The following is a 57,671-nucleotide window of genomic DNA, read 5'->3' as shown; positions in this document are numbered from 1 at the left end:
GGTGTATCGACAGGAAAGTTATAATCAATATGTCCCATGACGGTTCGGAATGCGACGAACGCGGCGCGGACAGAGAACTGCTTGATGCTAACCTGAAACTTCTGCTGAAATATCAGCCGGAAACATTGGTCCAGCTTGTGTATACAAAGAGCAATCTTTCAAAGCTTTATGATAACATAATGTATCTTAAAGGACTTGGAGTAAAAAAGGTATCCGCTGCAATGGACGCTTTCCTCGTTCCCGATGATCCCGACAGCTTCGGCGATCTTCTCAGGGAGCAATGGGAAAAGATCGCAGGGATACAGGATCTGTTTGTATACGAACTCGCATTGAAAAAGAAAAATATAAAGGAAAATAAGAAAAGCAGCTGTGAATTATGCAGGAAGAAACTGTTCATCAACTGGGACGGAAAGTTCTATCCCTGCATACAGTTCCAGAACATCCCCGAATACCGCTGCGGTGATCTTACCGTAGGTATCGAGGCTGAAAAAGCAAGAAAAGCACATCCTGATTATTCAATGATGTCTGAACGCTGCGAAGGCTGTGAGATAGCGGATTATTGCCGCAATTCCTGTGCATGCAGAAAAATGGCGACGACGGGAACGGTAAGAAATATCTCGGAAGCAGCCTGTCTTGAAGAGCAGGTTCAGATATTGACCGCACTTGAACTATTAACCAAGGAAAAAGGAGGTTAATAATATGAGAAAATTTACAAAAGAAATATCTGTACTTTTAGCAACTGCTGCGATCGGAGCGGCAGCAAGTGCAGGTAATGTATCAGCATCGACCGAAGAAAACTTGATGAGCTATGAGGGCGTTTTAACAATATCGGACGAGGAGATCAATGATGTTCCCGTTGCAGGCGGCTTAATGGCAGATCCTTATCTGCATGAGGAAATTACTACCGAGCCGACTTCAGAGGAGCTTCTTCCTCCCACAGCGGGTGAGCCAATGCCGCCTGATTATCTTATCGAGCCGACTTCAGAGGAGTTCCTTCCACCGACAGCAGGCGTTCCTATGCTGCCTGATGATGATATCGAGCCTACTAACGAGTGGCTGCCACCTCTTGCAGGTGACGTTGCAGTGCCGGACGGCGATATCAATGCTGACGGCAGTATAAATATGGCAGACCTTGTTATGCTTCAGAAGTGGCTTTTCAACAAGGAAGGCTGTGATGATTGTGAAATGTGGAGAGCTGATTTCACACATGACGGAGTTATCAACGTCTTTGACCTTGTTGCACTGAGACAGGAAATAGTAAGATCCAAAAAGATCATCACAATGGATGATATCAGAGAGCTTGCAAAGAAAGGCTTCGACCTTAAGGTAAGCGACTTTGACAAATATATTTCTACGGATGTTGGTTCGGGTATTTACATCAATCAGTATGAAATAGCAGGTACAGATGAACCATATGAGCTTTTAGTCGGATATGAACACGGCAATGATCCGCTTTTTGTCCATCTCGTATCCAAAAGAGTTAAAGAAGAGATAGATATCCGTGACGGCGATATTGACGAATTCTTAAAATTGATAGACAGTGGTTCCGTTAAGCAGAAGATAACGATGACTGATATCATCGAGCTTTCAAAGAAAGGCAAGGACCTTAAGGTAAGCGACTTTGACAAGTATCAGTATACAGATATCGGTTCGGGACTCTGTATCAACAATTATGATATAGCGGACGGAAACGGCAGGTTTGAATTTATAGTAGGCCATGCAGGAGATGACAAGATCGTCTATGCAAGACTGAAAGGAAAATCAAGCGGAGAAACAATAGACATACGTGAGGAAGATGTTGAATTTTTCTATGCAAAGAATAATCCTCCCGCATGATCTGAGATCAGCTTAATTTGAATTATCGGGGGACACATCTGTGTCCCCTTTTTCTTGTCAAAAAAGTATAGATCCATCAGGGAACGCCCTCTCTTGCAGGGCGTTCCCTCTTTCAAAACAGTCCACCGGACTGTTTTGAAATTCACTCTTTGCTGAGCGCTTCGTATAGCAGGGCTCTGCCCTGCAACCTGCCAAAGGCTCTGCCTTTGGAATCCGCTAAAGGGATAGCATCCCTTTAGAATCCCCGAATTAATGATTTCAGGCTTTTTTGACACTCTTCTTGTTACACATCTGTGTCCCCTTTTATCTTTTGTTGATTGAGGTGAAAAGGAAATATCATTCGCTCCCTTATGCTTGACTTTATTCAGATTACATGTTATAATCATTAAAACAAATACTTTAGGAGGAGCTATGGAAAAAAACTCGAAACTTAAAACAATACTAATTTGTCTCGGAGCTGCTGCAATTTTCATCCTTTCTCTTCATCTTACAGGTATGGTTATCGAAAGAGTATTTGAGATGCCCGATGATGAGGGAAATGTTTATCTGCCGACTTTTATAGGAGAGCTTTTTGGTCTGGCAACTGCAACGATATTTCTGAAACTCACAAATAAACTCGGTATACTGAAAGAACGGGGAAAAGGTCTTCTTGCAGGATTCTTTGCAGGGCTTTACCTTCTATGCGTAAGCTGTATGGCATTGTTTGCAAATATAGTATCAAAGACGATGCTGGCAGGAACATTTCCGAAGTTCCGTCCCTTCAGCCATATCATAACATTTACCCTTTGCATGATCTCTGTGGGACTCGCAGAGGAGTTCATATTCAGGGGCGTGATACAGAATTGCCTTATTGATGCTTTCGGACCGAAAACAAAAGTCAACACCTTTATTGCACTTGCGATATCTTCCGTTATTTTCGGACTCATCCACCTTACCAACGCTTTTTCGGGAGTTTCGTTGGAGGGCGCATTCTATCAGGCTATATCGGTAATAGGTGCAGGCTTCTATATGGGCGCAATTTATATACGAACGAACAATATATGGTGCAATGTTATACTTCATGCCTTCCTTGATTTCGCAGGACTCGCATCTACGGGACTCCTTGCCGACGGAGGAAAGCTTGCAGACTCGATATCAGGTACGTCACCATTTGCAATTATCGGAGGAGTGATATACTTAGGAATTGCGATATTCCTCTTAAGACGCAGTCAGGTTGACTACGTTGATAATACTCCCAAATACACAGTTACAGAATAAAATAAAGAGCCTTCTGTGGTTTGTAAAGACTGCGGAAGGCATTTTTGTACACTTTCATAAAGAATGGGATGAAAATACAGATTTTTGGAACGAAAGGGTATTCTATCTCAATTCCCGAAGCTGTATAATGAAATCAGTAAGAAACGGTATGTCCGTGATTTTTATGAGAGGTGGTATCAGAATGAAAAAATTAGCATCATTGATGATGGCTTCTGCACTGGTAATGGGAACGATGTCCGTATTTCCCATACAGGCCAATGCGGCAGCAGGACAGTACGAATTCGAGGACGGCATTATCAGCAGCAGCGGCGAAAACGGTGCTGAAACGGTAACTGTCAGCGGTGCAAGCGGAGGAAAAGCTGTTGACCTTAAGGACGGCGGAAACAAGGTCAGTGTAACAGTTAATGCATCCGAAGCAGGTACTCACAGGATAACACTGCGCTACAGTCAGCCATACGATGAGGACGGCAAGTATCAGAACGTTCTTATCAACGGCAAGGATGCAGGAGAGATTTTCTGCGAGTATACAGGCGAGGGCGAATTCAGTACAGTCAGCGTCAGTACGAACCTGAAAGCAGGTGAAAACGAAGTGGCTGTTGAAGCAAGCTGGGGATGGACTCTCTTTGACTGCGTCCTCATTGAAAAAGGCGAATTTTCCGCCTATACAGGCGGTGGAAAGCTCTCTAACCCCAAGGCTTCCGCCCAGACGCAGTCCCTTTACAGCTTCCTCTGCGATACCTACGGCAATAAGGTCATTTCAGGTCAGCAGGAGTCCACATGGATGGGAAGTGATAACTACGAGTTCGACATTATAAAGAACGCCAGCGGAAAATACCCTGCACTCCGCGGACTTGACTATATGGGCGATGATTTTGCAGGCTGTAACCGCCGTGCAAAGCAGTGGTATGACAAAGGCGGCATCGTAACTATCTGTTGGCACTGCGGAAGCGATTTCCGCGGAAGCCACACCGAAGCAATGAACAGTGACCTTAACTGGAGTGCTGCACTTATCGAAGGTACTGCGGAGTATAACACACTTATTGCAGGCATGGACAAGGGCGCAAAGGCGCTTCAGGAGCTTCAGAAGGCAGGAATACCTGTTATATGGCGTCCCTTCCACGAATTTGACGGTAAATGGTTCTGGTGGGGCAAAGGCGGCGCAGAGAACTTCAAGAAGCTCTGGCGCATCATGTACGACCGCTATACAAATTACTGGGGACTTGATAACCTTATCTGGAGTCTCGGCTACTGCGGCGACGTAAACAGCGGCTGGTACCCCGGTGACGAGTACGTTGACATTATAGGTTCTGATACATACGTGAACCATACCGAATCTCTTGCGGCAATGTACAACAAGACAGCACAGGTAGCAAACAAGCCTGTTTGTCTCCACGAGAACGGTCCTATACCCGATCCCGATAAAATGAAGAATGACGGAGCAAAATGGCTGTGGTTCATGACATGGCATACATCGTTCATCGACAGCAACGAGTTCAATACAGCTTCATACCTCAAAAAGGTCTACAACAGCGACTATCTGCTTTCACTTGATGAGCTTCCCGATGTATACCACTACGGAAGCGCATCACAGGGAAGCGGTAATACAGAACCCGTTTTTGATATCGAACCTGCAAAGGCAGTAAAGGGTGATCTTAACGGTGACGGAACAATAAACGTAGCTGATGCGGTGCTTCTGGAGAAATTCATCATGGGCGACAGAAACGTAAATATCGCAGATAAAGATGCAGCAGACGTATGCGAGGACGGCAGGATAAACGTGTTCGATATGGCGGCTCTGAGAAAGCTCATTTCAAGTCCGTCGGTAAATACACCTTCACAGACAACACCTGCTGAACCTCAGCCGACTCAGCCTACAGTTTCAAATTACAAATTCGACTCAGCAAAGCAGTACACCGAGTATTCATGGGATTACAAGAACCCTGCATCACAGTCGGGTACAGTTGTAAAGGAAACCTATAACGGCATCAACGGTACAAATTCGCTGAACGTTTACCTGCCCTACGGTTACGATAAGAACAAGAAATACAATGTATTATACTTCATGCACGGAATGGGAGACAGCGAGAATTCACTGTTCTACAATGACAACGGTGAGTCCGTCCGCCTGATAGACAACATGATAAGCAAAGGCGACATCGAGCCGATGATAATCGTTACTCCCACATTCAACAAGGTAAGCTCCGATACTTTTTACAATGCAGAGAACTTCTACAAGGAGTTCCGTGAAAGCGTAGTTCCGTTCGTTGAGGGCAAGTATTCCACATATGCGGCTTCAACTTCAAAGGAGGACATCGCCGCATCAAGGATGCACAGAGCTTACGGCGGTTTCTCAATGGGAAGCGTTTCCACATGGGCAGTATTCGAGAACTGCGTAGATATCGTCGGTTACTTCATGCCGATGAGCGGCGCTCATCACTGGGGCACAGGTACTGCTGATGCAGGTGCGCTGGCACGTGCAGTTGACAAGGCAGGACTCAAGAAGAACGAGTACTTCATCATGTCCGCAACAGGTACATCCGACTTTGCATATCCCGTACTCGGTCCGCAGATAGACGATATGAAGAAGCTCAGCCAGTTTGAGTATACATCGGATTTCTCAAAGGGCAATCTCTGGTTCATACTGGCAAACGGCGGAGAGCACAGCTGGTACTACGTAAGGCAGTATATTTACAATTGTCTGCCATTCTTCTTCCGTCAGTAAGCGCAGTAAAAGTTATAGCATACAACATCACTCCTATACCCTGTAATATATTCTGAAACGGACATTCTTATCCCTAAAGCGTGTCCGACCGAAGCTCCGCATGATAAGTGCGGAGTTTCGGCGTATTGACGAACAAGTTCATATGCTGTATAATCAAAAAAGAGGTGATATTATGGAGAGCAAAGGTGCAATAGGAGTAATAGTTCCGCATATCAGCAGCAATTCCGAAACGGGATTCATCGATATTATTCACAGAAAAGCCGCTGAGTACGGATACGATACGATAGTTATTTCCGGTGCTATAAATTACACCGACGAGATGCTTGAAGGTACATACTGCAAGGGACAGACAAATATCTATGACCTTATACTTCACGGTGACTTTGCAGGCTTTATATTTGAAGCAAATATCTTCTGCAGCGAGAAACAGCGCAGGATCATACTTGACCTGCTTCAGCGAAGCATGAAGCCTTGTGTTACGGTCAATTACGAACAGTCCAGCTTTCCTGTTATATCGGCAGATGAGACGATACAGCTCTATCTTTCTGCTATGCACCTTATCAGGGAACACGGCTGTAAAAGGCTTTACTGCATCGGCGGCTACAGGGGACATCTTCCCTCGGAGGAGCGCATAAATGGTTTCCGCAGAGCTATGGACGAGTGCGGACTGACATATAATGATGACTGTATATTCTACGGCGATTACTGGAGAGATATTCCCCACAGGATAGCTGTGGATATTGCCGGGGGAAGAATTGCTAAGCCTGACGGCATCGTCTGCGGAAGTGATATAATGGCTGTGGAACTGATACGTACCCTGAATGAGAACGGTGTAAGGGTACCCGAGGATATAAAGGTCACAGGCTGTGACGGAAATATCATTTCACAGACCGAACGTGTTACTGTTACAACGGTTGCAGGTCAGGAGAAGATAAACGGTCTCCTTGCCGTTGACAAGCTGCTTGAAATGCTGGGAAATACCGTAAGCGAAGCTGATACGGTCCCCGACCTTGTTGTGGGGGAAAGCTGCGGCTGCGGAGACAAAGGCGGTATCTGCCGCTGTGATACCCTTTCGGACATAAGGGAGTACGCAGGCACTGTATTTGAGATACTGGAACACCGCAAGACAAACAGTCACGGCGAGATAATCCGCAGGATGACGGAGTGCAAGGATATATACGATGTGCTTGGAACGTTCATAGGCTGCTGCTATATGATACCTACAGGCATAAGGGCGGAGCTGTGTCTCTGCGGAGACTGGTGCAGAGAGCTGGAAGATCCTTCCGTATACCGCAGGGGAGGACTTCCCGATAATATGATACTCGGTGCGGAAGCATGCTATGAGGGCGGAGAAAAAATGCGTCCCTTCCCGACGAAGGATATTTTCCCATCGTTGAAAAAGCCTCACGAACCGAGACTTACGGTAGTATCATCTCTCCACTATAAGGGACAGATATTCGGCTATGTGGGATTCACCTACAGGAAGGCGGTACACATCGTTCTGGACGAATTCTATATGAGCTGGTGCGACGCAGTCAGCAGCGGACTCAACACCGTTCAGAACCGCCTCTACAAGGAATACGTCAATAAGCGCATCGAAGCGCTTTCGGAGTTCGCTCCCGTACTCGGTATCTATAACAAAAGGGGACTGATAAATAAGCTTATGACGCTTATTTCCGAAAACAGCAGCTCACGTATAACCCTTACCCTTCTGTCATACATCAAGGAGGAAAGAGTGCATTACAGCGTTCCGCCTGTCAATTCCATAGTCAATGCGATACGCTTAAGCGACGAAGGGGAAGTTCTTGCAAGTATTGGCGATGATATCATAGCCATAGCATCACAGGGCGGAAATAACGACGAAAAGGAACTTGCACACAGTATCGCCGAAAAAGTTACAAGCTCCTACAAGGGCTCGGTGGAGATAAAAGAGGAGCGTATAGCGGCGGTATCCTGTTCGGTATCACAGACGGATATTTTCAGCATAGACAGTCTTATCAGCAGTGCAGAGGACAAGCTCAGGGGAAAGATGATAAGTTTAAGTTCGGGCGCATTCAGCTATAAGGACAGGTTCAACTCGCTGAGGAATGAGATATTCAGACATCCCGAAAAGGAATGGAACATCGAAGCGGTAACAAGAAGCATGGGGCTCAGCAAAAGCCACTTCCACAGGATATACAAGGAGCTTTTCGGCGTAAGCTGCAAGGAGGATATAATCGCATCAAGACTGGACAGGGTAAAATGGCTCCTTGAAAATACAGTTCTTTCTCTGGCGCAGATATCGGAGCAGTGCGGCTATTCAAACTACAGCCACTTCATACGGCAGTTCACTGCACATACTGGTATGTCGCCTTCTGTTTACAGAAAGACCAATGGGCAGAAAAGCGAATAAAATGAGATAAAAGAATATTTACTGCCGACCGATTTTGGTATATCATTATTACAGGGGACACGATACAGTATACTGCACATATATGCCGTGTTCGGGCTTCGGAAAATGATTCCTTTGATTCCGAAGGTTTCCTATACTGATCCTCTGAACGTTAGCAGACAAAGTTGACAAACAGAAATTCTGTCTGTCAAGGCAGACGACACAGGCGTGCTTACGCACGGCAAGAAGGATAACGCAGACAGACGGGATTTATGTCGTCAGATATGTCTGCTGTTGTTCAGGGGATCAGTATTAAGGTCGGACAGATCAGATATCGCATCGGCTGAGGCCGGTGCGATTTTCTGTGCCTTATCATACGTAAATACTGCATGAAAAATTTTTCAGGGAAATTTTTCAAAAGGGGTTGACAAATCGATTATGATGTGTTATAATCCAAAACAAGAGCTGTGAGGAAGACACGCAGAGAATTGCCAATGTCTACAGAGAGCCGACGGTCGGTGTGAGTCGGTGATAAGCAATGCTATGTATCCCTTCTGAGCCGAAGTGCTGAAAAGTTCAGTAAGCGCTTCCGTGATTCTGCGTCAATGAATAGGGTTTGTCGGAACCTGAAGTGGTGTTACGCAATAGCGGCACAATTTGAGTGGTACCGCGGGTAATCAAGTAATTGATACTCGTCTCAAAGTTTATTCTTTGAGACGAGTTTTTTTATTTTCCAAAATAATTGAAAAGGAGAGATAATTATGAGCGACATGAAGAATTTACAGAATGCAGAGAACAGAATAAAAGAGGTCGCAGAGCGAATCGCAAGTCTGCGTGAAGACCTCGGCATATCAGTACAGGAAATGGCAAAGATCACAGATTATTCGGTAGATGAGTATAAGAAGCTCGAAGCTGGCGAGCAGGACTTCAGCTTCACTTTCATTTATAAATGCGCAAACGCTTTCCGCGTTGAGATAACAGACCTTATGGAGGGAAGCAGTCCCGAGCTGAGCAGTTATACTGTCACAAGAAAGGGCGAGGGAGTTCCAATCGTAAGAAGAAAGGGCTTCACCTATAACCGCCTTGCTGCAAAGTTCAAGAACAAGTCCGTTGAGCCTTTCCACGTAGTTATCCCTTATTCCGAGGAAGCACTTTCACAGCCTCTGCATATGGCAAGCCATGCAGGTCAGGAAATGGATATAGTTCTCAAGGGTACACTCCGTATGACAGTCGGTTCTCATACAGAGATACTCCACGAGGGAGACTGTATCTACTATGACAGCTCGATGCCTCATGATGAAGTTGCTCTCGGCGGAGAGGACTGCGAGATATATGCATTCGTTATGCCTCCGAAGGGTGCTACAGGAATGTCCGAGTACCACGAACAGGTTGCAGAGCATCACATCACAAATGTGGACAAAGCAGGCCTTCTTCATCCTGTTGCTGAGAAGTTCGTCAAGTGCGAGACCAATGACAACGGCGTACTCAGCGCAGTAAACTTTGAGAAGCAGGACGAGTTCAACTTCGCATACGATATAGTTGATGCAATGGCTGAAAAATGTCCTGATAAGACCGCAATGATCTATGTGGATGTCAACAAGAACGAGCGTACATTCACATTCAAGGATATCAAGAAATACTCATGCCAGACTGCAAACTACTTCAAGTCACTCGGCATCAAGAAGGGCGACCGTGTAATGCTTGTGCTGAAGCGTCACTATCAGTTCTGGTTCTCTATAATTGCACTTCACCGCATCGGCGCACTTGTTATCCCTGCATCAAACATGCTCAAGAAGCACGATTTCGAGTACCGCTTCAATTCCGCTGAGGTATCAGCTATCGTCTGCACTGCCGACGGTGATGTTGCTGACGAGGTGGATCTTGCATGTGCAGCTTCTCCCACACTTAAAACAAAGGTACTTGTTAACGGTCAGCGTGAAGGCTGGCATGATTTCAACGCCGAGCTTCCAGCATACAGCACTCATTTCGAGCGTACAGCAGATACTCCCTGCGGAACAGATCCTATGCTGATATTCTTCAGCTCGGGTACATCGGGCAATCCTAAGCTTGTTCTCCACAGCTATCAGTATCCTCTCGGTCACTACGTAACTGCACGTTACTGGCAGAATGCCGATCCTAACGGACTTCACTTCACTATCTCTGATACAGGCTGGGGCAAGGCTCTCTGGGGCAAGCTTTACGGACAGTGGATGTGTGAAGCTGCCGTGTTCGTTTACGACTTCGACCGTTTCCACGCAGACGATATACTTCCAATGTTCAAGAAGTACAATATCACATCATTCTGTGCGCCTCCTACAATGTACCGCTTCTTCATCAAGGAGGACCTCTCGAAGTACGACCTCTCATCACTGAAATATGCATGTATAGCAGGTGAAGCTCTCAACCCCGAGGTATTCCATCAGTTCTACAAAGCAACAGGAATCAAGCTCATGGAGGGATTCGGTCAGACCGAGACCACACTGTCTATCGCAAACGTTGTGGGTATGGAGCCTAAGCCCGGAAGCATGGGTAAGCCGAATCCGCAGTACGATGTAAAGGTCCTTCTCCCCGACGGCACTCCCGCAGAAGTCGGCGAAACAGGTGAAATATGCATAAAGCTCATGGATGACAGCGCAAAGGGTTACGGCGTTCCCGGACTTGCACTCTGCTATTACGGCGACGAGGAAAATACTGCCGAGACATGGCGTGACGGTTACTACCATACAGGTGACACTGCATGGGTAGATGAGGACGGATATTTCTGGTACGTCGGACGTGTTGATGACGTTATCAAGTCCTCTGGCTACCGCATAGGACCATTCGAGATAGAGAGCGTACTTATGGAGCTTCCTTACGTACTTGAATGTGCGGTAACAGGTGTTCCCGATGAGATAAGAGGACAGGTGGTAAAGGCTACTATCGTTCTCACAAAGGATAAGACTCCTTCAGAGGAACTCGTAAAGGAGATAAAGGACTACGTCAAGAACGGTACTGCACCTTACAAGTATCCCCGTGTAGTAGAGTTCGTGGATGAACTTCCTAAGACAGTAGGAAGCGGCAAGATACGCCGTGCAGCTATCCGTGAAATGGATAAGGCAAAGTATCAGAAATGATGATTATAAAAATACCGAGTCTGAAAGACTCGGTAGAGAGTGTCAAAAAAGCCAGAAATCATTAATTCGGGGATTCTAAAGGGATTCTATCCCTTTAGCGGATTCCAAAGGTAGAGCCTTTGGTGGGGTGTGGGGCAAAGCCCCACATATAGCCTTATAAGCGCTCCGCAAAGGGTGAATTTCAAAACAGTCCGGTGGACTGTTTTGAAAGAGGGAACGCCCTGCAAGAGAGGGCGTTCCCTGATGAATACATACTTTTTTTACAAGCTATACCGAGTCTGAAAGACTCGGTATTTTTTTCGTTAATTGAAGCTGACGGCTGTTATACACATACTTCTAAATGCTATCTTCTGCTCAGAGAGAAGTATCATTATCGTGAGCGGCTTCCTTTTTGGTGAAAAGCTTTGAAGGACGATGACCTGCACCGCCTTCTATTCCGCCTGTTTCCTGAACGTATGGAGCGATTTTCCTTCTGAAATTTGCCATTATCAGTTTCTTGTCGAGGATAGCTTCATAGACCTGCTGCAGATCTGTAAGAGTGAATTTTTCGGGCAGAAGTCTGAAAGCGGCATAAGGCTTTTCAAGACTGCTGCGGAGCTTAAGAAGTGCGTTTACTATAATCTCTGCATGGTCAAAAGCAAGGCTGTTTCGCGGTATCTCTGCTTCTGCGGACTGGTTATACAGCTCGTTGGGATTATTGATCCTTACCTCGGAGATATACTCTTTTCCGCTGTCATCGGTAAGTATAAGCGTGTGTTTTCCGTCGGACTCTTTCAGCGTTACCTCATACCATTCCGCATTTTTGTCTTTAGTGGCTTTGTTGTACTCTATTACGGTCCAGTAGCAGCAGGAGATTATCCAGCCTCGTGGATCTCTTCCGAGCTTTGAAAGGTTGCACAGCAGTGAAAGCGGCGGACTGTCAACACCTGTTTTCTCTTTAAGCTTTCGGAAAGCGGTTTCCTCGATAGTTTCCTCGCGGCAGCAGAATCCGCCCGGGAGAGCGAGCATATTCTCAAACGGTTCTTCGGTACGCCTTACAAGAAGGACAGAAAGAACGGGTTTTGAAAGGTGACGATAACTTTCGCTTTCGCCTTTGCGGACGGTAAATACCACAATATCGGCAGCTACCGACGGTCTGTCATATTTTGTTATATCGTAATCCATAGGGACCTCCAATGATAATATCTGTTTAATAATAACATACATTCCGCCCTTCTGTCAATATGTATCTGGTTTTTGTAGACTATGCACATAGATAATATCTTTCTGATATTATCTGATTGTGGATAACGCAGAAACCGCTTTACAGCTATTGACAAATCGTTCTGATAATGTTATTATGATAATAACAAAAGGATATTAATTCGAGAGCTTTATTTTTTAAGTGTCGTTAATATCATTTTGATTCTATCACAAGGAGGGAAGTTGATATGGATATATCCGATATTCTGAAATGCAAATGCTGCATTGATATTTTCCCAGAGGATATTTCACTCGCTCAGCCGATATATATGGCTCTGATGCTGAAATATCACCCTGACAGATGCAGCGATCCGAGAGCTCCCGAAGCTTCGGCAGTAATAAACGAAATGTTCGGCAAGCTGAAAAAAGCTCACAGCCTTCAGGAAAAGCTGTTCCGATGCGGAAGTCAGGTGATCGGGATCAAGTATCTCATGGCTGTCACACAGGAATACGGAGTTGAGTACGTCGGCGAAAATGCAGTCTGGCTCCTTATAAAAGACGATCTCGCCGACTGCTTTACCCGTTCCGAAGCAAGGACAGACCTGTTCTTCAGGGAGTATCTTCCGCAGCAGATTCTTGCACAGGCTGAAGTGTTCCTGCCTTTTGTAACAAAGGTCATCGACACAGAAGAGGGACTTCTCGTAGAGACATGCAAACGCAAAGGTGAACTTCCTCTGTCACGGGTTCTTGATTTCTACGGCGGAAAGCTGGACAGCCGTCACGCAGCATGGATAATATCAAGGCTTCTTGGTATTTGCTGTTATGCCGAGGCAAGAGGGATAGTCTGGAACTGTCTCGCAGAGGAAAATCTCTTTATCGATCCTGCCGAGCATACTGTAAGAGTCGGCGGAGGCTGGTGGTTCGCAGCAAGGGAAGGAAGCAGGATGATAGGAGCACAGTCCGCAGTATATGCTTGTCTTTCATCTCTTACAAAGACCGACGGCACTGCACGTCATATCACCGACCTTGAATGTGTTAAAGCGATCGCGAGACGCATACTTCCCGATGATGCACCAAAGGCTGTTATCGATTACGCTGAGAGCGTATGCAGCAGTTCGGCATTTGAAGAAATGGAGAAATGGGAACAAGTGATAACCGACGGCTTCGGCGGAAGAAAATTCACACATATGAACGTCAGACTGCCTGATATTTCAGAGTCGGTTTAACAGAGGACTGCAAACAGACAGACTCCGGAAATACTCACAGGCTGAAAATAAAATTTTAATACTTTAGGAGGTACTATTATGGGATACGGTTCATGGAGTTCAGCAGATTGGAAAAAATACTCATCTGCAAAGATCAGCGGCAAACGAGTTAACGACATCTACAATGCAACGAAGATAGACAAGAAGTATGATCCGAAGTACATTAAAGTCAGAGAAAGCTTTGATTCGGCAGATCACCCCGTAACTACGCCTATTATAATAGGTCTTGACGTTACAGGTTCGATGAGCGATCTTCTGGATGTAACAGCAAAGCGTCTCGGTGAAATGGTCAAGGATATAATTGAACGCCAGCCTGTTGAAGGTCCGCAGATAATGTTCTGCGCCGTAGGTGATTCAAGATGCGACCGTTCACCTTTGCAGGTAACACAGTTTGAATCGGATATTCGTATCGCAAGCCAGCTTACAGAACTGTGGTTCGAGCGCGGCGGCGGCGGAAACAACTTCGAGAGCTATCCGCTGGTATGGTATCTTGCGGCAAACAAGACAAAAACAGATGCATGGGAAAAGCGTCAGCAGAAAGGCATCATATTCACACTGGGCGATGACGGATTCCCCGAAAAACTGCTTGCAAAAGAGATAGAAAAGGTGTTCGGCGACTATGTAAAGGAGGATATCGATACAGAGGCATTGCTTGCACAGGTCAGCAGACGTTACGATGTTTTCCACCTTATGGTTATGGACAGACGAAGCGAAAGCACTGTAAAGCTGCCTAAGTGGCGTGAACTCATGGGTGAAAGAGCTATCGCCGTAACGGATGTAAACGCTATACCCGAGATAATTGTATCGCTCCTTGAAAGCGTTGCAGGAAGAGAAACAGAGGATATAATCAATTCGTGGGACGGCGATACACAGCTTGCTGTAAGGAACGCTCTCGGCGGTCTTCCGACACAGAAAAGGGGAGCACTGAACAGCATTATCAGATTCTGAGGTGATGATATGAAAAAAGCATATTCGGTCATAGGAGCAAATTTCGGCGACGAGGGGAAAGGACTTATGACAGACTTTTTCTGCCGCACAAGTGACAGCGTTATTAATATCAGGAGCAACGGCGGAGCGCAGGCAGGCCATACTGTCTGCACAGCCGATGGAAAAAGGCATATCTTCTCCCATATAGGCTCCGGCAGCTTTGCAGGTGCAGATACCTATCTTTCCGAGTATTTCATCCTTAACCCCATGCTTTTTTCAAAGGAACTGGATCCACTCGGAAATGATACAGGAAATATCTTCATCGACAGACGATGCAAGGTAACTCTTCCCTGCGATATGCTGCTGAATCAGTTCGCTGAAACGATTCGAGGAAACAACCGTCACGGCAGTTGCGGAGTTGGAATATTCGAGACTATCGTCCGCAATCGTGACAAGAGATACGGTCTGGACTATGACTATGTGCTGAAAGCGGACAGGGGTACTTTAAAGGGTGAGATAAATAAAATTAATGTGGGGTACTGCATGAAGCGTGCCGAAGAACTGGGGATCACAGGCACTGCAAAAGCAGAATTGATGGATATACTGAAAAATGAGATGCTGACAGAAAATTATCTCGACGATCTGTACGCTATGGCTGCAATGTGTTACGATACCGATGAACAGATAGTCGAGGAATACGATACCGCTGTATTCGAGGGAGCACAGGGACTTATGCTCGATCAGAACAGAATGGATTATTTTCCAAACCTGACTCCCTCGGATACAGGTATGAAGAATATACGCGCTATACTTGACAGGCTCGGAAAGCGTGATGCAGAAGTCTGCTATGTTACAAGGTCGTTCTTTACACGTCACGGCGCAGGCAGATTTGATACGGAATCAATGACTGTCGCAGAGGAGTACGGACTTTATGACAAGACTAATGCTCCCAATGAATTCCAGGGTGTTTTCAGATACGGCTGGTTCGATCTTCCAGAATTCATGGCTTCAATTGCACTGGACAGAAAATACATAGCAGAGGACGATAGGATATCTATAGCTGTAACTCACCTTGATATGACGGACGGCATGATCCTTTGTCCCACAGGTAAACTGATGCCCGAGGACATCGCATATATGTCAAAGGCAGATGCACTTTACAAGGTAAGCGGCGAGACAGCTGAAGACGTTTCAGTCAGCCTTTCAGAACATGTGAAATGATCGTACCGCATTGACCATAGTATGAACAAAAGTCCTCACAGCCGGAACTGTGAGGACTCGTTGTTTTTATTCAGATAAACACATTAACGTGAATATCGTGCCAATTCAGAATTCTATGCTTTTCATTCTTCGCAAGGAAGAACTCTTCAGCACAATTTCTAAACAGCGTAAAATCACCGGTTTTGACGTGTTTCCGAATTACTTGTTTGCGATAGCAGCCTGAGCAGCAGCAAGACGAGCGATCGGAACACGGAAAGGTGAGCAAGAAACATAGTCGAGGCCGATCTTGTGGCAGAACTCAACAGATGTAGGATCACCGCCGTGCTCACCGCAGATACCGCAGTGGAGCTTTGGATTTACAGGCTTACCGAGCTTGATAGCCATTTCCATGAGCTTACCAACACCGGCCTGATCGAGCTTAGCGAAAGGATCGTTCTCGAAGATCTTCTTGTCGTAGTAAGCGCCGAGGAACTTACCAGCATCGTCACGTGAGAAGCCGTAAGTCATCTGAGTAAGGTCATTAGTACCGAAGCAGAAGAAGTCAGCGTTCTTAGCGATCTCGTCAGCTGTAAGAGCAGCTCTTGGGATCTCGATCATAGTACCAACTTCATACTCGAGGTTAGCGCCAGCCTCAGCGATAGCAGCGTCAGCAGTCTCAACAACGACCTTCTTAACGTACTTGAGCTCCTTAACATCGCCAACGAGTGGGATCATGATCTCAGGCTTAACGTTCCAGTCTGGGTGATTCTTCTTAACATTGATAGCAGCCTTGATAACAGCCTTAGTCTGCATAGCAGCGATCTCAGGATATGTTACAGCAAGACGGCATCCACGGTGACCCATCATTGGGTTGAACTCGTGGAGAGAAGCGATGATATTCTTGATATCAGCAACTGACTTGCCCTGAGCCTTAGCGAGAGCTTCGATGTCAGCCTCTTCTGTAGGAACGAATTCGTGGAGAGGTGGATCCAGGAAACGGATAGTAACAGGGTTACCCTCGAGAGCCTCGTAGAGAGCCTCAAAGTCGCTCTGCTGCATTGGCTCGATCTTAGCGAGAGCAGCTTCTCTTCCTTCAACAGTATCTGAGCAGATCATCTCACGGAAAGCAGCGATTCTGTCAGCCTCGAAGAACATGTGCTCTGTACGGCAGAGACCGATACCCTCAGCGCCGAGCTCTCTTGCCTTCTTAGCGTCAGCAGGAGTATCAGCGTTTGTTCTAACCTTAAGAGTTCTGTACTTATCAGCCCAAGCCATGATTCTTCCGAATTCACCAGCGATCTGAGCATCAACAGTAGGAATGATACCGTCATAGATGTTACCTGTTGTACCATCGATTGAGATATAGTCGCCCTCTGTGAATGTCTTTCCGCCGAGCTCGAACTTCTTGTTAGCTTCATCCATCTTGATGTCGCCGCATCCTGAAACGCAGCACTCACCCATACCACGAGCAACAACAGCAGCGTGTGAAGTCATACCGCCGCGAACTGTGAGGATACCCTGAGCAGCCTTCATACCTGTGATATCTTCAGGAGAAGTCTCGAGACGAACGAGAACAACCTTCTCGCCCTTTGCAGCCCACTCTACAGCGTCATCAGCTGTGAATACGACCTTACCGCAAGCAGCACCAGGTGAAGCACCGAGTCCCTTGCCGATAGGAGTAGCAGCCTTAAGAGCCTTAGTATCGAACTGTGGGTGGAGGAGAGTATCGAGGTTTCTTGGATCGATCATAGCAACAGCTTCCTGCTCTGTCTTCATGCCCTCATCAACGAGGTCGCAAGCGATCTTAAGAGCAGCCTGAGCAGTTCTCTTACCGTTTCTTGTCTGGAGCATATAGAGCTTCTTGTTCTCAACAGTGAACTCCATATCCTGCATATCGTGGTAGTGGTTCTCGAGAGTCTGGCAAACTTCCTTGAACTGAGCGAAAGCCTCTGGGAATGTATCAGCCATCTGCTGGATAGGCATAGGAGTACGAACGCCTGCAACAACGTCCTCACCCTGAGCGTTAGTCAGGAACTCACCCATGAGCTTCTTCTCACCTGTAGCAGGGTCACGAGTAAATGCAACACCTGTACCGCAGTCGTCGCCCATGTTACCGAATGCCATTGACTGAACGTTAACAGCAGTACCCCATGAGAACGGGATATCGTTATCACGTCTGTAAACGTTAGCTCTTGGGTTATCCCATGAACGGAATACAGCCTTGATAGCGCCGATGAGCTGCTCCTTAGGATCATCAGGGAAATCTGTACCGATCTTAGCCTTATACTCAGCCTTGAACTGTCCAGCGAGCTCCTTGAGGTCGTCAGCGTTGAGCTCAACGTCCTGTGTAACGCCCTTCTTAGCCTTCATTTCGTCGATAAGCTCTTCAAAGTACTTCTTACCAACTTCCATAACTACGTCAGAATACATCTGGATGAATCTTCTGTAGCAGTCCCAAGCCCAACGTGGGTTATTTGACTTTTCAGCGATTGTATTTACAACAGTCTCATTAAGACCGAGGTTAAGGATAGTATCCATCATACCTGGCATTGAAGCTCTTGCACCTGAACGAACAGAAACGAGGAGAGGATTCTCCTTATCGCCGAACTTCTTGCCTGTGATTCCTTCCATCTTTACGATATACTCATTGATCTCAGCCATGATCTCATCAGAGATTCCGCCGTCCTCATAGTACTGAGTACAAGCCTCTGTAGTGATAGTGAAGCCCTGAGGAACAGGGAGACCGATGTTTGTCATCTCAGCCAGGTTTGCGCCCTTACCGCCGAGAAGCTCTCTCATGTTGGCATTACCCTCTGAGAAAAGGTAACAATACTTATTTGCCATTGGTGTATACCTCCATAATTTTAACATTCTCGGATATGGAATGAAATGAGACACAGCGAAAAAGCCTGTCCTAAAACATGCCACACCGACTTATAATTATTATACCACAAAACCCTAAAAATTACCATATAGAATAATAAAAAAATATTTGGTTAGTTTTATTGCATTTTACACAAAAAAAAGTGAAAAGAAATAAATATAGGAAAAATGACTTGCATTTATTGTTAAAGTATGTAAAAATAAGGATATCAGACTTTTTCCTGCTGAAGGCGTTTCGGATACATAGGCATATCCTGTGGCGGGAAGAAGAAATAATGTTTGAATACAGGAGGAAGAATTATGCTTACATTAGCTATCAGTATCATTTTCTGGGTAAAGAGAGACTCAAAAAATCTTGGAATAGCAGCGATCGCTTTAAGTGCCCTCGGCGCTATCCTTGATCTGGTAATGTACGGACCTGCAGGAATCATAGATATTATCATGCTGGTCGTAAACGTTCTGGTCTTTTTAAAGATGAACCACAAGGACGACGATCTGTATTAAAGGGAAAAAACGTTGGTAAGTTTTTGTTGCCGTTAGTTTTCGTGAACATTAGCCGTAAAAATAGTCGTACTTTAATTAAAGGAGGATATCAAAGCATGAAAAAAACAGCTTTAGTTCTGCTGCTGAGCAGCTTGCTTGCTGCACCTTTGACTTCGTGTGATCAGAAGGCTCCGTCACCTTCAAGCTCAGAGGAAGCAGTAACAGAACAGGCAGCAGAAACCGTTTCAGAAACAGAATTTGAAGCGGAAGAATCTACAGAGACTGAAACGGAAGAAGTAACTGAACCTCAGTATTTCAGCGAGCTTGTTTATCCGGACACAATGACAGAGAAGGAAAAGTCATGTACATGTTATCGTGATGTAACTATAACACACCCTGATAAAGCAAGTAAGATCGGAGTGTATTATGCATCCTACGAAACTTCTAAGACATTCAGGGAATTACTTGCAATGGAAGACAGTATCCGTGAACTGAAAATATATGACGAAGAGCTCGATACGACCTATCTTGCACATATAATACTGCCGCCTGACTATGATGAAAATAAGAAATATCCCATATTTCTCATGAATGACGCACAATACTGGTTCAATCGCATACCTGAAATATGGGCTCTTATCAATGACGGAGAGACAGAACCGTTTATAACAGTTACCCTCGGGAACGACTATGATTCGGATGGCTATTCCGATGATGCACGTTTTGTGAAATTCGTTCTTGATCAGGAAAAACTGCTTGATTTCATTACTAACGACCTTATGAAGCTTGTATCACTTAATTATAAGACGGACAGCAGCCGCAGTGTTTTCTTCGGACATTCACTCAGCGGACTTTTTGCTCATTATGCGCTCTGCAATTCGGATAAGTATGAAGATCAGCCCTTTGCAAGCTATGTTATAGGCAGTCCCGCATTGTGGACTTATCATTTCGCTAAACCGGGCGGATTTGATATAAGCCTTATTCCCGATCAGCATGCATTTGAAAGAGAGTTTGATTATTTTGAACGCAATGAGACTATGGACAAAAACGTATTCATATGTGCCGGGGGCGATGAACACTATGAGTTTCCAGCACCCGATCTTGCAACGATCCCCGAGGATTCACAGGCGCTTTTTGACAGACTTGCTTCTCACGGCGTTAATGCAGAGATAATGATATATGAAGGCAAAAATCACATGAATTATGTTGGGGATATGTTCCTTGAATACCTGAAAAAGACATTTCCGGCAGGGGATGTATCCGAAAACCAAACACAGGAGGAATAGACAATGAACAAGGCTGTTATTCTTGCAGGAGGTCAGGGAAAACGCATGAAGGCTGATATGCCCAAGCCGCTTTTCAAGGTTCTCGGCGAACCGATGCTGGAGTGGGTGATATCCGCATGCGAAGGCTCCGGAATAAGCGATATCTGCGTGATAAAAGGCTTTAAGGGCGAGATGATAGACGAGTATCTTGGCGGCAGGTATACAACCGCGCTTCAGGCAGAAAGACTCGGTACAGGTCACGCAGTAATGCAGGCTATCCCGTTCCTTAAGGAGGATACGGACGGCAATACACTTGTACTCTGCGGCGATGCACCTTTTATCGATGCTGAGACTATCAGGGAATCCCTTATGCTCCACAAGCAGAACGGCAATGCTGTTACAGTCATCACAGCAGAACTCGATGATCCCTTCGGCTACGGAAGGATAATCCGTACAAAGGGCGGTATAAGCGGCATAGTAGAGCAGAAGGACGCTACTGACGAGCAGAAGGCTATCAGGGAAGTAAATTCGGGAGCTTACTGGTTCAACACAGCGGACCTTATCGATCTTCTCGGCAAGATAACAAACGATAATGCACAGAATGAGTATTATCTCACAGATACTATTTCTCTTGCAATAGCAGAGGGCAAGAATGCAGGTGCGTACAAGTCTGAAAATGCAGACATCATAAAGGGCGCAAATGACAGGAAGGATCTGCTTGAGCTCAATACCTATGCACGTATGGCAGTCATTGACAAGCACCTTGCAAACGGTGTTGAATTCACCTGTACAGACGGCGTTATCATCGAAAGGGACGTCGAGATAAGTGCAGGAAGCGAGATACTTCCGAATACGATACTCCGCCGCGGTACTAAGATAGGAAGCGGCTGTAAGATAGGTCCTTTCTCGGTAGTTGAAAACTGCACGGTAGGGGACAATGTAGTGATGAATACCGCTCAGGCTTACGATTCTGTTATCGAGGACGGCGTTACAATAGGACCTTACGTACATATCCGTCCCGACAGCACTATCAGAAGCAATGCTCATATCGGCGATTTCGTTGAGATAAAGAACTCATCCATCGGTGAAAAGACTGCCATAGCTCATCTTGCTTACATCGGCGACAGCGACCTCGGCAAGAAGGTAAATATCGGTGCGGGAGCTGTAACGGTCAACTTTGACGGCGTAGAAAAGAGCCGCTGTACTATCGGTGATTACAGCTTCGTCGGAAGCAATACCAGTCTGATAGCGCCTATCAAGCTTGGCAAGGGCGTTTATACTGCCGCAGGTACGACAGTTACAAGGAACGTTCCCGACTATGCTCTTGCGATAGACAGAGGCGAACTTAAAGTCAACGAAGGCTACACCCTCAGGAAGATGAACAAGAAAAAGTAATAAAAAAGCAGCCATAAGGAGAATGATGCTCCTTATGGCTTTTCTCTTTGATGTTAATCGATCACTTCTTGTTGGAATTGAAGTAGTTATAGCTGTTTTCTTTTCCGCCTGTTGAAAGATAGGAATAATAAACCAGAACTGATGTAGCATCGCTGGAATCTATCTTCTTATCCTTGTTGATATCAGCAGTGTCGCGGAGTCTTTCCGTAATAACGTTTGAACCGCCTGTGGATACTGATGAATAGTCTGTTAGTATGAGTGTAGCGTCGCTGGAATTTACGAAGCCGTCGAGGTTTACGTCTCCCGGGATGAGACCTGCGGCTTCGAGGTAGGTCTCATAGGCATTTACAGGGTAATTCTCTATATCACCAAGCTTTGCGAAAGCAGATGTGAGAAGGTTCGATTCATACTTGTGGTCCTCACCGATAACGTTGAGCAGTGTTGAGGCTATAGCAACATGACCTGCCTGATTCGGATGTATATCGGTATTTTTGTTCTGCATATTATCGAAGTAATACGCACAGCCGTAGAGTGAAGGCTCATCCTTTGAGGTGAATGTACCGTAAACGTCTGCGGTCTTTATGCCTTTAACGCCGTCAAGCTGACTGCTGAAGCTTGCGAGTATCTTCTCAACAGAAGGTTCAAACTGTTCGAGGACATCTGCATAGGAAGAATAGCTCGTCTTTATAAAGTTCTCATCCAGCTGAAGCGGATCGTAAATGTTCTGAATGATGATCTCGGCATCGGGATTCATTTCCTTGATAGTGTCGCAGATCTTCTGTATATTGGGTATTACAGAGGTCTCTATGACTCTCGGGTACTTATCGGCATTCTTGTCTGTTGAAACGAGGCGAAGGTTTGCTGTAAGTCTTACGAGCATATTGTTGAGAGCGCGCTGATTTGCGATACTGCCCTTTGCATAGCTTGAAAGTGCAGCACGGTCAACGAGCTTGTTAAGGTCGTTGAAAGTTGGCTCTTCAGGGACATCAGCAGCTGTGAAGCCCTCTTTCAGGAGACTTGCGCTTGCAGCGAAATCGAGGATATACTTTATTGCGTACTGTGCAATGTCATTGCCGCCGATAGAGATAAGGAACAGATCTGCGTCCTTGACTGCGGCAGTCTGGTCCTTGTCGAGAGAACCGAGCTGTGCGATGAGATCCTCTGTATCATAGCCTGATACGGCATAGTTTTCAACCGAACCCTTAAGGTAATCGGCGCATAACTGACCGTAGTTGTATTCGCCCTCTGAAAGCGATGTACCTGCGGCGATGCTGTCGCCAAATACTACTATCTTTTTACCGTCTCCGTATTTTTCTGCGGAAGCAGGCATGCATGTTAAAGCAGATAGTGTCAATGCTGCTGCGAGTATTGCAGAGATACTTTTCTTCATGGTCTTTTCCCTCCGTTATAGCTATATTATCAATGAAGCTCTGCTTTTATCACAGAGCTTCATTTTTATCAGTTTTGTGTTGAAACGGGAAGGTGAGTTACTATATTCGCATCAAATTCAAGCAAAGTATTGTAATCATCCATATCAACACCGTTTCCGCGGTTGTGAACGTCAGCCTTATCAAGTGCAGTGTCACTGAGCGGATTCTTTTCAGGATCCGCGAGATACTGATTAAGTGCGTAAGCGTCTGAGAGGTCGAACTTACCGTCCTCGTTAACGTCACCGCAATCGAAATCGCGTGTCTTCTGAACTGATGTAGGTGTTATATCTGCGCCGTTCAGGTCAACGCCTGAATCGATGGTTATAGAATCCTGACTGCTCTGTACGGGTGCGGAAGAAGTTCCTCCCGAACATGATGAAAGCAGGCATACTGCGGAAGCACATGCCATTATGGCAGCTAATGCTCTTGGTTTCATGTTTATCCTCCTGTAATAATATAGTAGGCCTTTATAAGGCGATATCTGTATGTATTTACATTATAGCACATCGTTCATTAATTTACAAGGGATTTTTCAAACTTTTGGCAGAATGGGATGCTTTTACAGAAAAAAGGCAGCCCCGAAGGACTGCCCTTACAGCAATTTATTACTTGTTCTTAACTGCTTCCTTGACTGTCTTTGCGATATTGTCAGCGCTCAGGCCGAATTCCTTAAGAAGTTCAACAGCAGGACCTGAATGACCGAATTCGTCGTTTACGCCGATCTTGACAACAGGAACAGGACAGCATTCTGTAACTGCCTCTGCAACAGCTGAACCGAGTCCGCCGATGATGCTGTGCTCCTCAGCAGTAACGATAAGACCTGTCTCCTTTGCACACTTGCAGATGAGTTCCTTATCGAGAGGCTTGATAGTGTGGATATTGACAACTCTTGCAGAGATGCCGTCAGCTTCGAGAGCCTTTGCAGCTTCGAGAGCTTCGTTAACCATAAGACCTGTAGCAACGATAGTAACATCCTTGCCGTCCTTCATAACAACGCCCTTGCCAAGCTCGAACTTGTAGCTTGCAGCGTCATTGATAACAGGTACTGCAAGACGTCCGAATCGCATATAAACGGGACCGTTGAAATCGAGAGCAGCCTTTACAGCAGCCTTAGCTTCAACATCGTCGCAGGGATTGATGATAGTCATACCGGGGATAGTACGCATGAGAGCGATATCCTCGTTGCACTGATGTGTAGCGCCGTCCTCACCGACAGAGATACCTGCATGAGTAGCACCGATCTTTACATTGAGGTGTGGGTAGCCGATAGAGTTTCTTACGATCTCGAAAGCTCTGCCGGCAGCGAACATAGCGAATGTGCTTGCGAAAGGTATCTTGCCTGTAGTTGCAAGACCTGCTGCAACGCCCATCATGTTAGCCTCTGCGATACCGCAGTCGAAGAAACGGTCGGGATAAGCCTTCTTGAAAATACCTGTCTTTGTAGCAGCAGCGAGGTCAGCATCGAGGACAACAAGCTCCTTGTATTCTTCTGCAAGCTCCTTAAGAGCTTCGCCGTAGCTTTCTCTGGTAGCCTTTTTAATGATATCTGCCATAGTATTAGTCCTCCAATTCCTTTAACTGTGCGCTGAGCTCTGACATTGCCTGATCGTACTGTTCCTTGTTAGGAGCTGTACCGTGCCAGCCGACCTGATTTTCCATGAATGAAACGCCCTTGCCCTTTGTAGACTTCTGGATGATAGCAACAGGCTTGTCTGTTATCTTTTCAGCAGCCTCGAAAGCCTTGTCGATGCTGTCGAAATCGTGAGCGTCCATAGTGATAACGTGCCAGCCGAAAGCAGCGAACTTGTCTGTTATAGGCTCAGGTGAACATACCTCTGTGATAGGTCCGTCTATCTGAAGTCCGTTATTGTCAACGATAGCAACGAGGTTGCTGAGGCCGTAGTGAGCTGAGAACATAGCAGCTTCCCATACCTGACCTTCTTCGATCTCGCCGTCGCCGAGGATAGTGTAGACCTTGTATGACTTGTTGTCTATCTTACCTGCAAGAGCCATACCTGCAGCAGCAGAGATGCCCTGTCCGAGAGAACCGCTGGACATGTCAACGCCGGGGATGTGGATGCAGGGATGTCCCTGGAGAAGTGCGCCGATGTGACGGAGCGACTTGAGCTCATCCTCTGGGAAGTAGCCCTTCTGAGCGAGCACTGAATAAAGTGCGGGAGCAGTGTGTCCCTTTGAGAGAACGAGACGGTCTCTGTCGGGATCCTCGGGATTCTTTGGATCAACATTCATCTTGTTGAAGTAAAGGTAAGTAAGTGTGTCGCTGATCGAGAGTGATCCGCCGGGATGACCTGATTTAGCGTTATAAGTGCCTTCGATAACGCCCATTCTGACTTTGCAGGCTATTTTCTGCAGATTCTTTTTTGTAGCTGAGTCCATATTAACCTCCAGTTTTATTTTATTATCAGACGGCTAAGCCGTATTTTATGATAATTCATAATGATCGGACTATAATGTCCGTATTTAATTGTATCGCAATTTATGAAAAAAAGCAATACCTTTTTTGCTGAAAATGAATCAGTAAGCAACAAATCATTGGAATTACGTTTACTTGACGCATTTATCGATGATATATTCAATGAGTTCCGCAACAGCACCGTCGTCGTTGGTATGTTCAAGCACGAGGTCTGCGCTGCTTTTGACAACTTCCTCGGCATTTGCGGGACAAGCTCCCAGATCGGCAGTTTTTATCATTTCCAGATCGTTGTCGAAATCGCCTATCGATACGAAGGTGAAGCCCTCCATACCGTCGAGAGTGCGGTATTGTTCAAGAGCCGAACCCTTGCTGACTCCGAGAGGGAGCATTTCAAGGAAAATGTCCGAAGACTTTACAAAATCGGCGTATTTATCGCATCCAAGCTGTCTGACCGTAAGCTCCATGAGTCCCACATCCTCGGGTGCAAGTGAGAACAGCACTTTAAGCCAGCCGCCGTCCTCGATATCGGGAAGCTCACGGTATATGGGGACTATGTTGCAGATACGTGTATGAAGCTGCTGATACTCGGTATTGCTGAATACATATGTACCGTCGGTCTTAAGCACCTCTCCGCCTGCCTGCGGCATCCTTCCGAGAAGCTCTATTGCCATTTCCTTAGCCTTATCGGGCAGGGGATGAGTGTAAAGAGTCTTTCCGCTGACGTAGTCGTGGATAGCTGCGCCGTTGTACATGATAACGGGCATATCCAGTTCAAGCATAGCTACGTACTGCTGGAAAGCCTGAATAGTACGTCCCGTAGCCACGGTGAAGTGTCCGCCGAGACTGCGGAAGCGGTCGATAGCTTTGCGGTCGGTATCGGTTATCTGCTTTTTCGAGTTCAGCAGGGTGCCGTCCATATCGCTGAGGATGATGACTTTTGAAATATCTTCAAACAAGGTATCACATCTTTTCTAATTTGTTGAGGACCGACACGAAGTAGTCGGGAAGGTCGCTTACGAACTCCATATACTCCTCTGTAGTCGGGTGGATGAAGCCTATTTTACGGGCATGGAGACACTGTCCCTCCAGTCCCTTGTAGGGCTTTCCGTAGACATCGTCCCCGAGTACGGGATGACCGATGTAGGATAGGTGGACACGTATCTGATGAGTACGTCCCGTTTCAAGGCGAAGCTTTACGTGAGCGTATCCGCCATACTGCTTTATCACTGAGTAGTGAGTTACGGCATTGCGCGAATTTTCGGTAGTTACGCACATTTTCTTGCGGTCTGTCTTATGGCGTCCGATAGGAGCGTCAACAGTACCTTCGGGTTCCTTGAAGTAACCGACAGCAACAGCTTCGTATTCTCTTGTGAAGCTGTGTTCCTTTATCTGTTCCGCAAGGTGAAGGTGGGCACGGTCGTTTTTAGCGACTATGAGAAGTCCGCTGGTGTACTTGTCTATGCGGTGGACTATACCGGGACGTATGACTCCGTTGATGCCTGAAAGGCTGTCTCCGCAGTGGAACAGCAGCGCGTTCACGAGAGTTCCGCTGTAGTTTCCGTGGGCAGGGTGTACCACCATACCTTTCGGCTTGTTAACAACGAGCAGGTCGCTGTCCTCATAGACGATATCCAGCGGTATATCCTCTGGTACGGCATCCATAGGCTGAGGTTCGGGAAGAGTGACTGTCACAGCTTCTCCGCCTTTCAGCTTGTAGTTCTTGCTGACTGCTTTTCCGCTTACCAGTACTGCAGAATCAGCGATAAGGTTCTGAACGGCGGAGCGTGTAAGCTCGGGGATGTTCTCGGAGATATACTTATCTATTCTTGTTCCCGCAGTTTCGGCGGGAGCAGTAAGCTCTATGATATCACTCATTTTTCTCCGCCTTTGCTTTTTTCGGTTCGATGAAAAGTACGTATATTATAGCCAGAATACATGCCACGGTCACATAGATATCCGCAACGTTGAAGATAGCGAACCTGAACAGCTTCAGCTCGAACATATCAACAACATAACCGAAGCGTATCCTGTCGATGAGGTTGCCGATGCCGCCTGCAATGAACAGAGCTATGACGAATGAGAGAAACTTCGCATTCTTTTTATATGCAATGAACATACCGATCACAGCGGCAGCGATCACTATAGAAGTGAAGCCGATAAGGAACCATCTCTGTCCCGACATGCTTCCGAAAATAGCGCCTGTATTTTCGAGGTAAGTAAGGTCGAATATCTTTGTATCGCCGAACTTGATGAAATCCATACTGCCGACGGGCATAAGTGAATGAACAGCCCAGTATTTGACTATCTGGTCTGCGGCAATAAGGATCGGTATAAGTAGTATCAGAAATATTATCACAGGGATATCCTTTCAAATAATATGCCTGCTGTCTGATGCGGCAGCAGGCTTTTCGTTGATTTTCTGATGAGAGCAGCGCTTATTCAGCGTCCTCTTCAAATGCATTTCCTGCCTCAGCTTCAGCGGCAGCTGCAGCAGCGGCTGCTTCTTCCTCTGCGGCAACAGCAGCAGCGATCTCTTCAGCAGTCTCTACCTCAGGCTCTGCGCCTGTAGCTTCAGCGAAAGTCTCGGGCATTGAAGAAATGAGTTCGAGGTGGCTCTTGTACATGTCGAACAGACTCTTCTTGAAGTCTGCGACCTGCTGCTGCGCCTCAACGAGAGCAGTTTTCTCCTTAGCGATCTCAAGGCGGTTCTTCTCCATTGCCTCAGCGTGCTGACGGACAGCCTCGTCCTCAAGCTCATCAGCCTTAGCCTGAGCTTCTGCAAGGATCTGCTTAGCCTTTTCGTTAGCCTCATCAATTACCTGATGACCCTGCTTCTGAGCGCCGAGAAGAGCATCCTTAAGGGCATCCTCGTCCTTCATATACTCTCTTACCTTGTCTGCAAGTATCTGGATCTTGTTGTTAGCTTCTATACGGTCGCGTTCCATTTCATCCAGTTCAGCTTCGAGCTGGGAGAGAAATTCGTCGATCTCCTCCTGCTTATAGCCGAATGCAGCCTTTTCAAATCTTTTATTTCTTACATCTTTTGAAGTAATCATAACTATTCACCTCTATACATATTTTCGCAGATTTATGTGTATACGGCCTTTACGGGTAAGACCGTCTATACCTGAAAGAATAAATCTTCCGCATCCTCGTATCGACAGGATATCGCCTTCTTTGAGCTCGTGAGAGACCGAAGTGACGGTAAAATGGTTGATATCCACTTTTTCGCCGCGGATAAGGTCCGCTGCATTGGAGCGGCTGATATTTGCCGCAAGTCCGACAATGCAGTCGAGACGCATTGAAGCGACTGTTCCGCCTATTTCCTTGAATTCCTGTTCATGTTCCAGTACAAAGGGCTGTTCATCGGTGATCCTGACGCCGATCCTGCCAATCTTGCTTACGGATGACATAATATCCTTAGCGGCAATTTCGGTGACAAAGGCCTGCGCATTGCCTTCGTCGGTAATAATATCTCCGATGACCTCGCGCTTCAGTCTGAGAGCCATGAATGAACCGAGAAAATCGCGGTGTGTGAGCTTGTCCTCTTTGCGAAAAGTGAAAGTAAGACAGACCATAGGGAACTCGTCCATAATGAAGTCCTGACAGTAATCGGGATAGAAAGCGAGCATTTTACGTCTTGCGCCGTCATAGCCGCCGTAGAGCGTATAACACATACCGCCTGCATTCCGTCTGCACCAGGCTTCAGCTTCGGCACACTGCCGTTCGTCGAGGAAGGGTGAGAATACAGCGCATCCGTTTCTCTCACTTTGTGAAAGAAGGTCGCTGAGTCTTGCTGAGAAAAGCTTATCCGAAAGGGGATCCATCAGATAAATACGCCGTTGTTTTCGAGTTCGCCCACGAGGTCTTCACCGATAAAGCCAACGTTGTAAGGAGTTATGATATAAGTAAGGTTAGCAACGGGCTTGAGGCTTCCGCCGTTAGCGTAAGCAACACCTACGAGGAAATCGATGATTCTTCTCTTGTTTTCGGGAGAAGCAGTCTCGAGGTTGAGAACAACAGTCTTCTTAGCGATAAGGTGATCGGCGATCTGCTTTGCATCTGTGAAAGCGGAAGGCTTAACAAGAACTACCTGAAGCTGAGCAGTTGTCTGGATATTAACTACCTTGTTGCGTCTGTTAGGCTCTGCAACGGGCTCTTCACGCTCAACTGCGTTAGTCTGAGCAGCATATGCAGCCTGACGCTGTTCAACTCTTTCAGCTCTTTCGCTTCTCATAGGAGTATCGGCATAATCCATGTCCTCATCCTCGGCAGCGAAGAAGAAGTCCTTAAGGTTGTCAAAAATTTTCATAATAAATAATCTCCGTTTCTCCGCACATTTTCTATATCGCTGATCTGCCCTGCGGTAGGCAGTTCACACGAACCCCTGAGAGGGAAGTTCCCTGTATTCAGAGGATTTTGTGGGATACTTACAGCTATGCCGTTTCAGGCATTTTTTGTTCCGTAGTCTCTTGCACCGAAAAGGCCGGTGCCGATCCTTACGATAGTAGAGCCGTGCTGAATGGCTTCTGCGTAATCATGAGTCATGCCCATAGAAAGCTCGTCCATGGAAATGCCACTGATATTTCTGTCTTTTATATTGTTGAATAGCTCCTCCATTTTTCCGAGGAAGATATCTCCGTCGGAGGGGGGAGGGATAGTCATAAGACCTTTTACCCTGATGCCTTCGAGCTGAGCGAGCTGTTCAAGGAGGGGGACAAGTTCAGAAGGAGAGACACCGCTTTTCGAGTCTTCACCGCCGATATTGACCTCGCAGAGAACGTCCATAGTCTTGCCGTGGATAGCGGCGAGACGGCTTATCTCAGTTCCGAGTTTAAGGCTGTCCACTGACTGTATCATGGTCATAGGTTCTATGATGTATTTTACTTTATTGGTCTGCAGATGGCCGATAAAATGGACTTCAGCAGAGGGATCATAGCTTTCCTGCTTTGAAAGGAACTCCTGAACGCGGTTCTCACCGAGGAGTCCGATGCCGAGGCTTACTGCGTAATTGACAGCCGCAGGTGAGACTGTTTTGGTAACAGCCATGATACGCGGCATAACGCCGCCGCGGTACTTGTCCGCAGCTTCAGCGGCATTTTCTTTTATGACCCGAAGGTTTTCGCTGATATATCCGAACTCATTCTTCATCTGCTTCAACACCTTCAATCAGAATATTGTCATAAAGAGCGAGATAGCTTTTATCGTTGTCGTGTGTTTTCGAGAGGACGTAATTGCTTCCCTCGAATTTGACATCGATCTTCTTGAATTCTACCTGTTCGCCCTTCATTATGTAAACTCCCTTGCAGTTTACGGTCTTTTCCGAGACCTCACCGCTTTCGGGGTCTGTTACTGTTTCGGTAACGTCGGCGAAGCGTATCGCATCACGGGGAACTTTAAGTCCCTGAACGTCATTCTTGATGAGTTCTGCTGTTTCGGTGCGGTGCTGAACGAGGTCATAGTTGAATGCACTGCACTCTATAATGAATATACTTCTTGCAGGGTCGCCCTCATCGCGTATATTCTTTATGACAGCGTCGTATGTATCGCTTCCCGAATCGAATCTGAGCTTGACAGATTCGCCGATATTGTATTCTTTTTTTGAGTTGTCAATAACTCCTGCAAGGTACCATCCGTAGCCTTCGATGAGTTTTCCGACCACTGTTTTATCTGTACTTCTGCGGTCGGTGATCTTTTCGATCTCTCTTATGGATATGGTATTTATGCTGTCGGGACCGAGTTCAAACTCATAGCCGTCCGCATAGCTTGCGAAATAGGCTGAACGAGAGGATTTGATCTGTTCCTTCGGCTTTACGGAACTGACCTCGAGCTGAGCGAGTTCCTCGTTGATATCAGAGATCTGTTTTGAGAAATCCGTAACTTCTCCTGTAATTATCTGATAGGTACTCATATCAACGATAAGGTCATCCATAAGATTTTTAAGCTCGGGATAATTTTTCATATCGCGGCAGTAGATAAGGCTGCGGTAGCTTTCCTCTATATTAGCGGAAAGGCTTGCGGGCTGGGCTGACTGGAGCGTTCCCGGGTTCTGTATTTTTTTAAGAATCTCAAGTCTTCTTGTAAGCCCTGCCTTTTCTCTGTTCACGCTGATCTGTTCATCTGTTGGATAGACCTGAGCGATAACGGTATTGATACCGAGCTTTCCACCGTCTGCGACGTTATAGCTCAGAACGCCGTCTCCGCTGTAGGTAAGCACTTCTTCATCGCGGATAAACACGCCCTTGAATTCTTTGGAAGAGTGGGCTTCTGCCATAAGGGCGACAACTGTTTCTGCTTCGCGGTTGCGGAAGAAATTCACTGCGATACTTATAAATACTATTATTATAAGGATGAGCACAGCATCGCGAAGGAGTCTTATAGGCAGGATGCTATCCGATCTGTTTACGCGCATCAGATCACCGTCTTATTCGCTTTTCTCCGAAGCGTCAAGAATAGAAACCGACTTTGCAGGTATAATAGTTGAAATTGCGTGCTTATAAACGAGCTGCTGCTTACCGTCGCAGTCGAAAATAGCAACATAGCTGTCGAAACCTCTTACCATTCCCTTGAACTGGAAGCCGTTAGTGAGGATAATAGTAACGACGATACGTTCTTTTCTGCACTGGTTGAGAAAAACGTCCTGCAGATTGATAGTTTTGTTCATACACATTCTCCGTTCTTCAATATATTCGGGTGTGCAGCCCACAGACCTGACGAGCGTCGGGACGCAATACGTCGGGTATATAGAAATACACACAATACATTATATCATATATTTCTGTAATTTGCTATAGTATTTTTTGATTTTTGAAAAATTTCATTCTTTTTACTAAAATCTTCGGTCATGATCCACCTGATACGCTCATTTCTTCTAAACCATGTAAGCTGTCTTTTGGCGTATCTTCGTGTTTCTTGTTTTATTTTGTCGATACATTCCCAGAGTTCAGCCTGTCCCTCGAAGTAGGGAATGAGTTCCTTGTAGCCGATAGCGTTGGCGGCTGTCTTCATGCCGCTCTGCTGCCAGAGCTCCCTTGCTTCCTCCACGAGACCTGCCTTAAGCATCTGATCCACACGGAGGTTGATCCTTTCGTAGAGTATCGCTCTGTCCGTGGAGTTAAGACCGATGATGAGACTGTCATAGGGACTCTCCTCGCATCTGCTCTCGGCTTTCAGGTCGCTGAACTTCCTGCCCGTTACGTGTATGACTTCAAGGGCGCGTACAACTCGTATGGTGTTGTTCATATGCATGGAAGCGGCGGCTTCGGGATCCTTTTCAAGAAGCTCGGCGTACAGGACGTCATTTCCCTGAGTTCTTGCGATATCGTAGAGGGACTGCCTGTAGGCTTCGTCGTTCTTTACTTCCGAGAAGCGGACGTTGTCAAGGAGCGAATCGATGTAAAGTCCCGTACCGCCGACGATAATCGGCAGTTTACCGCGGCTGAGTATATCACGGATACATTCGTTTGCGAGCTTCACATACTCTGCGGCACTGAAAGAAACGTCCCTGTCCAGAAAGCTGATGAGGTGATGAGGTATGCCCTGCATCTCTTCTTTAGTGGGTTTTGCTGAGGCGATATCCATACCCTTGTATATCTGCATGGAATCCGCAGAAACTACCTCTCCGCCGTATTCCTTTGCCAGTTCTATGCCGAGAGCGGTCTTTCCCGAAGCGGTGGGACCGACTACCGCAAGGACAAAGGGTTTGTTATTCTTTTCGTTCATTATCAGTTTCTCCCGACTGTATGAGCTTTTTCTTTCTGCGCCTGTTATGTATTAAATAAACCACGCCGAATATGGTCATTGCTATAAAAAGTATCCACGGTTTGATATCATCCAAAGGTCCGAGTTTGTAGCTTAGTTCTTCTCCGTCTGCATAAAGATTATATGGAGATCTCCTCATAAATACAGGCGTTATATGCTTTTCTTCTGTGATACCGAGGATATTTCCGTCCTTGTCACAGTAAGCCACCTTTATATACGGAAGCTCCTTAAAGAGGTCTGACCAGTCTTCAAAACCGATCTTATTATGAGACTGTGCAGGATCTATCCTGTCTCCGGTATAATAGAGATCAGCGTTGAACATCAGGCTTTTGTAACCGTCCTTGTCATACTGTGCGATCTCACAGGTGTGGTCAACTCCAAGAAGATCCTCATAGTCTATATTTGTCTTTCTTACCTTGTTCCAATCACCTTTCGCAAGAACATCCGCAAATACTGTGCCTTCAGGCATTTTTCCGAGATTAAGATAAAGAAGCTGGGTGGAGCTGGCGCTTATCATAATCCTGCTTATGATCCATAAGACAACGAATCCCAAAAGAACAAGATATACTGCTTTGAATACTACTGAAAAAACTTTGGATGATCGTTTCATGATAACCTCCTGATTTATTGCTTTTTGCTCTCGGTTTCTTCTTCCTCCTCAGCTTCCTCAACTATCTGAGTCGGCTCTGACACAAAATTATCGTAAACTGTTACTATTGTTTTGGCGCAGATGGATGCCGCAAGAACTCCCGGAACGAATGCAAGGGCGAATACCATAGCTGCACGAACGAACTTGTTTTTACTTTTTACTATATCGGGACGTTTGATAAACAGTGACATTATTCCGATAAATGCCACTGCAAAGCAAGCCAGTGTATACCACATCTTTTCGCTGATATGGAAATGCATCGGGGGATTCTCCTTTCCGTCAGGTTCTTTTGAATTGGTGGTCGATATTGTATTTGGTCATGGTGAACATGACAGGTCTGCCGTGAGGGCAGTGTCTTATTTTCTCGTCGTAGCAAACCTGTTCCACAAGGGCCTTCATTTCCTCGGGAGTGTTCTTGTCGTTGGCTTTTATAGCCGATTTGCAGGCAACTGTGTGGAGGATATCGTCCAGCGCTCCCGACTGCGGATCGTGCTTGTGAAGGCGGAGATTGTTTGCAACTTCGCAGATTATCTCCTCCATATCCAGTTCCATTATAAAGGTTGGGACTGCCGTAGCTACGATGCAGGGACGCTGTGTGAAATCGAATGTGAATCCCATATCTGCAAGAAGCTCCTGATTGTTTTCCATAGCGTCTATCTCCTCTGCTGTAAGGAGAACCTTGATGCCGTTCAGGAGAGTCTGGCTGTACTGTCGGCAGTTGCGGCTTTTCAGACGCTCGAAAATGATACGTTCGTGGGCGGCGTGTTTGTCAATGATTATCATTTTGTCGCCGCTCTCGGCAATGACGTAGAGTCCGAATGCTTCGCCGATTATGCGTATATCTGGGAATTCCTCGTGGAGCCTGTCCTCGGGAGAACTCTGCTTTACAGGTTCGGGTGCGGAATGGACGGGCTGTTCAAAGGACTTTGAGCTGAGATATCTGAATCCCTCTACCTGTACAGGAGGTTCGGTGTGAACAGGTTCTGACGGTGCAGGGATAGTCTCCTTGTGTGCAACGACAACATCGGGACGGCCGAAGTCCTTGAAGGCTTCTATTCCTACGGTCTCAAGTACCTCATCCGCATCGTTTTCTGACGGAGATCCCGAAGGAGTTTCTGCCGCAGGAGTGAAAACCTCATGCTTTACAGGTTCGGAAGGTGCGGACTGCGGAACAACTGCGGCGGACGGAGACTCTGCAAGAGCCTGTTCGGCCTTTGGGATGTCCTCTACGGGAGTGAACATGAATTCCTGCTGTGCAAGCTCCTGAGGCTCTTCCGCAGGCTTGGTCCAGTCTACTTTGGGCTTCAGCTCGAACTCGTAGATAAGTCCGTTTTTCATCAGTGCGTCCTTGACCGCGAAGAAAACCGCATCCGAGACAGTTTTCTCGTCGGTGAACCTGACTTCCGCCTTTGCAGGGTGTATGTTTACGTCCATAGCGGAAGGGGCGAGGTCTATCATGAGTATGCAGGCAGGGAATTTGCCTGTCATTATCATGTTGGTATAGGCGTTTTCAAGGGCAGAGGAGCAAAGGCGTGTGCGGACGTATCTGCCGTTGACAAAGAAGTTCTGGAATGCTCTGTTGTTGCGTGAATACAGCGGCTTTACAACGTATCCGCTCACCTTTACGCTGTGGTACTCGTAGTCTACGGGGATGAGGTCACGGGCAAAATCACGTCCGTAAACGGCATAAACGGCGGAAAACAGCTCTCCGTCGCCTGCCGAGCTGAACTCCATACGGTTATCGCGTATGAGCTTGAAAGCTACATCGGGGTGAGAGAGAGTTATCTTCTGCATTATCTGGCTTACCGCATTTGCTTCGGTAACGTCCTTTTTCATGAACTTCGCCCTTGCAGGCACATTGTAGAACAGGTCACGTATAATTATCGTAGTTCCGTCGGGACAGCCGCCCTTTTCGTGGGAGACTTCATTGCTGCCCTCGATAGTATAGAGAGTACCGTACATTTCGTCCTTTTGCTTGGTCATTACCTCAACTCTTGCAACGGCGGAAATGGAGGCGAGAGCTTCACCTCTGAATCCGAGAGTGTTGATGTTGTCAAGGTCGTCCTTTGAGACTATCTTGCTTGTAGCGTGACGGAGAAAGGCGGTAGGTACATCCCCGAAAGCCATGCCGCAGCCGTCGTCACTTACACGCATATAGGTAGCTCCGCCGTTTTTTATCTCGACGGTAACGTGCCTGGCGCCTGAGTCTATGGAGTTCTCCACAAGCTCCTTTATTACCGACGAGGGACGTTCTATAACTTCACCTGCTGCGATAAGTTCCGATATTTCCTTGCTTAGTACGTTTATTGGCGGCATAGTTTTCTCCTTTCGGTTATTTGCAGTGTTGCCTGTATGTGACGTTCAGCGTGCTGAGCGGTAACGGACAGAAGTTCCGATACCGCTGTTGTTATCAGTTTATGGCTTTTTACCATGTGCGGAGTATATCAAGCATATTCTGTGAATTGATCTCCTGGTCTTCAAGCTCTTTTTTCGCATTTGCGCCTATTATTATCTTGAAACGCTTCTTCTTGCCGTCCTCAGTGAACTTTATGTCCGTATTGTATGCCTTTGAGAGCAGTATCCTGCTGAAATGCATGGACTGCACATCGGAGCGTGAGATAGTATGGAATGTAACGGTATTTTCCGCAACTATGCTGAGAAGCGACATTACTACAACGAAAAGAGTGTTATTGTCGTCGGAAAGTGCCGCATATCCCCAGCGGACGTTTTTGTTAGAGGCGAGAAATCCCGAAAGGTCGGTCATTGTGATGTATATGGGAGAGTGATAGCTTACGCCGAATCTTCCGAGGTAATCCTCCATTTGTTCGCGGTTTATCTTGGCTGTAGACATAGTGTTGACCTCCTGTCAGTTATTGATTATTTTCAGCATATCCTGAAGCAGACTGCGGCATTCTGCATCGGAGAGTTCGTCTATATTGGTGCGTTCAAGCATATCAAGTGCGGATTCACGGCTAACTGCGCCGAAGCTTATCTGTCCGCTGTTGTCGGAAGGTGCGTTTGCGGCTTCGGAGCGGTGAGCGGCTTCCATTTCTTCAAGAAGCTCCCTTGCACGGTTGACTACCTTTGCGGGAAGTCCCGCAAGCTTTGCAACGTCCACGCCGTAGCTTTCGTCCACTCCGCCGCGGACTATCTTTCTGAGGAAGCGGATAGTACCTCCGTGCTTGTTTACGGCTATACTGTAGTTCTTCACGCCGTCAAGTTCGTTCTCAAGACCGATGAGCTCGTGATAGTGGGTAGCAAAAAGCGTCTTGCAGCCGAGTTTCTTGCTGCTGCATATATGCTCCGCAACTGCACGGGCGATGCTTACACCGTCGAATGTGGAAGTACCTCTGCCCACCTCGTCCAGTATGACAAGACTTTCGGGGGTAGCGTTTTTGAGGATGTCCGAGACCTCGCTCATTTCGACCATGAATGTGGACTGACCTGCTGTAAGGTCATCGGAAGCTCCTACACGGGTGAATATCTTGTCCACTACGGATATCTTGGCAGAATCCGCAGGTACGAAGCAGCCTATCTGAGCCATGAGGACTATAAGTGCGGTCTGACGCATATACGTGGATTTACCCGACATATTAGGACCTGTTATTATAGCCATCCTGTCGTTCTTTGTGTCTATGTAAGTATCGTTAGGCACGAACATCTCGTCCTTAAGCATAAGCTCGACAACGGGGTGTCTGCCTGCCTTGATATCGATAGAGCCGTCAATGGCGATATCAGGCTTTACGTAGTTATTTCTCAGTGAAACGTCCGCAAAGGAGCAGAGAACATCCACCGCAGCCACAGCGGAAGCGGTCTTCTGTACAGCTTCGAGCTTGGTAGCAAGGAAATCACGGACCTCTGCGAATATATCCGCTTCAAGGGAGAGAGCCTTGTCCTTTGCACCGAGTATCGAGTTCTCGGCGTTTTTCAGCTCCTCGGTGATGAAGCGCTCTGCGTTGGCAAGAGTCTGCTTGCGTATCCAGCCTTCTGGGATGAGGTCATAGTAGGAACGTGTAACTTCAAGATAGTATCCGAAAACACGGTTGAATCCTATTTTCAGGTTCTTGATGCCTGTAGCTTCTTTCTCGCGCTGTTCTATCTCGTCGATAATGCTCCTGCCGTTGTTCATGATATGGCGGAGACTGTCAAGCTCCTCGTTGAAGCCTTCACGGATAACACCACCGTCCTTTACGGATACGGGAGGCTCGTCCATAATAGCATTTTCCACCAGCTTGACTATTTCATCGAGAGTTGATATCTCGCTGTTGAGCCTGGTGAGCAGCTTGGAATTGTCAAGCTTTTCGAGTTCCTGTTTCAGCATGGGAAGCTGAAGGGCAGTAGCGGAAAGTGCCTTAAGGTCACGGGGATTTGCGGACTTGTACATTACTTTGGTCATAAGTCGCTCCAGATCGTATACACGGTCCAGAAGGTCCGATATATCGGCGAGTACAACAGATTTTTTATAGAGTGCGTCCACGGCATCCAGGCGTTCGATTATCCTTGCGGGACTCTTAAGGGGCTGTTCTATCCAGTTTTTCAGCAGACGGCGTCCCATAGAGGTCTTTGTGGAATCGAGAACCCATAAAAGTGAGCCTTTCTTCTCCTTGTTCCTGAGAGTCTCGGTAAGTTCGAGATTGCGCCTTGCATTCAGGTCCAGTCCCATATAGGCGTCACCGTTGAGAAGCTCTATAGAAGTGAATCGTGATACGGAAGTCTTCTGCGTATCACGGATATAGTCGAAAAGACCGCATACAGCAGCGCAGTCCGCACCGTTCTCGGATATGCCGAGCATGGAAACTGAATCGACTCCGAACACCTCGGTCACTATATCCCTGCGCTGTTCGGGAGAGAAGCATACGCTGTCACGGAGAGTTACCGCACAGTCAAGACGTACTTTCACGAACTCGGCAACGGTCTTCATAGAGAGGAAGCTCTCGGGGAAGATTATCTCGGCAGGCTGACAGCGTGAAAGCTCGTTTATAACGCCAGCCTCCATGTCCTTGCCCTCGTAGAGACTGAGTGCAGCCTCACCTGTTGAGATATCTGCCGAAGCCACACCGCAGGCATGGTTTTCTTCGTCGTAGAAGATACTGCATATATAGTTGTTTCTGCCGTCGTCGAGCATACTGCTCTCGGTGAGCGTACCGGGAGTTACAACACGTATAACATCACGTACAACAATGCCCTTTGTTTCTGCGGGATCGGTTAGCTGTTCGCAGACAGCTACCTTGAAGCCCATATCTATAAGGCGCTTGATATACATATCAGCCGCATGATACGGAACTCCGCACATAGGGGCACGTTCTTCAAGTCCGCAGTCTCTGCCTGTAAGGGTAAGCTCCAGCGCTTTAGAGACGATGACAGCATCATCGAAGAACATTTCGTAGAAGTCTCCGAGGCGGAAGAACAGGATACAGTCCTTATACTTATCCTTTACCTCGAAGTATTGCTGCATCATAGGTGATATTTTACTTCTGTCTATCTCCATGGGTTCAGCTCCTTTAGCTAAAGATTATGTGTTTAACGAATGTTTCAGGAAATACAGTATAAAAGCAGCCGCAATGGCGCCACATGTCAGAACACCGACCATTATCCATTGTCTTTTCTGGACGTTTTCGTAGGAATCGCCGTTATCGTCAATTAGTATACCGCATTGTTTTGCCCAGTTTACGAGTTCGATGCAGCCGTCGCAGGACTTGCTGACAGTGGCTATTACTTTTCCGCCTGATATTATCTTAAGGTTGTTCAGTGAAGCACGTCTTATCTCGGTGATATCGCTGTGGTGATAGGTTTTTTTGTTTATGGTGATACTGTCACCGTTGACCTCTGCGATTATCTTCTTTTTCATCAAAGCAACAGTTATCGTGTTGCATATCACAAGGATGAGCATCGTTGTGAATACTATTAACCTGAAAGGGTTCGAGCCCTGTTCATGCGATAAGGTGCGTATAATAAGCGGCACTGTACAGGCTATCAGCAGATAGCTTACTGAATCCGTATTCTTTATGTTTTCCTTGGAGTGCCTTACTGCGAACTGATAGGGCACTTCACCGGGTACATCTGATGTGATAGCGTTGTTTACTTCGCTTATTCTTTCAAATATTTTTCTGTTTTCATCCATAGCTTTATTTTATCAGCCGCAGCCGCCGCATGTAGAGCAGCTTCCTGTACATCCCTGTGAAGGCTCACATGTCTCCGGATCCTCGCCGTTAGCGCACATAGTGATTATCTGGTTCATATTGTTGACCAGTGATTCGAGTGCGTTCTGAGCGCCTGTGAATACGATCATATTTCTGTTGGACATTATCTTCTGATAATTGCCCTTGATGCCCTGATCGAGCTCCTTGATGCGGTCGGTATCCTTATCCTCCTTGCACATCTCCTTGTTGAGCTCGCTTCTCATTTCGTCGAAGCCTGTGATAAGAGCCTGAAGCTCTGCATCGTTGTCGTTTGCCTGTTTAGCAAGTGAGTAAGCGATATAACGGTCGTCGTTCTGAAGAGCCTTTCCGAGCTCTCTTGTCATTTCTATAATATCCATTTTAAAATTCTCCTTTAATATTTTATCAGCGTATAAGATCGAGGTAAAGACCGGTCTTTTCCTCGTATGATCCGTCCGAGTGGTATACGTATGAAGTTATCTCACCGTTTGCGTCGAATCTCCATGCACCTACGAAGTCCATACGCTTTATACCCTTTTCTTCAAGGACTTTATCGTAGGTATCGTCATCGTTTTCCAGCGTAAAATCATAGTGGTCGGTCTGTTCAAGAGTGCCGTTTATCCAGTCGCAGTACATGATGCTTGCCGAACCCATATGTCCCCATAACAGGACGAATTTGCCTGTATTTTCATCATAGCAGAAGCTTGTATGTCCGCCGCCGAAGATGCCGAGGTCCTTAAGCTCACATTCCTCATCCACTGTGTAGATGTGTATCTGATAGTCAGCCTCGCAGGTGCCGTACTTGAACAGCAACTCGGGAAGTCCGTCCGCATCAAGGTCACGGAGCGCATATTCTATGCTTGCGTTTCCGTTGTTATCTTTTCCGACCTCTTCAAAAACACGGCTGACCTCAGCCTGATACAGTGCAGGGTACATATCCATGCGTCCGCCTGCGGAAACATTACCGTCAGGTTCGGAGGAAGCAGCAGCTTCGGTCGGTTCAGCTTCGGTCACGTCAGGGAAGGTCTCGGCTTCGGACGAAGTTTCTGCTTCTGTTACGGTTTCTTCGGATGAAGCTGTCTCGGTCGATACAGTTGACTGTGAACTATCGGAAGAAGAGGAGTTTATCGTTCGTCCACAGCCTCCCATTATAACAGTTGTAAAGCACACAAGTGCCAGAAATTTCTTCATTTTATGCGTTTCCTTTCTTTATGCGACCTGTAACAGCCCAGTTCATAGCGTCTGTTATCTCGACATCCACGAACTGTCCGATAAGAGAAGGATCTCCCTCGAATTCAACGATGATGAATTCGTTGCTTTTACCTGTAAGGAAGCCCTGCTTTTTCTTTGAGACATCGTCCGCCAGAACACGCATAGTCCTGCCGATGAAGCGTTTATAGTGCTCTGTGGATATCTCGCGCTGGACTTCAAGGAGTTTACGCATACGCAGTCCCTTTTCCTCATCGGTCACGGGATCGGGCATCTCGGCAGCTTTAGTGCCTGAGCGTTTGGAATATATAAAAGAGTAGATATTGTCATATCGCACTCTTTTTATTATATCAAGAGTAGCCTGAAAATCCTCATTTGTTTCATCAGGGAAACCAACGATGAGGTCGGTCGTGAGTGAGAAATCGGGATCGATGCTGTAGATATAGTCCACGGTCTCGAGGTACTTTTCAGCGGTATAGCGGCGGTTCATTCGCCTGAGAACGTCACTGCTTCCGCTCTGTACGGGAAGATGCAGATGCTTTGCAACCTTATCGCAGGCAAATATAGTGTCGATTAGTTCTCTTGAAGCGTCCTTCGGGTGAGAGGACATGAAACGTATGATGAAGTCGCCCTCGATATCGTTGAGACTTCTGAGAAGCTGAGGAAAGCTTATAGTGTCATCAAGGTCGTTGCCGTAGGAGTTGACGTTCTGTCCAAGAAGCATTATCTCCTTGTAGCCGCTGCGGACGAGTCCCTCAACTTCGGAAATGATATCCTCGGGACGTCTGCTTCGCTCTCTGCCGCGGACGTGAGGAACTATACAATAGGTGCAGAAGTTGTTGCATCCGAACATTATCGGCACGGATGCCTTGAAGGGACTTTCTCTCACCTGTTCGACCTCTGCAGAGAAGTCGTCATATTCCGCTATATCGGCGGCAAATTTTCTGCCGTGGAGCACTTCGAGAAGAAGCTTCGGCAGAGCATTTATCGCGGAAGTTCCCACTACCAGTTCAACCTGCGGATAGGAGCGCTTAATTTTCTCGGCAATATGGCTCTGAGCTGTCATGCAGCCTGCAACGCCGATAATAAGCGAAGGTTTCAGTTCTTTCAGCTTTTTCATGCTTCCGATGATGCCGAAAACTCTGTCCTCGGCGCTTTCACGGACAGCACAGGTGTTGAGTATGATAAGGTCAGCTTCGTTTTCGTTATCCGTGAAGCTGTAGCCTATTTTTTTTAGAACGCCTTTTATCTTTTCTCCGTCCGAAACGTTGAGCTGACATCCGAAGCTTCTTACATAGGCGAGTTTCTGTCCGCCTGACAGCAATTCGGACAGTTCGTTTATGATAAGGGTATTGTCGTTAAGGATAGCGACCACTCCTTTATTTATTATTCCTCATTTAGTTTTCCGCATTATAACAGGCGATTAGTGCGTACTTATTAATTATAACATATTTTATATCCCGTTTCAAGCGTTAGGGCAAAAAAATGCGTATATACAAGACAAAAGGGACACTTCTGAGTCATTGAAACAGAAGCGTCCCGAAAAAAACATATTGTCAGTCTGTTATCAGAACTTGAAAGAAACGGGCAGACGTGATACGATCTGTGCATCGTACTGCTGTATAGTCATGGCATCCATAGCTGATATACCGCCGCCGAATTCGTATACATCTCCGTTATAACGAGCCTGTTTGGAAAGAGGGTACTTTGATGCATTGGCAACGTACTGAAGTATAGCAAGCGCATCGTTTAGAGCGACATTTCCGTCGAGAGTTGCATCGCCGGGCTTATACTTGAACCAGTCGAATTTGTCATCTTCCGGAGAAGGTGCGGTAGGAGGCGGCGGTGCTGTAGGCTGAACAGGCTCTGGTGCTTTTGTGGTGGTAGTAGCTTTTACAGTGGTAGTTGTCGGCTTAACTGTTGTGGTAGTAGTTGGCTTTGTTGTAGTTGTAGTGGTTCTGGTGGTCGTAGTTGTTGTGGCTTTTGTGGTGGTAGTAGTGACCACAGGTGCCTCTATAGCAGTATATTCGAGTTTGTATTTAGTCGCGAATTTTGCTGCAAGTGAATCTTTGGGAGCATATATCTTTGCTGAGGATATAGTATCTTTAGTTCCGATTATCTCGGTATTCATGCCGCTTACGTACAGTTCTCTCAGGCCTGAGTTTTCAAAGGCGTGATTGCCTATGAACTCACAGCAGGCAGGGACCTTTATCCTTGATATTGAACTGCAACTGACAAAAGCGTAAGCCGCAATATATCTGATGCCGTTGGGGATATTTATCTCGGAAAGACTGGTGCAGTTTGCGAAAGCAACTCGTCCTATGGAGGTCACACTTTCGCTGAGGATAACTCTGTGTATCTCCTGACGCTGATTATACCACGGAACATATTCTGCAGTATCCCATGTATACATATCTCCTGAACCGGATATTGTAAGTGTTCCTCCGCTTAGCTCCCATGTCAGGTTTTCACCGCATTTTCCAGAAGTTGCCGTATTTACGGAATCTGCCTCAAGCTGAGGCATGTCTAATTCTGCATTTGCAGACATAGGAGAAATGGTCATAGTTATCCCGAGCGCTGCTCCTAACAGGAGTGATATTGTACGTTTAAACATATTGATTATCCTTTACTATTGAAATAGTCTTCCCCAAAACTCCCTTCAATAAATACATTATATAACAAAATATACAGAATGTCAACAATTTCTTTGAAATTTATTCGGAATTTTTTGTGAAAATAAAAACACTCCAGCCGATAACAGTGGAGTGTTTTTGTGCAAATTATAAAAATTGCCTGTTATAGTATATTGTTTGGACGTTTTACGTCTTAATAATTAAGAAATAGCCTGTAAATTAAATAGCTGACAGCTTATTTCAGGTCTTCAAGATAGGATTCAGGAAGAGAAGTAATCAGCTTGGCATCATACTTCTGTATGGAAAGTGCATCCATAGCGGTTATACCGTCGCCCTTGCAGTAAACATCTGCATTTTCCACTCCCTGAGGACTTATTTCATATTTCTTGCTGTTAGCCACATGCTGAAGTATGAGAAGTGCATCCGCAAGCTCGACTCTTCCGTTTGCGTTGGCATCACCTGCAAGATATACTCCTTCGGTTGCCGAGACTGTAGTTGGTTCAACAGCTGATGTTGTGATAGTTAATGTAGTTGTAACAGGTTCGGTAGTTGTTGCAGGTATAGTTGTTGTAGCCGGGAGCGTTGTAGTGGTTATTGTCGTAGTAGCAGGACTGGCAGAAGTTGTTGTTGGAATTTCTGTTACAGTCGTTGTTACAGGCACTGCTGTAGTAGTCACAGGTACGGTAGTTGTTGTAACAGGAGCCGAAGTAGTAGTAGTTAATGTAGTTGTAACAGGTTCGGTAGTGGTTGCAGGTATAGTTGTTGTAGCCGGAATTGTTGTAGTGGTTATTGTAGTGGTAACAGGCTTGGTGGTATTTGTTGTAGGTATTGTTGTTACAGTTGTTGTAACAGGCAGTACTGAAGTAGCAGGTTCTGAAGGTGCGGTTATCGGAGAGAAGCTAAGCTTGAATCTATTTGCATATTTTTCTGCCTTTGAGCCTTCAGGCGCATATATCGCCGCATTGTTAACTGTAGTTGCTTTATTGACTATTTCTGTATTTGCACCTTCTATCACTATAGACTGAAGTCCCGAATCCATAAAAGCCGAACCTCCGATAGTTACAACTGATGCAGGTATGGTTATCGTGTGAAGCGATGTACACTTATGGAACGAATAGGCTGCAATCATTGTAACTGTAGATGGTATTTGGATGCTTGACAGGTTTGTGCAGCCCGAAAAGGCACATCTTCCTAATTTTGTCAGGCCTTCACTTAGTATGATATTGTTTATTTCTGATGCACGGTCATGCCACGGAACGTACTCTGCCGTCTCCCAAAGGTACATATCTCCCGAACCCGAGATAGTCAGTGTGCCGTCTTTGAGAGTCCATGTAAGGTTATCTCCGCACTTTCCGGAATCGGCAGTATTCAGGCTGTCAGAAGCGGAAATGTGATCGGTGAGGTTTGCAGCCGAAACAGGAATATTAGCGGCAGCAGAGGCGATAAGTGCAGAACAAAGCACTGCAGGTAAAACGATTTTTTTCATATTTTTCTCCTTTACATAATATTATTTGCCGTATATTGGCAAATAATATTATACATCATAATAGATTTCAAGTCAATAAACATTAAATAAAAAATAAAGCGCCCCTGAGGACGCTTTAGTATTATTCATCATTATCATCATAGAAAACGTTGTATGTCACAGCACGGTGACTGTAGGTGCTGAGCACGAGGCCGATGACAACGTACATTGAAAGCATGGCAGTACCGCCGCCGCTGAGGAAGGGAAGCGGAACACCGATAACAGGGGCAACTTTCAGTACCATGCCGATATTCATAAGGCAGTGGGTGAAGAAAAGACCGAAAGCGCCCATGCAGATGAACCTGCCGAGACGGTCGCGTGTGATACGGCTGTCTGCGAAGACCTTAAGGCAGATATAGGCGAGGACAATGAGTACGCCCAGAGAGCCTATGAAGCCGAAAACCTGTCCAACATGAGCGAAAATGAAATCGTTGTGAAGCTCGGGGACGTATATATATTCATCCGAGTTTGCGAAGAGTCCCTTGCCGAAAACACCGCCTGATTTTATCGCAGCAAGTCCGAGGTCCTGTTGATACTCTATGTTTTCGGGATCGGTGCCGGGGTGGAAGAGTATCAGGATACGTTCCTTATGGAACTGGCTGAGGAAATTGAACCACATGACTGCTACGACTCCCGCAATTGCAAAAGGAGCGATAGCAAGGTACTTCCACGATATCTTGGCGGATATCAGCATGAATCCGAAGATAGCCGCGAAAACGATAGCTGTACCGTAGTCGCCCTGCAGTCCGACGATACCGATAGGTATGCCGCCGTGAAGCAGAAGAAGGAGCATGTGGAGCGGTTTGTTCATATCCTCCTCATCCTTGGAAAGGTGGTAGGAGAATGTAAGTATAAAGGCAATTTTCATGATCTCCGAAGGCTGCATACTGATACCGAAGATCTTGATCCAGCCCTGGTCGTCAGCGCCTTCACGCTGATAACCGAGCGATGTGAAGGTCAGAGCCACGAAGCCGATAGAGACAATTGCAAAAAGCGGCCAGAATTTTACCAGCTTGCGGTAATCTATGAATGATATTATAAAAGCGGCGAATACACCCATTCCCATAGAGACGAGCTGGGTTATCCAGTAGCTGTTTCCGACGCCTTCTATCTCGCTGATACCGCTTCTTGCTATCGAGTAGATGAGAAGCGTACTGATAGTGGCGCATATTGTTACAGCAAACAACAGACCTATATCTACACTGTGTTTGCTGACAGATAGTTTTTTAAAGACCGAACTCATTTTTACCTTCCTTTTTGTTCTTTATTTCTGTGTGATAGTTCAGACATTCAGCTGAGTGCTTCCGTCGGACCAGTATTTCCTGTCGAGACTGCGGTACTGTGCAGCAGCGGCGATATGGGGACGGTGTATAACTTCGGAGCCGTCAAGGTCTGCGATAGTTCTTGCAACTTTAAGTATCCTGTCATAGGCACGGGCACTCAGTCCGAGGCGGTCGAATACGCCTTTAAGCATCTGTTCTGCGCTGTCGTCCATGGGACACATCTCCTGAAGCTTATCGGGAGAGATAAGTGCATTGCAGGTTATGGAAGTACCCTTGAAGCGTTCTGTCTGTATTTCTCTTGCGGCAGTTACACGCTTGCGTATCTCTGATGAGGGTTCTTCATGAGCTTTTGAGGAAAGGTCCTCGAACTCCACGGGAGCCACCTCGATATGCAGGTCGAAGCGGTCCAGCAGAGGACCTGATATCTTTGAAAGATAGCCTGCGACCTTTTTAGGCGGACAGATGCATTTTCTCTTTGGATGTCCGAAATAACCGCAGGGACACGGGTTCATAGCACCAATCAGCATGATGGTGCAGGGGTAGGTCACAGTGCCTGAAGCTCTTGCGATAGTAACCTTTCTGTCCTCAAGGGGCTGACGCAGTATCTCCAGTGTACGGCGGTCGAATTCTGCAAGCTCGTCCAGAAAGAGGACGCCGTTATGGGCGAGTGAGACCTCTCCGGGATGAGGTACAGTACCTCCGCCTGCAAGACCTGCGGAGGAGATAGTGTGGTGAGGCGCTCTGAAGGGACGCTTTGTTATTATCGGTTCATTGGGATCAAGAAGTCCCGAAATGGAGTGTATCTTAGTAGTTTCGAGAGCTTCCTCGAAGGTCAGGGGAGGAAGTATCGAAGGGATGCGTTTTGAGAGCATGCTCTTTCCGCTTCCGGGAGAGCCTATCAGCAGGGCGTTGTGACCTCCTGCGGCAGCTATCTCCAGCGCCTTTTTAGCGGATTGCTGACCGCGTACATCTGCGAAATCGAGTATCTCGTTATAAGCGGCATCAGGCGGAGCGTAGTGGGTGCAGGGAGTCATAAGCTCCTCTCCGCGGAAGTGACGTATAAGTTCTTCTGCGGTACTTACAGCGTAAATGTCGATACCGTCGATGACCGAAGCCTCCGAGGCATTATCGGCAGGCACGAAAACCGACTTCACACCTGTTTCCTTTGCCAGCATGACCATAGGGAGAACGCCGTTTATCCTGCGTATATCGCCGTTAAGGGATATCTCGCCGATGAATGAACAGCCTTCGGGGATATCATCTATCATACGCATTGCACGGAGTATAGCCATGAATATAGCCATATCGTGTACCGAACCGCTCTTTTTTGTGTCGGCAGGAGCGAGATTTACCATTACAGAAGCCACAGGAAAGCTGATGCTGCAAGCTCTCAGGGCGGAGCGTATCCTTTCACGGCTCTCACGCACGACCGCATCGGGCAGTCCCACGATGTCGAACTGCGGATTACCTCGGCTTATATCTATCTCAACGTCAACGTTGAATGCATTCAGACCGAATAGTCCGAGACTTGAAACTTTTGCGAACATATAATACCCTCCTGTCAGTATAGAGAGGAAACATCATCGCTTCCGCCTTCGGGGATGAAGAAATCGCCGTTATCATCGTACATCTCGTTGGGAAGCACTGTAGGCAGGTCGTCCATATCATCCATGTAAGCTGTGGTGCGCTTGCTGTATCTGTCAGTAGTTGCAGAGGATGTTTCTGAAGCGCTGACAGACGGGCGTTCCCTGTCCGGGGAAGCTCCGCGGCTTTTTTCGTAAGCGTCCTTCGTATATCTTGAAGAGTAGGTAGGATGCTCCATATACTCTGTATAGTGTATACTGAAATGTGGATAGCCCTCTGTGTGCTTAAGAGTCTCGTAGTCTGATGAGTCCTTCAGGGCGTGACGGCAGAAGATAACTCCTAACAGACCTGTGAAAAATGTTATCACGCATCCGGGGATAGTGCCTGTGAAAAGACTTGCACCTGTGATAATAATGTATATCATCAGCAGTACCGCATCAAAGGACTTGTTCTTTCCGAAGCCGAGTGCGGCAAGAAGTGACATACCTACGATCTCGACACATTGTATGAATATCGGCAAAAGCTCCGCCTGACTTCCGAAAATTGACGGCAGCCACGAAAATACAGGCATTTCAATTCCTGTAAAAGAAAAGATGATGAGTATCAGTCCCGAGACAAGCGTATATCCGAGAATGACAGAGCTTCTATGTTCGATCTCGGTCTTTTTTCCGAGACAGGCAGCATAATGGCTGTGATCAGGTCTTTCTTCTATTGTGGTATCTGTCTTCAAGTCAGCACCTCCTGCACATAAATCAACACATCTATTATATCATCTTTTGGACAGATTGTAAATAGTGTATCATCAATAACCGTCGCAAGACTGTCATTCAGCTATTCGTAGAGCTTCACTATGCTGTCCGAAAGCTTTTCAATAAGCTGCATAACGGGACGTATGCCCTGATCGCAGAACCGCATGTAGGTGTAGTAACCGCCGCATATGAGATATGTCATCATCATATTCTGTTCCATGTCGGGGACGTAGTCGGGGTAGGCAGTACGTATGACGGCAGTAAGCTCCTCCGAGAAAAGAGTGACGAAGTTACTGCTTCGGCTGCCCTCGAAAAGGAGCTTGATAAGCTGTTCGTTTGCGGCGAGTGAGTCGCTCATTTCCTTGATGAATCGGCGTGTATCGCGGAAAACATCCTCGGGGTGCTGAATGCCGTTCATGCAGGACCTTACAACGTCACGTTCGAGGGTTTCCGAGAGGTCGTAAATATCATGGAAGTGGAGATAGAAGGTAGCTTTGTTTATTTCTGCAAGTGCGGACAGTTCCTTGACGGATATTTTTTCCACCGGCTTTTTCGAGCGGAGCTGAAGAAAGGCGTTGATGATGCTTCTTCTTGTTTTGTGAGTACGCAGATCCATAGATATCTCCTTTTTCGACAATTTTAAACATGTGTCTATTAATAGACTGATGTTAAAGAATGACCATTGATTTATCCGCCTATACACATATAATAAAGGTATAAGGCGGTTATTGACTACACATTAATTATATATCATGATGTCTTTAATGTCAATTTTTTTGCAGGATTCCGCCGTGACAGGAGTGATGAGATGGATATATACGGCTTTTACAAGGGCGAGGCTTTCTCCGCATACAAGTACCTCGGCGCACATATAACTGCGGAGGGCGTTGTTTTCCGCACCTATGCTCCGAACGCTTCGAGAGTATCGGTTATAGGCGATTTCAACGGCTGGGACGATACTCCCATGAACCCAGTGGCGGACGGACGTTTCTATGAGATACTATGCCCCGATGTTACCGAAGGTATGCGCTATAAGTATCGTATATACGACAGACAGGATAATTTCATCGACCACTGCGATCCCTACGGTTTCGGCATGGAGGTGCGTCCGGGTACCTGTTCCGTGGTACGCAGTATAAGCGGATATCGGTTTTCGGATGAAAAGTGGCTCTCACACCGTTCGGACTGCCGTGACAAGCCGCTGAATATATACGAGGTGCATTTAGGCTCGTGGAAAAGAGTTTCGGACGAGGACGAGAACGGTTGGTATACCTATTCCGAGATAGCGGATATGCTGATAGAGCACGTTCTTGAATGCGGATACAATTACATCGAATTCATGCCCCTTAGCGAGCATCCTGCGGATGAATCATGGGGATATCAGATAACGGGATTCTTTGCGCCGACTTCACGTTACGGAACTCCCGCACAGCTTATGGAGCTTATCGATAAATGCCACAGAAACGGCATCGGAGTTATCATGGACTTCGTACCGTTTCACTTTGCGGTGGATCACTATGCCCTTACCGAGTATGACGGTACTCGTCTTTACGAATTCCCCGATGACGAGGCGGCTTACAACGAGTGGGGAAGCAGGAACTTCATGCACTCAAAGGGGGAGGTTCGTTCCTTTTTGCAGTCCTCGGCTAATTACTGGCTGGAGGAGTATCATGTGGACGGACTTCGTATGGATGCGATACGCAATATGATATACTGGAACGGCAAGGAATATCTCGGTGAAAACCGCTATGCGATACAGTTCCTTAAGGACATGAACAGCGGACTTAAAGCAAGGCATCCCTCTGTACTTCTTGCGGCAGAGGACTCATCATCCTATCCGAAGGTCGCCGCACCTGTGTTTGACGGAGGACTTGGTTTCGACTATAAATGGGATCTTGGCTGGATGCACGATACACTTGAATACTTCCAGAGCGCACCGATGTACAGGACAAGGGACTACCATAAGCTCACCTTTTCCATGCTGTATTTCTACAACGAGAAGTACATTCTTCCCCTTTCCCACGATGAAGTAGTACACGGAAAAGCCACGATAGTACAGAAGATGAACGGACAGTACGAGGCGAAATTTCCGCAGGCAAGAGCTTTGTACATGTACATGATCGCTCACCCTGGCAAGAAGCTGAACTTCATGGGAAGCGAGTTCGGACAGCTAAGGGAGTGGGACGAAAAACGTCAGCAGGACTGGGATATGCTGAAATATCCCATGCACGATTCATTCATGGAGTATATCAAGCGGCTGAACTCCATATATCTTGAAAATACCGCACTTCATTACGACTATGATCCCACTAATTTTGAGTGGGCGGACTGCGTTTCAATTGACAGGTGTGTGTATGCGATACGCAGGAAAAGTGCTGAAGGCGACATTCTTGCGGTGCTTAATTTTTCAGACTGGTACCAGTTTGATTACACGGTAACGATAGGCGATGAATACGAAGCGGAGCTTCTCCTGGATTCGGACGATCAGCTTTACAGCGGAACGACTCCACATGGTGAAACTAAGTTTGTTCAGGAGGGCGGAGTTCTGGAAATGGATATACCGCCGTTCAGCGGAAGAATGTTCCTGCTGAAAAAATAAGATGCGGGGCTTTGCCCCACACCCCACCAGAGGCTCTGCCTCTGGACTCCGCTAAAGGGTTGTAAAACCCTTTAGAATCCCGAAAAAAAGCCATAGTACCTTTTAAAGGTACTATGGCTTCATGTATTTATTGCAGTATGTTATTTTTCAATTACGCCCTTGATGCCTGCTGCAAGACCTGCAAGGCCCTGTATCTCGCTTGGGATAATGATCTTTGTAGACTGTCCGTCAGCGACCTTAGCAAGTGATTCAAGTGACTTGAGCTGGATAACTCTCTCACTCGGGTTAGCGTCATTGAGCTTAACAAGGCTCTCAGCAAGTGCCTGCTGAACCATTTCGATAGCCTTAGCTTCACCGGTAGCCTCGAGTATCTTCTGCTCTCTTACAGCGTCCGCACGGAGTACCATAGCCTGCTTTTCAGCCTCTGCTTCGAGGATCTGAGCCTGCTTCTTAGCCTCTGCACGAAGGATCTGTGATTCCTTTTCACCTTCTGCAACGAGGATCTGTGACTTCTTGTCACCCTCTGCCTGAAGTATCTTCTCACGGCGCTCACGCTCAGCCTTCATCTGCTTTTCCATAGCGTCCTGTATCTCACGAGGAGGCAGGATGTTCTTGAGCTCAACGCGGTTTACCTTGATACCCCAGCGGTCAGTAGCCTGATCGAGGATAGAAGTGATCTTTGTGTTGATAACATCACGGGAAGTAAGTGTAGCATCGAGCTCCATCTCACCGATGATGTTACGAAGAGTAGTAGCTGAAAGGTTCTCGATAGCTGCGAGAGGTCTTTCAACACCGTAGATATACTGTTTAGCGTCTGTAACCTGATAGAACACAACGGTATCTATCTGCATTGTAACGTTATCCTTGGTGATAACGGGCTGAGGCTTGAAGTCTACAACCTTTTCCTTCAGTGAAACACGGCCTGCGATGCGGTCGATGAAGGGAACGAGTATGTGAAGACCTGTTTCCCACTCAGCGTAGAATGAGCCGAGACGCTCGATTACGAAAACGTGAGCCTGCGGAACGATCCTGATGCTTCTGATGATGATGAACAACAGGAAAATGATGACCACAGCAATAACGATCCTGAAAAAATCCATAGTTAATTCCTCCAAAACAAAATGTTTTTATTCCTCCCTGCCGGGAGAGTTTATTAATCCTTAAGCTCTACAACGAGCTTAGCGCCCTGAACCTGAGTAACGGTAACGATACTTCCTTTTGGGATGACTGAGCTGTCTGAAGAAACTGCGCTCCAGTCAACGCCATTGAGAGTAACACGTCCTGTACCGTTATCCTTGTTGATTTCCTCGATCACGACCGCATTCTTGCCGACATCAAGTTCTGCATTTGTAGAAACATGTTTAGCTTTACGGTGTTTCTTCATAAACGGGAAGGTCAGTGCAAGGAAGAAAGACGAAGAAATGATGAAGATCACAAGCTGACCGAACGTGTTTATATCGAAGAAATAGCTGCATATCATAGTAATGAACGCACCAAGTGCGAACCAGATAGATACGAGCTGGACCGTAGCGACTTCGGCAATAACGAATACAACGATCATAATAGCCCAGAACAGTACACCCATAGAAGCGCCCCCTTTCGTAAGATCACAAGAAGTGTGATAAGGTTAAGATGACTTTGAAATAAGTTCATCTGACCTTATGTGTGAATTATATCACAACTTTTTGCGAAATGCAAGTGTTTTTCGGAAATTTCACTCTTTGCACATATAACAGGGGAGATAATTGTGCACTTTGTATAATCAGACGTTGAATCTGAAAAGAACTATATCGCCGTCCTGCATAACGTATTCCTTTCCTTCAAGGCGGACAAGTCCCTTTTCCTTTGCAGCAGCCATTGAACCGCACTCCATAAGTGCATCGAAGGAAATAACTTCTGCACGGATGAAGCCTTTTTCAAAGTCGGTGTGTATCTTACCTGCTGCCTGCGGAGCTTTTGTGCCCTTGGTGATAGTCCATGCACGGACCTCCTGTTTTCCTGCTGTGAGGTAGGAGATAAGTCCGAGGAGTGAATATCCTTCTTTTATAATACGGTTGAGACCTGAAACTTCAAGACCGAGCTCACTGAGGAACATAGCCTTGTCCTCGTCGCCCATATCGGATATCTCTGCTTCTATCTGAGCGCAGATAGGAAGTACAGCGGAGTGTTCTTCTGCTGCGATAGCGCAGACCTGCTTGTAATTTTCGTTGGTCTCGATGTTGTTGGTGAAGTCGTCCTCGCTGAGGTTAGCTGCATAGATAACAGGCTTTGCCGAGAGGAGGGGAGTGGACTTGATAAGCTCTCTCTCGTCGTCGGTGAAATCGAATCCTCTTGCAGACTTGCCGTTTTCAAGGTGAGCCTTGAGTCTTTCAAGGAAGTCTATCTCCGCAAGGTACTTCTTATCGCCCTTTGCAGCCTTTTTAGCGCGGTCGATGCGGCGGTCTATCATCTCGATATCCGAGAAGATGAGTTCGAGATTGATAGTCTCGATATCGCGGACGGGATTGATGCTTCCGTCAACGTGGATGATATTGGTATCCTCGAAGCAGCGGACTACGTGAACGATAGCGTCCACCTCACGGATATCCGCAAGGAATTTATTTCCGAGTCCCTCACCCTTTGAAGCGCCCTTTACGAGGCCTGCGATGTCCACGAATTCGAGAGTTGCGGGAGTGAACTTATCGGGCTCGTACATTTCTGCCAGCTTATCGAGCCTTTCATCGGGAACTGATACTATACCGACGTTTTTCTCGATAGTACAGAACGGGTAGTTTGCGGATTCTGCTCCTGCATTGGTCAGAGCGTTGAAAAGAGTGCTTTTGCCTACGTTAGGAAGGCCAACCATACCAAGTTTCATTAAATTATTACCTTACTTTCTTTTTTATGATCTGATCCTGTAAGATCAGTTATTAGTGTGAGTGATCCTCTGGTTATTAACCAGTGAATTTACGGTGGAGCGCTGTATTATAACGTCACCGTTCTTAGAGCCTATGTCAAGCGGATTGCCTGCAAGCATGGAAACGTTTACTTCCGAGCCGATGATAGCGATGCTGCCGCTGCCGTTGTGGTCGCCGATACCTGTAGCGAGGTCGCCTTCCACATCGATATTGATAGTGGCATCACATATCTTTGTATTGACGTTGCTGTTCATAGAACCGATACAAGCCTGTTTACCGCAGCGCATCTTCATGTCTATAGTACCCTTGTCGATGATGATGCTTCCTTCGCCGTCATCGAGAACGCCGATACCGACTGCGTTTGCACCTGTGCAGTAGAGCTTTATATCGGAAGAGGAAGTTATAGTTGAGATACCCTTGCAGCTTCCGATACCTGTTACGTTATTTCCCGAAAGTGTCATATCGAGGCTGCATTTTTCTGAGAGGAGGATATTTGAATCTCCGTTGAAGCTTCCGATGCCGAGACCGTTGTGAGTGTACATACAGATCTTGACATTGCCGGAAAGGAGCTTTATCTCAGAGTCGTCATCGTTGAAGCCGCCGCCGATGCAGAGGGTCTCAACGCTGTTGCTGATTATTTCGAGGGTACCGGTCATATCGATAGTGATATCGCCGTAGCTGTGGTCGTAATCATTGCCGATGCCGATTCCTTCTGAAGCGTAGCAGTCGATAGTGAGTGAACCCTTGCCCACAACTTCGATCTGCGAACCCATAGGAACATAGATACCCGAGTTGCCGATCTTATTGGTCTTTGAAACGTTGAGTACGAGCCTTGCGTACTCGCCGACGGAAATAGTGGGTTTGCCGTTAGCGCTTATGATATTCACGTTTTTAAGGGTAAGCTCACAGCTGTGGTTATCCATAACAGTGATGTTCATTTTAACGGGTTTATCGGGATCTCCGACTATAGTGAGCTGACTCTGGTATATCTGAATATCGGTATATTTTTCAAGAGCGAGCTTAAGAAGGTCTATTTCCGTATCATTTCTTGCGGAATATATCTTCCTTGAACCGTCGGGACGGCTTTCGAGGTTAGTCTTGATTATCTCGTCCTTGATGTCCTTTGAGATGCTGTCAAGGAAGAGAGGCTTGGGCTTTGAAGTGTAGTAGCCCTGAATGAGTTCAACTCCGAGACGGATAACGGTACGCATCTCGTGAGCGGTCTCTACGCCCTCAGCAAGTGAGATAAGGTTGTTATCGCGGCAGAATTCCACTATCTGTGTAACGAGCTGCTGTTTTTTCAGGTCGTTGTGGATATCGCTGATAAGTGAACGGTCTATCTTTACATAGTCGGGAGTGTATTTGAGCAGATTGGAGCTTGTAGCGTAGCCTGTACCGTAATCATCGATAGCAAGCTGCGAGTGAGTGAAAGCGCAGCGCTTTCTTATAAGCTCGATTGAATCGTTTGAAGCGACACTGTCCTCGACAATTTCGATAACAGCTTTTTCAAGGAGTTCGCCGTAGGTCAGGTAGAGATCGTTGAAGTCCTCATCCGAAAGGAGACTGTTGGACATTGAGTTGATGAAAAGCTTTCTTTCATTGAATATCTGCTGATTTTCGCTGAGTATCTTCATGGTGTTGAAGAGGGTAAGCTTTTCGATGCTGTAAAGGTTATTCTGGTTTTCAGCGATAGCAAGTATCTGCTTCGGCGGCATTTTGATATCGCCTGTTGTACGCATAAGAGCCTCGTAAGCGACGATATTTCCCGTAGTTGCGTCAACTATCGGCTGCATGCAGTAGGTGAGCAGATTCTCCTGTACTATACGTGTGAACAGCTGAGCGTTCTTGTAGGAATCCTTTTCACGGATGTAGTTTTCCTCCGAGAACCAGTTTATAACGCTTCTCTTGGAGTTTCTTGCCTCATAGAGGGCGAATTCCGAATAGTTCACAAGCATGTTGAAATCGGAAGCCTCATCGGGATAGGAAGAGCATCCTATGGAAAGGCTTAGACGGCTCTTATCCGAGATGTCGATTATCTCGCCGAAGTCATCGGTGATGACGCAGTTCTGAACAGCTTCGTCCATGCTGTTGAGCAGATTGTATATCTGCATCTTATCGCAGTCCTTGAAGAAGACGAATATCTCGTAATTCGACTTTGAACCGAGGATGATATTCTCTCCGCCGAAGGATTTGAGAGCCTCGCATACAGAGGTTATACAGCTGTTGGTGCTGTCCACGGTCAGGAATGAACCGAGCTTCTCAACGCCGTTAAGGAAGAGCGTAGCAAGGCAGCAGCTCTTAAGGTCGGGCAGCATATCCTTTATCTTCTGGGAGAAGGAAGGGTATGAGGGAAGCCGTGTAACGGGATCATAGTCCACGAAGCTGGAGTATCCCGTACCTGACATCTGGCGTGTGAAATCCTGGATGAATCCCAGCCATTCGTCGCTGTTCTCGTATATATTCATCTTCAGGAACTTAGTTGTATTGCCGTTTGTGAAGCTGTAGATATGCTTCTGTCCTTCAACGGGACACTTGGATATTTTTTCAAGAAGGTTGAAAAACTCAAACTCGTTGAGCTTATTGCTGCAAGAGAGCATATGACAGGCGGAGTCGTCGAGGTAAGCGGCTTTATCCTTGGCAATGTAGGTAAAGGCGCCGATGTTTCCGACGAACTGCTGGAACACCTGCCAATCGCGGCTAAGCTCAGGAGGTTTTTTTGAAAGGTCAAAAATACTCATAAACTCTCCTATCTCCGCAAAAGAGGGCGCGGACTGCCGTTTACGGCGGCAGCAGCCGAAATTTCGGACAAATTCTGACACTTTAATTATACATCATCGACGTCTTAAAGTCAACAATAATAC

At 46.6% G+C, this 57,671-nt stretch carries 48 protein-coding genes and 1 other annotated feature (1 of these 49 cut by a window edge); of the genes, 13 read left to right on the top strand and 35 right to left on the bottom strand.

Annotated features, from left to right (window positions below; all coding sequences use genetic code 11):
* From BT127_RS05485 to BT127_RS05455, 6 genes are all read left to right on the top strand, one after another.
* Positions 1–695, top strand: the 3' portion of a protein-coding gene (locus tag BT127_RS05485) for a radical SAM/SPASM domain-containing protein (RefSeq protein ID WP_175541914.1). 277 nt of this gene lie to the left of the window's left edge; only the last 695 of its 972 coding nucleotides appear in the window; its start codon lies beyond the left edge, outside the window; its stop codon occupies positions 693–695.
* A gap of 4 nt (positions 696–699) precedes the next feature.
* The gene (locus tag BT127_RS05480; RefSeq protein WP_075424019.1) at positions 700–1,836 is read left to right on the top strand and encodes a dockerin type I domain-containing protein; all 1,137 of its coding nucleotides are present in this window, start codon (positions 700–702) and stop codon (positions 1,834–1,836) included.
* Positions 1,837–2,247: 411 nt separating this feature from the next.
* Positions 2,248–3,093, top strand: a complete 846-nt coding sequence (locus BT127_RS05470) for a CPBP family intramembrane glutamic endopeptidase (RefSeq protein WP_075424017.1) — start codon at positions 2,248–2,250, stop codon at positions 3,091–3,093.
* Between the two features lie 181 nt (positions 3,094–3,274).
* Complete coding sequence (locus tag BT127_RS17140) at positions 3,275–5,815, top strand: glycosyl hydrolase (RefSeq protein ID WP_318257161.1); 2,541 nt, start codon at positions 3,275–3,277, stop codon at positions 5,813–5,815.
* 172 nt (positions 5,816–5,987) lie between these two features.
* Entirely contained in the window at positions 5,988–8,207 is a 2,220-nt protein-coding gene (locus BT127_RS05460; protein ID WP_075424015.1) for a substrate-binding domain-containing protein, read from the top strand.
* A gap of 437 nt (positions 8,208–8,644) precedes the next feature.
* Positions 8,645–8,889, top strand: a binding site (T-box leader).
* 58 nt (positions 8,890–8,947) lie between these two features.
* Entirely contained in the window at positions 8,948–11,299 is a 2,352-nt protein-coding gene (locus BT127_RS05455) for an AMP-binding protein (protein ID WP_075424014.1), read from the top strand.
* A gap of 354 nt (positions 11,300–11,653) precedes the next feature.
* Here the strand turns inward: BT127_RS05455 and BT127_RS05450 are convergent, their stop codons facing one another.
* On the bottom strand, positions 11,654–12,463 hold the full coding sequence (locus tag BT127_RS05450; RefSeq protein WP_173541953.1) for an NUDIX hydrolase: 810 nt from the start codon (positions 12,461–12,463) through the stop codon (positions 11,654–11,656).
* Between the two features lie 266 nt (positions 12,464–12,729).
* Here BT127_RS05450 and BT127_RS05445 point away from each other — a divergent pair, with 266 nt between their 5' ends.
* The 3 genes from BT127_RS05445 to BT127_RS05435 all read left to right on the top strand — a co-directional run bounded on the left by BT127_RS05445 (position 12,730) and on the right by BT127_RS05435 (position 15,894).
* Positions 12,730–13,707 (top strand): J domain-containing protein, encoded by a 978-nt coding sequence (locus BT127_RS05445; protein ID WP_075424012.1) that lies wholly within the window; start codon positions 12,730–12,732, stop codon positions 13,705–13,707.
* Positions 13,708–13,785: 78 nt separating this feature from the next.
* Entirely contained in the window at positions 13,786–14,694 is a 909-nt protein-coding gene (locus BT127_RS05440) for a hypothetical protein (protein ID WP_075424011.1), read from the top strand.
* Between the two features lie 9 nt (positions 14,695–14,703).
* Positions 14,704–15,894 carry an adenylosuccinate synthetase gene (locus BT127_RS05435; RefSeq protein WP_075424010.1) on the top strand — a complete coding sequence of 397 codons (1,191 nt, stop codon included), beginning with the start codon at positions 14,704–14,706 and terminating at the stop codon, positions 15,892–15,894.
* Positions 15,895–16,092: 198 nt separating this feature from the next.
* Here the strand turns inward: BT127_RS05435 and ppdK are convergent, their stop codons facing one another.
* Positions 16,093–18,717, bottom strand: coding sequence for a pyruvate, phosphate dikinase (gene ppdK / locus BT127_RS05430; RefSeq protein ID WP_075424009.1), 2,625 nt, complete (start codon positions 18,715–18,717; stop codon positions 16,093–16,095).
* Between the two features lie 339 nt (positions 18,718–19,056).
* Between ppdK and BT127_RS05425 the strand changes: the two genes are divergently transcribed.
* From BT127_RS05425 to glmU, 3 genes are all read left to right on the top strand, one after another.
* The gene (locus BT127_RS05425) at positions 19,057–19,260 is read left to right on the top strand and encodes a hypothetical protein (RefSeq protein ID WP_075424008.1); all 204 of its coding nucleotides are present in this window, start codon (positions 19,057–19,059) and stop codon (positions 19,258–19,260) included.
* Between the two features lie 95 nt (positions 19,261–19,355).
* Positions 19,356–20,525: an alpha/beta hydrolase gene (locus BT127_RS05420; RefSeq protein ID WP_075424007.1), complete on the top strand. Its 1,170-nt coding sequence runs from the start codon at positions 19,356–19,358 to the stop codon at positions 20,523–20,525.
* 3 nt (positions 20,526–20,528) lie between these two features.
* The gene (gene glmU / locus BT127_RS05415) at positions 20,529–21,899 is read left to right on the top strand and encodes a bifunctional UDP-N-acetylglucosamine diphosphorylase/glucosamine-1-phosphate N-acetyltransferase GlmU (protein WP_075424006.1); all 1,371 of its coding nucleotides are present in this window, start codon (positions 20,529–20,531) and stop codon (positions 21,897–21,899) included.
* A 61-nt stretch (positions 21,900–21,960) separates the two neighbouring features.
* On the opposite strand, the gene BT127_RS16205 is transcribed toward glmU, so the two are convergent.
* The 29 genes from BT127_RS16205 to BT127_RS05265 all read right to left on the bottom strand — a co-directional run bounded on the left by BT127_RS16205 (position 21,961) and on the right by BT127_RS05265 (position 49,930).
* Entirely contained in the window at positions 21,961–23,289 is a 1,329-nt protein-coding gene (locus BT127_RS16205) for a GDSL-type esterase/lipase family protein (RefSeq protein WP_082334904.1), read from the bottom strand.
* Positions 23,290–23,357: 68 nt separating this feature from the next.
* Complete coding sequence (locus tag BT127_RS05400; RefSeq protein WP_075424005.1) at positions 23,358–23,765, bottom strand: dockerin type I domain-containing protein; 408 nt, start codon at positions 23,763–23,765, stop codon at positions 23,358–23,360.
* A gap of 169 nt (positions 23,766–23,934) precedes the next feature.
* Positions 23,935–24,882: a transketolase family protein gene (locus BT127_RS05395; protein WP_175541913.1), complete on the bottom strand. Its 948-nt coding sequence runs from the start codon at positions 24,880–24,882 to the stop codon at positions 23,935–23,937.
* Between the two features lie 4 nt (positions 24,883–24,886).
* Positions 24,887–25,738 carry a transketolase gene (locus tag BT127_RS05390; RefSeq protein WP_318257167.1) on the bottom strand — a complete coding sequence of 284 codons (852 nt, stop codon included), beginning with the start codon at positions 25,736–25,738 and terminating at the stop codon, positions 24,887–24,889.
* Positions 25,739–25,894: 156 nt separating this feature from the next.
* Positions 25,895–26,719: a Cof-type HAD-IIB family hydrolase gene (locus BT127_RS05385; protein ID WP_075424003.1), complete on the bottom strand. Its 825-nt coding sequence runs from the start codon at positions 26,717–26,719 to the stop codon at positions 25,895–25,897.
* Positions 26,720–26,723: 4 nt separating this feature from the next.
* Positions 26,724–27,638, bottom strand: a complete 915-nt coding sequence (locus tag BT127_RS05380; RefSeq protein WP_075424002.1) for an RluA family pseudouridine synthase — start codon at positions 27,636–27,638, stop codon at positions 26,724–26,726.
* Positions 27,631–28,119, bottom strand: a complete 489-nt coding sequence (gene lspA, locus BT127_RS05375) for a signal peptidase II (RefSeq protein WP_082334903.1) — start codon at positions 28,117–28,119, stop codon at positions 27,631–27,633. The genes BT127_RS05380 and lspA overlap by 8 nt, the downstream gene beginning before the upstream one ends.
* 79 nt (positions 28,120–28,198) lie before the next feature.
* Entirely contained in the window at positions 28,199–28,819 is a 621-nt protein-coding gene (locus BT127_RS05370) for a DivIVA domain-containing protein (RefSeq protein WP_075424001.1), read from the bottom strand.
* Between the two features lie 12 nt (positions 28,820–28,831).
* Positions 28,832–29,590, bottom strand: a complete 759-nt coding sequence (locus BT127_RS05365) for a YlmH family RNA-binding protein (RefSeq protein ID WP_075424000.1) — start codon at positions 29,588–29,590, stop codon at positions 28,832–28,834.
* Positions 29,590–30,075 (bottom strand): cell division protein SepF, encoded by a 486-nt coding sequence (locus BT127_RS05360; protein ID WP_075423999.1) that lies wholly within the window; start codon positions 30,073–30,075, stop codon positions 29,590–29,592. The genes BT127_RS05365 and BT127_RS05360 overlap by 1 nt, the downstream gene beginning before the upstream one ends.
* A 134-nt stretch (positions 30,076–30,209) precedes the next feature.
* Positions 30,210–30,914 carry a YggS family pyridoxal phosphate-dependent enzyme gene (locus BT127_RS05355; RefSeq protein ID WP_075423998.1) on the bottom strand — a complete coding sequence of 235 codons (705 nt, stop codon included), beginning with the start codon at positions 30,912–30,914 and terminating at the stop codon, positions 30,210–30,212.
* Positions 30,904–32,175, bottom strand: coding sequence for a biotin/lipoyl attachment domain-containing protein (locus BT127_RS05350; protein ID WP_075423997.1), 1,272 nt, complete (start codon positions 32,173–32,175; stop codon positions 30,904–30,906). The genes BT127_RS05355 and BT127_RS05350 overlap by 11 nt, the downstream gene beginning before the upstream one ends.
* 12 nt (positions 32,176–32,187) lie before the next feature.
* Positions 32,188–32,427 (bottom strand): RNA chaperone Hfq, encoded by a 240-nt coding sequence (gene hfq / locus BT127_RS05345; protein WP_075423996.1) that lies wholly within the window; start codon positions 32,425–32,427, stop codon positions 32,188–32,190.
* 104 nt (positions 32,428–32,531) lie between these two features.
* A complete protein-coding gene (gene miaA / locus BT127_RS05340) occupies positions 32,532–33,485 on the bottom strand; it encodes a tRNA (adenosine(37)-N6)-dimethylallyltransferase MiaA (protein ID WP_075423995.1) in 954 nt (317 codons plus the stop codon).
* A complete protein-coding gene (locus BT127_RS05335) occupies positions 33,469–34,134 on the bottom strand; it encodes a hypothetical protein (protein ID WP_075423994.1) in 666 nt (221 codons plus the stop codon). Before BT127_RS05335 ends, miaA begins: the two co-directional genes overlap by 17 nt.
* A gap of 14 nt (positions 34,135–34,148) precedes the next feature.
* Positions 34,149–34,433, bottom strand: coding sequence for a hypothetical protein (locus BT127_RS05330; RefSeq protein ID WP_075423993.1), 285 nt, complete (start codon positions 34,431–34,433; stop codon positions 34,149–34,151).
* Between the two features lie 19 nt (positions 34,434–34,452).
* Complete coding sequence (gene mutL, locus BT127_RS05325) at positions 34,453–36,489, bottom strand: DNA mismatch repair endonuclease MutL (RefSeq protein ID WP_075423992.1); 2,037 nt, start codon at positions 36,487–36,489, stop codon at positions 34,453–34,455.
* Positions 36,490–36,598: 109 nt separating this feature from the next.
* Positions 36,599–37,024, bottom strand: a complete 426-nt coding sequence (locus tag BT127_RS05320; RefSeq protein WP_075423991.1) for a hypothetical protein — start codon at positions 37,022–37,024, stop codon at positions 36,599–36,601.
* Positions 37,025–37,039: 15 nt separating this feature from the next.
* Entirely contained in the window at positions 37,040–39,661 is a 2,622-nt protein-coding gene (gene mutS, locus BT127_RS05315) for a DNA mismatch repair protein MutS (RefSeq protein WP_075423990.1), read from the bottom strand.
* Between the two features lie 24 nt (positions 39,662–39,685).
* Entirely contained in the window at positions 39,686–40,294 is a 609-nt protein-coding gene (locus BT127_RS05310; RefSeq protein WP_075423989.1) for a hypothetical protein, read from the bottom strand.
* A gap of 12 nt (positions 40,295–40,306) precedes the next feature.
* Complete coding sequence (locus BT127_RS05305) at positions 40,307–40,711, bottom strand: YlbF/YmcA family competence regulator (RefSeq protein WP_075423988.1); 405 nt, start codon at positions 40,709–40,711, stop codon at positions 40,307–40,309.
* Between the two features lie 25 nt (positions 40,712–40,736).
* On the bottom strand, positions 40,737–41,522 hold the full coding sequence (locus BT127_RS05300) for a hypothetical protein (RefSeq protein ID WP_075423987.1): 786 nt from the start codon (positions 41,520–41,522) through the stop codon (positions 40,737–40,739).
* A gap of 1 nt (position 41,523) precedes the next feature.
* Positions 41,524–42,915, bottom strand: a complete 1,392-nt coding sequence (gene miaB / locus BT127_RS05295) for a tRNA (N6-isopentenyl adenosine(37)-C2)-methylthiotransferase MiaB (protein ID WP_318257158.1) — start codon at positions 42,913–42,915, stop codon at positions 41,524–41,526.
* Between the two features lie 192 nt (positions 42,916–43,107).
* On the bottom strand, positions 43,108–44,154 hold the full coding sequence (locus tag BT127_RS05290) for a leucine-rich repeat protein (protein WP_075423986.1): 1,047 nt from the start codon (positions 44,152–44,154) through the stop codon (positions 43,108–43,110).
* 254 nt (positions 44,155–44,408) lie between these two features.
* Positions 44,409–45,659 carry a leucine-rich repeat protein gene (locus BT127_RS05285; RefSeq protein ID WP_075423985.1) on the bottom strand — a complete coding sequence of 417 codons (1,251 nt, stop codon included), beginning with the start codon at positions 45,657–45,659 and terminating at the stop codon, positions 44,409–44,411.
* Positions 45,660–45,780: 121 nt separating this feature from the next.
* Complete coding sequence (locus tag BT127_RS05280) at positions 45,781–46,941, bottom strand: FtsW/RodA/SpoVE family cell cycle protein (RefSeq protein WP_075423984.1); 1,161 nt, start codon at positions 46,939–46,941, stop codon at positions 45,781–45,783.
* A gap of 39 nt (positions 46,942–46,980) precedes the next feature.
* Entirely contained in the window at positions 46,981–48,528 is a 1,548-nt protein-coding gene (locus BT127_RS05275) for a YifB family Mg chelatase-like AAA ATPase (protein WP_075423983.1), read from the bottom strand.
* A gap of 14 nt (positions 48,529–48,542) precedes the next feature.
* On the bottom strand, positions 48,543–49,295 hold the full coding sequence (locus BT127_RS05270; protein ID WP_075423982.1) for a hypothetical protein: 753 nt from the start codon (positions 49,293–49,295) through the stop codon (positions 48,543–48,545).
* A 101-nt stretch (positions 49,296–49,396) separates the two neighbouring features.
* Positions 49,397–49,930, bottom strand: a complete 534-nt coding sequence (locus BT127_RS05265; protein WP_075423981.1) for a TetR/AcrR family transcriptional regulator — start codon at positions 49,928–49,930, stop codon at positions 49,397–49,399.
* Between the two features lie 192 nt (positions 49,931–50,122).
* On the opposite strand from BT127_RS05265, the gene glgB reads away from it, so the two are divergent.
* Positions 50,123–51,913, top strand: a complete 1,791-nt coding sequence (gene glgB / locus BT127_RS05260) for a 1,4-alpha-glucan branching protein GlgB (RefSeq protein WP_075423980.1) — start codon at positions 50,123–50,125, stop codon at positions 51,911–51,913.
* Between the two features lie 140 nt (positions 51,914–52,053).
* Here the strand turns inward: glgB and BT127_RS05255 are convergent, their stop codons facing one another.
* The 4 genes from BT127_RS05255 to BT127_RS05240 all read right to left on the bottom strand — a co-directional run bounded on the left by BT127_RS05255 (position 52,054) and on the right by BT127_RS05240 (position 57,548).
* A complete protein-coding gene (locus tag BT127_RS05255) occupies positions 52,054–53,013 on the bottom strand; it encodes an SPFH domain-containing protein (RefSeq protein ID WP_075423979.1) in 960 nt (319 codons plus the stop codon).
* A 53-nt stretch (positions 53,014–53,066) separates the two neighbouring features.
* Complete coding sequence (locus BT127_RS05250; RefSeq protein WP_075423978.1) at positions 53,067–53,498, bottom strand: NfeD family protein; 432 nt, start codon at positions 53,496–53,498, stop codon at positions 53,067–53,069.
* A gap of 177 nt (positions 53,499–53,675) precedes the next feature.
* Positions 53,676–54,770: a redox-regulated ATPase YchF gene (gene ychF / locus BT127_RS05245; protein ID WP_075423977.1), complete on the bottom strand. Its 1,095-nt coding sequence runs from the start codon at positions 54,768–54,770 to the stop codon at positions 53,676–53,678.
* Positions 54,771–54,815: 45 nt separating this feature from the next.
* On the bottom strand, positions 54,816–57,548 hold the full coding sequence (locus BT127_RS05240; RefSeq protein ID WP_075423976.1) for a GGDEF domain-containing protein: 2,733 nt from the start codon (positions 57,546–57,548) through the stop codon (positions 54,816–54,818).
* Positions 57,549–57,671 lie beyond the last annotated feature (123 nt).

The sequence above is a fragment of the Ruminococcus sp. XPD3002 genome, assembly GCA_900119535.1.
Taxonomy (GTDB): Bacteria; Bacillota; Clostridia; order Oscillospirales; family Ruminococcaceae; genus Ruminococcus; species Ruminococcus flavefaciens_H.
Note: the sequence above shows the minus strand (reverse complement) of the source record. Positions and strands in the feature narration are given on the sequence as shown.

Bases quoted from the DNA above. Each gene is read 5' to 3' on its own strand.
- miaA (WP_075423995.1), bottom strand. From the start codon at position 33,485: ATGAACGAAAAGAATAACAAACCCTTTGTCCTTGCGGTAGTCGGTCCC.
- ychF (WP_075423977.1), bottom strand. From the start codon at position 54,770: ATGAAACTTGGTATGGTTGGCCTTCCTAACGTAGGCAAAAGCACTCTT.
- BT127_RS17140 (WP_318257161.1), top strand. From the start codon at position 3,275: ATGAAAAAATTAGCATCATTGATGATGGCTTCTGCACTGGTAATGGGA.
- BT127_RS05445 (WP_075424012.1), top strand. From the start codon at position 12,730: ATGGATATATCCGATATTCTGAAATGCAAATGCTGCATTGATATTTTC.
- BT127_RS05300 (WP_075423987.1), bottom strand. From the start codon at position 41,522: ATGAAGAAATTTCTGGCACTTGTGTGCTTTACAACTGTTATAATGGGA.
- BT127_RS05435 (WP_075424010.1), top strand. From the start codon at position 14,704: ATGAAAAAAGCATATTCGGTCATAGGAGCAAATTTCGGCGACGAGGGG.
- BT127_RS05460 (WP_075424015.1), top strand. From the start codon at position 5,988: ATGGAGAGCAAAGGTGCAATAGGAGTAATAGTTCCGCATATCAGCAGC.
- BT127_RS05395 (WP_175541913.1), bottom strand. From the start codon at position 24,882: ATGGCAGATATCATTAAAAAGGCTACCAGAGAAAGCTACGGCGAAGCT.
- BT127_RS05240 (WP_075423976.1), bottom strand. From the start codon at position 57,548: ATGAGTATTTTTGACCTTTCAAAAAAACCTCCTGAGCTTAGCCGCGAT.
- BT127_RS16205 (WP_082334904.1), bottom strand. From the start codon at position 23,289: ATGAAGAAAAGTATCTCTGCAATACTCGCAGCAGCATTGACACTATCT.
- BT127_RS05455 (WP_075424014.1), top strand. From the start codon at position 8,948: ATGAGCGACATGAAGAATTTACAGAATGCAGAGAACAGAATAAAAGAG.
- hfq (WP_075423996.1), bottom strand. From the start codon at position 32,427: ATGAACAAAACTATCAATCTGCAGGACGTTTTTCTCAACCAGTGCAGA.
- BT127_RS05250 (WP_075423978.1), bottom strand. From the start codon at position 53,498: ATGGGTGTACTGTTCTGGGCTATTATGATCGTTGTATTCGTTATTGCC.
- BT127_RS05255 (WP_075423979.1), bottom strand. From the start codon at position 53,013: ATGGATTTTTTCAGGATCGTTATTGCTGTGGTCATCATTTTCCTGTTG.
- BT127_RS05470 (WP_075424017.1), top strand. From the start codon at position 2,248: ATGGAAAAAAACTCGAAACTTAAAACAATACTAATTTGTCTCGGAGCT.
- BT127_RS05350 (WP_075423997.1), bottom strand. From the start codon at position 32,175: ATGCGCGTAAACAGATCGGATAGCATCCTGCCTATAAGACTCCTTCGC.
- BT127_RS05290 (WP_075423986.1), bottom strand. From the start codon at position 44,154: ATGTTTAAACGTACAATATCACTCCTGTTAGGAGCAGCGCTCGGGATA.
- BT127_RS05400 (WP_075424005.1), bottom strand. From the start codon at position 23,765: ATGAAACCAAGAGCATTAGCTGCCATAATGGCATGTGCTTCCGCAGTA.
- BT127_RS05370 (WP_075424001.1), bottom strand. From the start codon at position 28,819: ATGATTACTTCAAAAGATGTAAGAAATAAAAGATTTGAAAAGGCTGCA.
- BT127_RS05280 (WP_075423984.1), bottom strand. From the start codon at position 46,941: ATGAGTTCGGTCTTTAAAAAACTATCTGTCAGCAAACACAGTGTAGAT.
- BT127_RS05335 (WP_075423994.1), bottom strand. From the start codon at position 34,134: ATGAAACGATCATCCAAAGTTTTTTCAGTAGTATTCAAAGCAGTATAT.
- BT127_RS05365 (WP_075424000.1), bottom strand. From the start codon at position 29,590: ATGGATCCCCTTTCGGATAAGCTTTTCTCAGCAAGACTCAGCGACCTT.
- BT127_RS05420 (WP_075424007.1), top strand. From the start codon at position 19,356: ATGAAAAAAACAGCTTTAGTTCTGCTGCTGAGCAGCTTGCTTGCTGCA.
- BT127_RS05305 (WP_075423988.1), bottom strand. From the start codon at position 40,711: ATGGATATTATAGAAATGACAAGAGAGCTCGGAAAGGCTCTTCAGAAC.
- BT127_RS05480 (WP_075424019.1), top strand. From the start codon at position 700: ATGAGAAAATTTACAAAAGAAATATCTGTACTTTTAGCAACTGCTGCG.
- glgB (WP_075423980.1), top strand. From the start codon at position 50,123: ATGGATATATACGGCTTTTACAAGGGCGAGGCTTTCTCCGCATACAAG.
- BT127_RS05330 (WP_075423993.1), bottom strand. From the start codon at position 34,433: ATGCATTTCCATATCAGCGAAAAGATGTGGTATACACTGGCTTGCTTT.
- BT127_RS05275 (WP_075423983.1), bottom strand. From the start codon at position 48,528: ATGTTCGCAAAAGTTTCAAGTCTCGGACTATTCGGTCTGAATGCATTC.
- mutL (WP_075423992.1), bottom strand. From the start codon at position 36,489: ATGCCGCCAATAAACGTACTAAGCAAGGAAATATCGGAACTTATCGCA.
- BT127_RS05440 (WP_075424011.1), top strand. From the start codon at position 13,786: ATGGGATACGGTTCATGGAGTTCAGCAGATTGGAAAAAATACTCATCT.
- BT127_RS05360 (WP_075423999.1), bottom strand. From the start codon at position 30,075: ATGAAAATTTTTGACAACCTTAAGGACTTCTTCTTCGCTGCCGAGGAT.
- ppdK (WP_075424009.1), bottom strand. From the start codon at position 18,717: ATGGCAAATAAGTATTGTTACCTTTTCTCAGAGGGTAATGCCAACATG.
- mutS (WP_075423990.1), bottom strand. From the start codon at position 39,661: ATGGAGATAGACAGAAGTAAAATATCACCTATGATGCAGCAATACTTC.
- BT127_RS05380 (WP_075424002.1), bottom strand. From the start codon at position 27,638: ATGAGTGATATCATAGAGCTTACTGCTCCCGCCGAAACTGCGGGAACA.
- glmU (WP_075424006.1), top strand. From the start codon at position 20,529: ATGAACAAGGCTGTTATTCTTGCAGGAGGTCAGGGAAAACGCATGAAG.
- BT127_RS05265 (WP_075423981.1), bottom strand. From the start codon at position 49,930: ATGGATCTGCGTACTCACAAAACAAGAAGAAGCATCATCAACGCCTTT.
- BT127_RS05320 (WP_075423991.1), bottom strand. From the start codon at position 37,024: ATGTCTACAGCCAAGATAAACCGCGAACAAATGGAGGATTACCTCGGA.
- BT127_RS05355 (WP_075423998.1), bottom strand. From the start codon at position 30,914: ATGAAGAATGAGTTCGGATATATCAGCGAAAACCTTCGGGTCATAAAA.
- BT127_RS05310 (WP_075423989.1), bottom strand. From the start codon at position 40,294: ATGGATGAAAACAGAAAAATATTTGAAAGAATAAGCGAAGTAAACAAC.
- BT127_RS05285 (WP_075423985.1), bottom strand. From the start codon at position 45,659: ATGAAAAAAATCGTTTTACCTGCAGTGCTTTGTTCTGCACTTATCGCC.
- BT127_RS05450 (WP_173541953.1), bottom strand. From the start codon at position 12,463: ATGGATTACGATATAACAAAATATGACAGACCGTCGGTAGCTGCCGAT.
- BT127_RS05425 (WP_075424008.1), top strand. From the start codon at position 19,057: ATGCTTACATTAGCTATCAGTATCATTTTCTGGGTAAAGAGAGACTCA.